This window comes from Variovorax guangxiensis (assembly GCF_003952165.1).
In the GTDB taxonomy this organism is placed as follows: Bacteria; Pseudomonadota; Gammaproteobacteria; order Burkholderiales; family Burkholderiaceae_C; genus Variovorax; species Variovorax guangxiensis.
On record NZ_RXFT01000008.1, the window covers coordinates 169,645 to 224,372 of the forward strand.

Here is a 54,728-nt window from a genome sequence, read left to right on the forward strand (position 1 = left end):
GCCTGGCCCGGAACGTGGCGGAGGGCGACCAGGCGTACTTCGACGTGCTGCGCGAAGCTGACGCGTACATCGAGCAGAACGGCCTGCCGTTTCCGCCCGAGCCCGAGGCCTGGGAGCTTCTGCCCGACCCCGCCTGCCTGACAGAGCCCACGCTGAGCCTGGACCTGCGCGAGGCCGGCATCACCACCGTGCTATGGGCCACGGGCTTCAAGTTCGACTACAGCTGGCTGCAGGTCAATGCCTTCCACGAGAACGGCGAGCCGTATCACAAGCGCGGCATCTCGGCCGAAAGCGGCATCTACTTCCTGGGGCTGCCGAACCTGGTGAACCGCGCCTCGTCGTTCATCTATGGCGTGTGGCACGACGCCAAGTACATCGCCGACCACATCCTTTTGCAGCAGGGCTACATGTCCTACGAGAAGAGCTGATCGCGCGGGCTGCATAAGTGTTGCATCAATGAGAAGGCCGCCGGGTCCTGCGATCCGGCGGCCTTCTTCATTCGATGCGCGCCGTGGGCCGCAGCATCGTGCGGCCGGGCTGATCTATCCAGTCAGCGGCAGAGGAAGTCGATGAGCCCGGCCAGCATGCGGTCGCAGGCCTGCAGCTGCGACAGCTCCACGTATTCGTCGGCCTTGTGCGCCACGGTGATGCTGCCGGGTCCGCACACCAGCACGGGCGTCTGCTGCCAGCTCTGCTGGAACAGGCCGCCCTCGCTGCCGTAGTCGACCTTGGTGGTGGGCGTGCCCTCGGGCAGCAGCCCGCGCAGGAGGCCGATGGCCGGCGCATCTTCCGGTGTCGACAGGCTGGGGTAGCTGTTCTGCAGCGTGACCTCGGGCAGCGGTGCATCGGCATGCTGGGCCTCGCGCTTCACACGCGCGGCCAGGTTCTGCAGGATGCGTTCGAGGATCTGCGCCGGTTCGTCCTGCGCGACGTTGCGGATCTCGAAGTTCAGCGTGCACTCGCTGGGCACGATGTTGAGCGCGCGCCCGCCCTGGATGGTGCCGACGTGCACGGTGGAGTAGGGCACGCCGTAGCCTTCTTCGCGTGGGCCGCTCTCGGCCAGCTCGCGCTGCACCTCGCGCGCCGAGGCCACGAGGTCGCTGGCCATGTGGATGGCATTGACGAACTGCGGCGCCAGGCCCGAGTGCCCGGCCTCGCCGCAGCAGACCGCGCGGTAGGCGGCCTTGCCCTTGTGGCCGGTGCCGATGCGCATCAGTGTGGGCTCGCCGACGATGCACAGGTAGGGCGCCGGCAGGTGGCCTTCGAGCCGGCGCAGCAGATGGCGCACGCCGACGCAGCCGATCTCCTCGTCGAAGGACAGAGCAAGTTGCAGCGGCCTTCTCAGCGGCCGCCCCGCAGCCGCCACCATGGCGGTGACCGCGCAGGCGACGAAGCCCTTCATGTCGGCCGCGCCGCGCCCGTAGATGCGGCCGTCCCTGTGCGTGGCCTCGAAAGGCGGCGAGGTCCAGGGCTGGCCTTCCACGGGCACCACGTCGGTATGGCCCGACAGCAGCACACCGGGCACGCCCTCGGGGCCGACGGAGGCGAACAGGTTGGTGCGGCGCGGGTCCTCGGGGTCTGGCGCGCGGGTGGAGGCGATGCCGGCGGCCGACAGGATCTTTTGCACCGCGGCGATGAGTCCGTCGTTGGGCTGAAGGGAGACGGAGGGAAAGGCGATCAGCGTTTCCAGCAGGCGGACGCTGGCGGAAGGTTCATGGGTCATGGTTTTTGCGCAGGTGGCGCCTCGGACGCTTCCGGCGCCACGGGATGGGGATCGAAGAAGCTGGCTGCGCTCATGCCCGGGATGTACTGGTCGGAGATGTAGGCGCGGCAGCGGTCCATGAAGGCCTGGGTCAGCCGCGACTGCTTCATCGGCTTGTAGGTGGCCAGCCCCAGGAGCATGGGGCGGTGCTTGCCGGCCAGGCGCACACGCACCAGCCGCTTGCCGTCCAGTGAAAGGTTGGACTTGGGCCGCACGTTGAACAGCGCATAGCCGATGCCGTTGGCGGCCATGGAGCGCACCACCTCTTCCGAACGCGAACGCGCCGCGATGTTGGGCGCGAGGCCCACGCTGGCGAACAGCGAGGTGAAGTAGTCGCGGCTCATGGGCAGGTCGAGCAGCACGAAGGGCTGCGGGGCGAGCTCCTCGAAGGTGACGGCCTTCTGCTGCGCGAGCGGATGCAGTTCGCTCACCAGCACGTAGGGCGGCAGCGTGGCCAGGCTCTCGAACTCGATGTCGTCGTCCAGGCGCAGGTCATACGTCAGGGCCACGTCGATCTCGAGCGACCGCAGCTTGTTCATGAGCACTTCCTGGTCGCCCTCCACCATCTGCATCTCGACGCGCTCGAAGGCACGCGCGAAGCGGAAGATGACCTCCGGCGCGATCATGGCCGTGAGCGACTGGAAGGTGCCCACGCGCAGCGGGCCCTGCATCACGTCGCCGGAATCCGAGGCGATCTCGTACAGGCGCGAGGAGCGTTCGAGCACGTCCTGGCACTGGTTCAGCACCAGCGTGCCGATGGCCGTGAGCCCCAGCCCCTTGGAGGGGTGGCGCACGAACAGCTGGACGTTGAGTTCGCTCTCGATGTGGGCGATGGCCGCGGAGATCGAAGGGGAGGAGATGTGGATCTGCGCGGAGGCCGCGGCGATGCTGCCGTGCTTGGCCGTCGCGACGAAGTACTCCATCTGGCGCAGGGAGACGCGGTTGAGCATGTCGGTACAGGAAGGCGCGCCACGCGCGGCGCGTAAGCGAGCGCGCCAGTTTAGCGATACCCCTGCGTCAGAGATTGCCGGGCACACCGAAGCTGGGGGCTGCGCGCGGGTCCAGCGCCCGCGTGATGTAGGCCTCCTGCTGCGGCGCGTAGATCTTCCAGGTGGCGTACAGCGCCTGCACGGGGTCGGATTCGACCCAGTCCAGCCGCAGGTCGACCACGGGCCAGTTCTGCGTGCCGTAGACCAGCAATCCCGCTGAATGCACGGGGCCTTCCTCGCCGCCGGCCGCCTGGCCGGCGAGCATGGCCTGCATCAGTCGCTCCGCCAGCGCGCCCTCGGCTTTCTCGAAGGCCGCCAGCATGGCCGACGGCACCTCGCGGCTGTGCAGCATGTTGCCGGCGCAGGCCGCGTGCGTGCCCACCACGCTTGCCAGGGTACCCAGCGCGTTGGCGCCGGTGAACACCACCGGCGGGTTGTGCGCGTCGATGGCCATGAGCTGGCGGTAGTCGATGAAGGGCCGCTGCTGCTGCAGCTGCGCCACGGCCTGCGCGGGCGTGTTGCCGGCGGCCATCAGGTCGAGCAGCAGCGGGCCCAGGTCGGGGTCGGTGATGTTCTGGCTGGCGGCGGCGCCCACGCCCCGGCGGCCGCGCACGCAGCGCGACGCCACGGCAGGCGAAGAAGAGGCCACGGCCGCACCGAACTGGCCGGTGGCGGGACAGCGCGCAACGATGGAGAAGGTCATGGCGTTCAGTCGGGAATGACGGCGGTGGCGTCGATCTCCACCAGCCACTCCGGCCGGGCCAGGGCCGAGACCACGATGCCCGTGGACACCGGGAACACGCCCTTGAGCCAGCGGCCGACCACGAGGTAGACGGCCTCGCGGTAGCGCGGGTCGATGATGTAGATGGTGACCTTGCAGATGTCCTGCAGCTCGCCACCGGCTTCCTCCAGCAGCATCGCGATGTTGGACATGGCCTGCTCGGCCTGCCCGGCGACGTCGCCGATGCACACGCTCTCGGAGGTTTCCAGGTTCTGGCCGATCTGTCCGCGCAGGAACACGGTGCGGCCGCGCGCGACGACGGCCTGGCAGAGGTCGTTGTCCAGCTTCTGTTCCGGGTAGGTGACCTTGGTGTTGAAAGGACGGATGCGGGTGTGCTTCATGGTCGCTGCAGGGCTGGGGGGCATGAGACGCCGATGGCGCCGGGACCGGCATGGTCGTTGCCGATGGCCGCTGGCGCCATTTGTTTTTTCCGTGCGACCGTTTAGGAATTTCCGAGCGGCACGCGCGCCGGGGCCCTCGGAAAATTTGAGCCACCTGTACGTAAAAGGCGATTAGGCCGAGGCGGTAAGCCATTCCTATGATCCGGCCCCGTGATGCAGGTGCTGCACACGCAGAAGGTGTGTTGCAGGTGTTTCAGGGCACCTGCAGCCGCAGTACCGGCAGATGTTCAACTTTTACGATCGAGGTTCAATCAATGATTCGCAAGCTTCTGACTTTGTGCGCGCTCTCCGCCGCGCTGGGCGGCACCACCGCCTGGGCACAGGACAACGCGCTCGTGGTGAGCACCTGGGGCGGCAGCTTCCGTGACCTCATCGACGACAACATCGGCAAGGAATTCACCCGCCAGACCGGCGTGCCCGTGAAGTACGTGACGGGCGGCACCATCGATCGCCTGAACAAGGCCAAGCTGGCTTCCAAACCCGAGAGCGACATCACCTTCACCACCTCGCACGTGGGCTGGCTGTATGTGAACAGCAACCTGTTCGAGCAGATCGACACCGCCAAGATCCCGAACTACGCCAACCTGGTGGACCGCGCCAAAATCAGCCCGTACCACATTGGCAGCTGGGCGTACGTCTACTCCATCGGCTACCGCCCCGACCTGGTGCCCGCCAGCATCAAGCTCGAAAGCTGGAACGACCTGTGGAACCCGGCGCTCAAGGGCAAGCTCAGCGCGCCCGACTTCGACCCGAGCCACATCATCGCGGTGTCGGCCATGCTCTCGGGCGGCGATGCGGCCACCTGGGAGAAGGGCCAGGAAAAGCTCAAGGCGCTCAAGCCCAACTTCAAGGCCTTCTACACCAACGACGCCAACGCACAGCAGCTGATCGCCACCGGCGAGACGCCCGTGGAGGTGATCCTGTCGATGAACGCGTACCACATGGCCAGCCAGGGCGTGCCGATCAAGGTCGTGATGCCCAAGGAAGGCGCGGTGCTCGGCGTGGACACGATGGCCATCATGAAGGGCACGACCAAGGCCGACCTGGCCTACAAGTTCCTGAACATCGCGCTGTCGGCCGACGTGCAGTCGAAGATCGTCGCCTCCAAGAAGGCCAGCCCGGTCGTCACCAACGCGAAGGTCTCGGCCGAGGACGCCAAGCTGCCCGGCGTGTTCACCACCAAGGCGCAGTGGGACACCCAGGCCATCGTGATCGACAACAAGCTTCGCGCCGAGAAGACCGCCGAATGGCGCAAGTGGTTCACCGAGAACATCATGAACTGATCCCCCGCGGGGTCATGCAAGCCGGGGAGACCGGCGCGGCCAGTGCCGCGCCGGTCTCCCCGCGACGATCGAGCATCTGAAGAAGAAGTTGTTGATGTTGTTGGGAAGGGCAGGAATGCGTTCCGATCTACGGGCCTGGCTGGTGTCTCCGGCCGTCATTGTTGCGGCGGGCATCGCCGTGTCGCTGCTGGCCGTGCTGCAGTTCAGCTTCCGTGCCTTCGTGCCCGGCTCGCTGGACGTGGGCGGTCTCACGCTGGAGAACTTCAGCGGACTGACCAAGTCGATCTACCTCTCCGCGTTCGCCAACACCCTGCTGCTGAGCGTGGAGACGACGGTGTTCTCGCTGCTGGCAGCCTATCCGCTGGCCTACGCGCTGGTGCGCGTGCGCAACCGCGCGCTCAAGTCCTTCATCCTCGTGGTGTCGATCACGCCGCTGTTCCTGGGCGAGATCGTGCGCACCTACTCCTGGATCGCGGTGCTGGGCAGCAACGGCTTCATCAACGGCGTGCTGCGCCGTCTGGGCCTGATCGAGTGGCCGCTGGAACTCATGTTCACGCACCTGGGCGTGCTCGTGGCGCTGGTGCACGTGACCATTCCGGTGGTGGTGCTGATGCTCGCCACCGCCATCTCCCACATCGACCGAGACTACGAGAAGGCTGCGCAGAGCCTGGGCGCGGGCCCGGTCAAGACCTTCCTCACGGTCACGCTGCCGCTGTCCATGCCCGGCATCCTGGCGAGCATCACCACGGCCTTTGCATGGACCTTCAGCGCCTTCGCCACGCCGCAGATGATCGGCGGCGGCCGCGTGCCGACGGTGTCCACGCTGGTCTACCAGCTCGGCTTCTCGTCGATGAATTTCCCGCTGGCCGCGAGCCTGAGCGTGGTCGGCCTGCTGCTGACGGCGGCTGCGCTGCTTGCCCTGGGCCAATTGACCAAGCGGCTGAAGGCCGTCGGAGGGCACTGAAACCATGAAGATCCAGAGCGCCCTGCCGCTTCCGCTGCGTATTGCCGGCCCCCTGCTGATCGCCGTGTTGCTGGGCTTCGTGCTGCTGCCGGTGGTGGTGGTCACCATCGCCGCGTTCAACGAGAAGGCCATCCTGAGTTTCCCGCCCGAGTCGTATTCGCTCCAATGGTTCGCGCGGGTGTTCAGCTACCCCGACTTCCAGCATGGCTTCAAGGCCAGCCTGGTCGTCACGGGCTGGTCGTCGTTCCTGGCGCTGGTGATCGGCACCTGCCTGGCCATCGCAGCGAAGCGGATGGAGTTCAAGGGCAAGCAGACCCTGCTGGCCATCCTGCATTCGCCGCTGGTGGTGCCGCACTTCACGCTGGGGCTGGGGCTGCTGATCCTGGTGTCGCAGGCATCTGTGCAGCGCGGCTGGGGCATTGCCATCCTGTGCCACGTGATGCTGGTGCTGCCATTCGTGATGCGCAGCGTCTACGTGTCGATGGAGAACCTGGACGAGCGCCTGGAGCAGGCCGCGGCCAGCCTGGGCGCATCGCCGCTCAAGGTGCTGCTGACCGTGACGGTGCCGCTGCTGGCGCCGGGGCTTTTCGGCGGCTGGCTTTTCGCGGCCATCATGTCCTTCAGCGAGTTCACGGCTTCGCTGTTCGTGACCACGCAGGACACGCAGACACTGCCCGTGGCCATGTACAACTACGTGCGCGAGTTCGCAGACCCGACGCTGGCGGCGCTGTCGGTGGTCTACATCGCAGTCACGGCCACCGTGCTGGCCCTGGCCAACTACTTCCTCGGCCTGGGCAAGATCCTGAACATCGAAGAGTGACGGAGGCCCTTGCGCACGCGGCCGGACGCCGTCGCGTGCGCTCCAGGCCGCGGCGTTGACTGGGCCTGCGAACAGGGCCACCATGGCGCAGCGCCGCCAATACCCGATACGGCGGCGCGCCTTTCGAGGCCGTGCGGCTCACGCCTGAGCTGTGGGGTAACTCGAACAGGGCACCCAAGGGCGTTCGAGGGCAGTGTCCAGCCCCAGCTTTCAAGGAGCCACCCCATGACCGAAAGCGACAAGCTCTTCGCAGGCTCGATCCCCAAGCTCTACGACACGCTCATGGTCCCGTTGATCTTCGAGGCCTATGCCGCCGACACGGCCGAGCTGGTCGCGGGGTTCTCTCCAGGCGCGGTGCTCGAGACAGCTGCCGGCAGCGGCGTGGTCACGCGGGCGCTTGCGCCCAGGCTACGCGCTGGCACGCGCTACGTGGTGACCGACCTCAACCAGCCCATGCTCGACTACGCCGCCACCCGTCAGGGCAGCAGCAGCATCAACATCGAATGGCAGCAGGCCGACGCGCTCAAGCTGCCGTTCGAAGACGCCTCGTTCGATGTCGTCTTCTGCCAGTTCGGCGCGATGTTCTTCCCCGACCGCACCGCCGGCTATGCCGAGGCGCGCCGCGTGCTGAGGCCGGGCGGGCGCTTCGTGTTCACCGTGTGGGACCGCATCGAGGACAACGCCTTTGCCGACGAGGTCACCAGCGCCGTCGCGGAGATCTTTCCGCAAGATCCTCCGCGCTTCCTGGCCCGCACGCCGCATGGCTATCACGACATCGCGCTGATCCGCAGCGACGTGAGCCGCGCGGGCTTCACCAGCATCGAGATCGAGACGCGCGAGAAGACGAGCCGCTCACCCTCGGCGCGCGACGTTGCCACCGCCTATTGCCAGGGAACGCCGCTGCGCAACGAGATCGAGGCGCGCGATGCCGATGCGCTCCAGGCGGCGACGGACCGGGCGGCGCAGGTCATTGCCAGCCGGCATGGCGAAGGCCCGGTGGCCGGCAAGATCCAGGCGCATGTGATCGTGGCGGCGGGGTAGCGGGGCAGGGCGGAAGGCGAGGGCGCTGTCTTCAGCGCGGAGCCCGCCGATCAACCCATCAATGCGTCGTGACGACGATGGGCGCGCCCTTGGTGATGATCATCGTGTGCTCGTACTGCGCCGACAGGTTGCCTTTGACGCCCGCAAGCGTCCATCCATCGGAAGCCTCGGTGACGATGCGGCTCTTGGTCGACAGGAAGGGCTCGATGGTGATGACCATGCCTTCGTGCAGCGTGCGCGTGTCCGAAGGGTCGAAGTAGCCGGGAATGTGCTCGGGCTCCTCGTGCAGCGCGCGGCCGACGCCGTGGCTCGCGAGGTTCTCGATGATCTTGAAGCCGTAGGCCTTTGCGGTGCGCTCGATGGCGGCGCCGATACGATTGATCGGCTGCCCGGCCCTGGCGGTCTTCATCGCTTCGGCCAGCGCAGTGCGGGTGGCGTGGCACAGGCGCGTTTTCTGCGGATTGGTGGGCGGCACCACGGTGGTTCCGCCGGTGTCGGCGAAGTAGCCGCCGAGTTCGGCCGACACGTCGACGTTCAGCACGTCGCCAGCGCGAATGATGCGGTCACCGGGAATGCCGTGCGCGGCCTCTTCGTTGATGCTGATGCAGGTCGAGCCCGGAAAGTTGTACGTGAGCTTCGGCGCAGACCGCGCACCGTGCTCCTCCAGCAGCCGCTGGCCGATCAGGTCGAGCTCGCGCGTGGTCATGCCGGGTTCTGCCGCGTCGAGCATCCGCTGCAGCGTCAGCGAAACGATGCGGCCGATGCGCTTGAGGGCGATGACGTCGTCTTGTGTTTCGATGGTCATGTCTGTCGGGTCCTTGTGAAAGATGGGCGCGGGCTGATGATGGATGGCCCGCCGGGCAGGGGCCTGTCGATGCGATGGAGCGGGGCGACCGGAGTGCATTGTTATATGCCGCATCGAATTTCCGGGCATCTTCGCCAGTCATTCGAATATTCTTGCTGTGGCGTACTCGCTCCCATCCACCCCCGTTCAGGTGCCTTCCCAAATGCCCGACCTTCCCCACAGCCCCGCCGCCGAACGCAACAAGCAGCCCATCCTCGATGCACTGAGCGGCATCCTCGGCGAACAGGGCGCCATGCTGGAGATCGCATCCGGTACGGGCCAGCATGCCGTCTGGTTCGCCACGGCGTTGAGTGGATGGACCTGGCAGCCTACTGATGCCGATGCGCGCGCGTTGCCTGGGATTGCCGCCCGAATCGAGCAGGCCGCGTTGCCCAACCTTCGCGCGCCGCTTCTGCTTGACGTGACGGCACCCCGATGGCCATCGCAGGGTTTCGCCTTCGCTGAAGGAGATGAGAAGTTCGATGCGATCTACTGCGCGAACATGATCCACATCGCGCCCTGGGCCGCGTGCGTCGGCCTGATGCAAGGGGCTGCGCGACACCTGCGTCCTGGCGGGGTGCTGGTCACGTATGGGCCTTACTTCGAGGATGAAGTGGCGGCGGCGCCGAGCAATCTGGCCTTCGATGAGGACTTGCGTGGGCGCAATGCTGCGTGGGGGATACGGCGTATCGAGGACGTGGCTGCGCAGGCGCAGCGGGTGGGGCTTGTGTTGCGGGAGAGGCATGTGATGCCTGCGAACAATCTGCTGCTGGTGTTCGGTCGGCCTTGAATGCTTCACTGGCAATTCCTGGGAGTCGGGTAGCCTGCTTGATCTGTGATTGAGGCCTCGGAAGAGTGAACAATGCCCCAACAATTTCAGGGAGGATTCAGTGTCGACGTTTACGCAGGCGCGTGCCATGCACGCAGGGCTTCGATTTCTTTTCATTGCCGGCGGTGGATTGCTGCTTGGGCTCGTCTCCAATTTCATGCTCGTCGCGATGGGCCATTGGTACGAGATGAACATGGCGCGCAGCGAGTACGACCTCTCCGATGCCTTCATGATTGCGCTGCTCGTGCAGGCCCTTTGTGTTGTCGTCGGTGGACTCATCGGCAACTGGCTGTATCGGCGGAGACGCAGCAAGAAGAGCAGCGAGATCTGACGGGCAATTGGTGGCTGTCTGCTTTGCCAACAGCTGCCGAAGTTTCGCCCACCCCCGTGCATCGATCACGATGTTTCACTTTTGAAACGCATGGGCGCTCCATCGCTTCCCGCGAGCGCGATTACATTCAAGCCCGGTGCGCATTCGCGCCACCGTTTTTTTCCACCGTTTGATCCAAGCAAGAAAGAACATCCGTTTTGAACAAGACCGACCTCATCGCCGCCATCGCCACGGACACCAACCTCAGCAAGGCCGATGCCGCTCGCGCGCTCGACTCCGCCATCGACAACCTGTCGCGCGCCCTGGCAAAGGGCGACACGGTGCAACTGATCGGCTTCGGCACTTTCGCCGTTGCCAGCCGCCCCGAGCGTGAAGGGCGCAACCCCTCGACGGGCGAGAAGATGACCATCAAGGCCAGCAAGGCTCCCAAGTTTACCGCCGGCAAGGCGCTGAAGGACGCGGTCAACGCGCCCGCGGCCGAGTAAGCCTTCCGTCTTCCTTCGCTCTTTCCCTCCGTGGCGCCCGCGCAGCAGTGCGGGCCGCGGAGGGCCGGCATCTTCAGGAAACAGCGGCATTCCGCGCTAGAGTTTGTGCACGTTCACAAGCCCAGCCCTCCGACATGCACGACCACGCGCCTGCTGTGCCGACAACGCCGACATCTTTTTCTTCTTCCTCCTCCGCATTGCAGCGCTGGCTGCTGCGTCTTCTCTCTTCCATCGGGTTCTGTCTTCTCATCGTGGGCTGCGCTGGCCCCTCGGGGCCGCGGCAGGGCGGTGCGACAGGGCCTGCGGTCAGCAGTTCGCTGACGCCCGAGCAATCGAACAGCATCGCGATCCACGCGCTGGGCTTGGTGGGCACGCCGTACCGCTACGGCGGCAACACGCCAGACGGCGGCTTCGACTGCAGCGGCCTCATCGGCTACGTGTATCTCAACAGCGTGGGCGAATCGCCGCCCAGGACGGTGGCGCGCATGACGGGCTTCGGCAGCCCGGTGCCGGTGTCGGAGCTTCGCACCGGCGATCTCGTGCTCTTCGGCTCGTCCACACCCTCGCATGCGGGCATCTATGTGGGCGGCGGCCGCTTCGTGCATGCGCCTTCGACTGGTGGTGTGGTGCGGCTGGATCGGCTCGACGGCGTGTACTGGTCGCGCCAGACGGTGCAGGCGCGCAGGCCCTAGCCGGACTTGCTTCTGCTGCTCTTCTTCGCGGGCTCGCCGCGTGAGCCTGTCGCGCTCGCTGGTGCGGCTGCAGCAGCGCCACTGCCGGCGTTCAGCTGATCGACCCACGACAGCGCATCGACATACGCCATGAACCGGTTGAGGTATTCCGGCGACAGGTTGTGCATCAGCGTGAGCGAACGGTGCACGAGGTGGTGCGAGTTGAGCGGGCCCGCGTTCTCGGGCACCTTCGACAGCGACTGCGTCAGGCGCCGGTCGGCGCTGAGCTTGGACCAGGTGCTCTGGAAGTAGCGGATCGATTTGAGTTCGGGCGCGGGAGGCGCAGCAGAGGCCTTGGTGGCGGCTCCGGCCTTCGCTGCAGCAGCAGGTGCAGCCGGGGCATTGCCGGGCATCGGTGCATGGCGCGCGATGTGTTCGGCGAGTTCCGCGAATGGACTGGGCTCTGCAGCGGCTTCCTGCTCCACGGTGCTTGTGGGCTGCGCCTTCGTCCTATCTTCGTCATAGGCCGCAAGAAGCGTCGCCACCTTGTCGTCCAGCATGCGCCGCGCCTCCCCGCCGTGCGCAGTGGCACGCTTTGCCATCGCTTCGATGAAGCGGAAGCGCACGGGGTCGAAGCGCTGTTCGCCTCGCGCGAGGGCGGCAGCGACCATCGCGCCGATGTCGCGTGCGGCTTCGCTGCCTTCGGCCTCAGTCACGGGGCTTCGCGTTCGCGCTGCTGGAGGGGCGCGGCGTGGGCGCCATTTCCACGCGCCGGTTCTTCGACCGGCCGTCGGCGTCGGCATTCGATGCGACGGGCTGCTCGGAGCCGAACGCAGCCGCGAAGATCGACGACGACGGAACGCCGGACTCGATCAGCGCGCGCGTCACGGTGAGCGCGCGCTGGGCCGAGAGCTCCCAGTTGTCGGCGAACTGGCGTGCGTTGTCGCGCATCTGCCGGTCGTCGGTGAAGCCGCTCACCATCAGGATCTCGTCGCGCGACTTGAGGTAGCTGGTCAGCGGGGACGCAAGGCTCTTGAGCAGTTGACGGCCTTCGGGCTGCAGCTCGGCGGAGTTGAAGGCGAAGAGCACGTTGCCGCTGATGCCGATGCGGCCGTTGTTCAGGGTCACTCGGCCCGCCGCGAGCGGTGCGGCCAGGGCCTGCTCGAGCGTCTGCAGGCGCTTGGCTTCGGCCTGCCGTTGCCTGACTTCGGTTTCCAGCTTCGATGCGAGTTCGAGCTGCATGCCGATCGCGCACACCAGTATCAGCACGAAGGCGCCGAGCAGGCCGGCCATGAGGTCGCCGAACACGGCCCACACGGGCACGCCCGGTTCGTCGAAGCCGGCCTCGATGTCGTCGCGGATCATGCTTCGCTGTCCGCGGGCGCTGGCTGATGCTGCAGTTGCTGCTGCCGGTTGGCGATCTGCTGCATGTCTTCGACGATCTGCTTCTGCGACATGATGCTCAGGTCGATCACCTCGCGCGCCTGCGCGACGTAGTAGGCCAGCTGCTCGTCGCTGCGCGCGATGGACTTGCCCAGCGCGCCTTCGATGCGCTGCAGATGGCCCGCGAGCTTGTCGTTCGACTGGCTGAAGAGCTGCACCGCAAGGCCGAAGGCCTCGCCCAGGCTGGCCACCTCGACGGCGCTGCCGGTGATCTGCGCGGCAACGGAGGCCATCTTCTCGGACTCGGCATCGGCCCTTTCGGTGAAGCGGCTGCCCACGCGCTCCAGCATCTCGGCCGACGCCGACACCAGCGTGTCGATGGCGGTGCGCTGCTCGGTCGAGGCGTGGTTCACCGCGTCGAGCAGGGTGGAGAGCGTTTCGAGGATGCGGCTGCGCTCTTCCAGCATCGCGTTGTCGCGGGCCATGCCGTCGGCGAGCTTCTGGCGCAGCTCGGTGATCACTTCGGCCGCGGCGCGCGGCGCTTCCGCTGCGGCCTGCAGCAGTTGGGCGATTTCGGTGACGGTGCTCTTCGCATGCGCTTCGGACTGGGCCGACATGTCGCGCGCGGTCTGCGCCATGGTGTCGACCAGCTGCTTCTGTTGGCTCGCGCTGTGCTCGCCGGCCTGCTGCCATTCCTGGCGCAACGATGCGGCCATGTCGGTGAGCGACTGCGTCCAGGCCGAGAGGCGCTGTTCGTCGCGCGATGTCATCTGCGACACGATCTCGGCAGCGGCGCGCGGTGCTTCGGCCGCCGCCTGCAGCAGTTGCGCGATCTCGGCAATGGTGTTCTTCGCGTGCGCTTCGTGCTGGGCCGACATCTCGCGAGCGGTCTGCGCCATGGTGTCGAGCAGCTGTTGCTGCTGGCTCGCGTTGTGCTCGCTGGTCTGTTGCCACTCCTGGCGCAGCGACGCGGTCATGTCCGCGAGCGACTGCGTCCACGCCGAGAGGCGCTGTTCGTCGCGCAGCGTCATCTGCGACACGATCTCGGCAGCGGCGCGCGGTGCTTCGGCCGCCGCCTGCAGCAGCTTCGCGATTTCGGCGATGGTGTTCTTGGCGTGCGCTTCGGTCTGCGCCGTCATGTCGCGCGCGGTCTGCGTCATGGCGTCGAGAAGCTGCTGCTGCTGGCCTGCGCTGTGCGTGCCGGCCTGCTGCCATTCCTGCTGCAGCGATGCGGCCATGGCGGTGAGCGATTGGGTCCAGGCGGCAAGGCGCTGTTCGTCGCGCGATGCCAGTTCGGCCTGCAACTTCGCGTGCGATTGATCGACGGATTGAAGCAGCGATGCGGAGTGCCGTTCGAAGGCGGCCGCAGCGGTCGACAGGGCCTGATGCGCATCGCCGGAGAGCTTCTCGCTGACCTGCTGATGCCGGGCCAGGGCGCTGTCCCAGGTGCTGGAGACCTTGCCGACGGCGCTTTCGAGGCGGGCGGACACGGCGTCCACGAGCGCGGTCGAGCGCTGCTCGAAGCTCTGGGCGAACTGGTCGTGCGAGCCGCGCATGTCACCGGCCAGCGTTTCGCTGGCGCGCTGATGCTCCGCGAGCGCGCTCTTCCAGGTGTCGGCCACGTGGGCGGTGGTGGCCTCGAAGCGGCCGGAGAGGCCGTCGAGCTGCTGCTGCACCGTCTTCGAAATGGTGTCGTGCAGCGCGACGGTTTCGCGTGCGATGCCGGCCATGGTGGCTTCGACCACGGGCTGGATCGCCGCGCCCGCGACGCGCGCGCTCTCGGTCAGGCTGTGCTTCAGCGACTGGTCGACGGAAGCGGCGAGGTTGCCGTAGACGGCTTCGGCCTTGCTGTGGAAGCTGTCCTGGCCGGCGACGAGGCGCTCGTGCAGCGCCTGGCTCTGGCGTTCCATCGCCAGCATCATGGCCTGCAGCTGGCCGACCAGCTCGGGCATGGCGTGAGCCTGCTGCTGCAGCAGCTTGAAGGATTCGTCGCGCTGGTGCGTCTGCGAGAAGACGCGCAGCACGGTGGCGATCTTCGTGTCGAGCAGTTGCGCGGCCTGCAGCCTTTCGCGGCGGCTCAGGGCCGAGGCCAGGCCCAGCATGGCCGATGCGGCCACGCCGGCCACCGAGGTGCCGAAAGCCAGGCCGAGTCCCTTGACGGGGGCCGAGAGCGAATCGCGGATGGTCTGCAGGTCGGTCGAGCTTTCGAGCGCGATGCCGGTGCCCCGGAGCGTGACCACCATGCCGACGAAGGTGCCCAGCATGCCCAGCAGCACCAGGAAGCCGGCGAGATACGGCGTCAGCGCCGGGCCGGGCAGGCCCACGCGCTCGCCCTCGATGCGCAGGCGCACGGCGTTGCGCAGCGAGGGATGCAGGCGGTCGAGCCACGCGCCCAGGTTGTCGGGCGGGGCGGACAGGCCGGAGACGGCCCCGGTCAGCGTGGAGGTCGCCTGCTGGAAGCGGTGCAGCTCCAGCGCGCCCATGATGTAGAAGGCGCCGACGATCAAGGTGACGGCCAGCGCCAGCGTGTTGGTGCCGATGTATCCGGCGCCCACCCAGCCGACGACGGCCAGGCCGGCGGCAAACACAGCGTATTGAAGGAATCGGGTCATGGGGTCCTGGTGGCCTGGGCGCGAAGGGCATCGAGCAGCCCTTCGACCGGTTGGAATCGAAAATCAAGTTCGGCGAGCAGCACGTCCTGCGCGTCCTTGCGGAACACGTCCAGCCATGCGTCGGGGGGCGGGGCGGCGGTGTCCGGCGTTTGCGCTTCTTCCGCTGCCGGCGCTTCGCCCGCTTTGCGCAGGCGCTCGAAATGCCGCTCCAGCAGCCCCGGCACGGCCGAAAGCAGGCTGTGCTCGCGCGCTTCCAGCACCTGCGCCATCACCACGTCGACCGAGGCCAGCCGCGCCATGGCAGGCGACCTGGCAGCCATGGCCGAGCGCAGCCTGCTGCGCAGCGAGCCCACGCCGGCTTCCATGGCCTGCTGCCGGGCGAGGTAGCGGCGGCGGTAGGGGGCGAAGTCCGAAGTGGCGTCCTTGCCGGCGCCGAAGGTGTTGTCTTCGACGATGGCGCTGGCCAGCGCGCTTTTCACGCGGTTGCATTCGCTTTCTTCGGTGTTGCGGGGAGCGCGAATGCTGGCCTGCGCCGTTGCGGGCGTGCCGTCGAGCGCGGCTGAAAGCGAGATGGCGTCGGTCCAGCCGAACCACTGGCTCAGCCGGTCGGCGGTGGGGTTTGCGGGTTCGCGGACGTCAGCCTCGGCCAGTCGGGAAAGCAAGCGAATGAGCGCCGAGCCGTTGAAACCTGAGCGCTTGAAAACTTGCCCCATAACCTCCTGGATCCGCCTGAACGCGCCTCTTCGAAAAACCCGGCAGTCTACAACAGCGCCCTTTGTCCGGGCCCCTCCGGACGGCAGCTCAGGACGCCGGCTGTGTAACGAAATGCCAGTTTTCCATTACCGTTTTCATTGGGGCGTGCGCGGCGAATTCGGCGACCGGACATGCTCCGGCCGCACGCCCAGCCCCACGGCCCTTGCCGGCAGCCGGCGCAGCAGCGGCCAGCGCGCCAGCAGCCGCAGCGGCAAGGGCAGGCGACGCCCCGGCCTGGCCGTAGCCGCGCCGTCGAGCACGGCCATGAGCACGCGGTCCTGTATGAAGCGCTGCACGGCCTGGGTGACTTGCACCGGCCACTCCCTGCGGCGCTGCAGCTGGGGCAGCAGGGCGTCGATTTCCTTGTCTGTCGCTTCGCCGGCCAGGGCGGGGGCCAGCAGGTTGGCGGCAGCCACCGCGTCCTGCACGGCGAGGTTGATGCCGACGCCGCCCACGGGCGACATCGCATGCGCGGCGTCGCCGATGCACAGCAGGCCAGGGCACGACCAGCTTTCGAGCCGGTCGACCGTCACTTCGAGCAGCTTCACCGAATCCCAGTCGGGCAGCGCCGAAGGCAGCCTTTCGGCGAGGAAGGGCGCGATTCGGCCGATTTCTTCGTGGAAGGCGGTCATGCCCCGCGCCTGCAGCGCATCGTGGCCGCCCTTGGGGATGACGAAGGCGCATTGCCAGTAGTCGCCACGGTTCAGCGTCACCAGGATGTGGCCGCCTGCGATGTGGCCAGCGGTGGCGTCGGGGTCGCTGGCCAGCCTCGGAACGGCCATCCACAGTACGTCGATGGGCGCGCCGTAGCTGATGTGCGGCAGCGCCGCCGCATCGCGCAGCGCGGAATGCCGGCCGTCGGCGGCCACCACGAGCGAAGCATGCAGCTCGACCTCGCGCGGCTGGCCGGCGCGGCGGTCGCGACGCACCTTCACGCCGTTGACGCGGCCTTTTTCCTGCAGCAGGCCGATGGCCTCGGCGTCGGTCCACAGCTCGAAGCCAGGGTAGCGCCGGGCCTCGTCGTACATGAAGTCCAGGAACTCCCACTGCGGCATCAGCACGAGAAACTTGCTGTGCGAGGGCAGGTGGGTGAAGTCGGCCACCGGCACGGCGCGGCCCTCGTAGCTGGCGCGCAGCTCGTCCACGCGGTCGTGGGGGCGCTGCAGGAAGGCGTCGAGCAGTCCCAGCTCGTGCAGGATTTCGAGCGTGGACGGGTGCACTGTGTCGCCGCGGAAGTCGCGCAGGAAGTCGAGATGCTTCTCCAGCACGACCACCGGCACGCCGGCACGGGCCAGCAGCAGGCCCAGAACCATGCCGGCAGGGCCACCACCTGCGATGCAGCAGCGTGGCGTCGGGGATGCGCTCGCTTGGGCTGTTGGCGTTTCCATGGCTCCGATCGATCGATCCGGTCGCGCCGCGGACGACGTGGCCTGTGTTGCACGGCGCCGCCCGGTGTACCGGGCCCAGCCCGGCTCAGGGCTGCGCGAAGGTGACGCGCTGGGCGATGAGCACGCCGTCGACCACGCGGTCTCCGACGACTGTCACGCGCTTGCCGTTGCCCAGGTCCGCGGGGGTGCCGTTTTCGAAGATGGTAGCGGAGTCACCGGCGTTCACGTGTTGGCCGCGCACGATGAAGTCGGAACGCGACTGGTAGCCGGAGACCGGGCCGATCACCGTGAACGAGGCCGGCCCGCCCGTGCCGGGCACGTAGCGGATGCGCAGCTTCTTGGCCACCAGCACCTGCCCGGAGAGGAAGCCGTCGACCTCGACCTTGACGCCGTTGCCGATGGAGCCGGCCGGGCCGCCGGTGATCTGCGCGTTGCGCGCGTCGACCTTGTTGCCGAGCACGCGGAAGTCGCCGAGCGAGGCGAAGTCGGTGGCGACGCCCGCGAGCTGCAGCGCGATGCCGTCGGCGGTGGGGATGGCGTACCAGCCCTTCACCGTGGTGGCGGTGAAGCGGCCTGCCACCGGCGCCACGGTGCCGCGCACGCGGACGATGGCGCCTTCGGCCAGGCTGGCGGTGTCGACGCCGGGGCCGAAGTCGACGGTGAGCAGGCCGAGCGTGAACTGCCGGCCGACAAGGTCGAGGTTCTGCACGGTGCCGGTCGCCAGCGGCTCGGCGGAGGCGGGCGTGATGTGCACGCGCGTGGCGCGCAGCGTGCCCGGCGAGGCGGGCAGGCCCCAGACCTGGATCACCGCGCCGTCGCGCAGGTCGGCCGGGCCGCTGGCGTCGCCCCAGACGGTGGCGGTGTCGGTGGTCACGCGGCTGCCCATGACGGTGAAGCTGCCGTCCGCGAGGTTGATGGCGGAGACGGCGCCGCGCAGCTCGGCGGCCGAGACGACCTGCGTGGCGACGCCGCTGGTGAAGTCGGCGTCGACCTTGCCGGCGACGCGCGCGCTCATGCCGATCTGCAGTTCGCTGGTGTCTTCGAGGCTGAAGGCGGCGCTGTCGGTGTTGTAGCGCAGGCCGTTGAGGATGATGCTGCCCAGGCCGTCCGCCGCGCCGATGCCGGCCGCGTCCGCGCTCACGCCGGTGCCGCCGGAACCCACGCCGGAGCCGTCGCCGTTGGTGTTGCCCGCGGTGCTGGTGCCGTCGCCGCCGCTGCCTGCATTGCCGCTGGACCCGCCGGAGGCGCCGCTGTCGCCGCCACCGCCGCCGCCCGTTTCCGTGGTGGTGCCAGAGCCGGATACGCCTGCAACGCCCAGGCCGGACGCGCTGCCTGCGCCACCGCCGCCGCCTCCGCAGGAAAGAAGCATGGCCATGCCGCCCGCAAGCAGCAGGCCGCGAAGGAGGCGCTGCGCGAGCCGGAAGGAACGCGGGAGGGTAAGGATCGTGTTCATCGTGAGGGCGGCCCGCTCTTCTTCTGCGCGGCTTCGTCGTCTTCGTAATAGGTATAGATGCCGACGCGGATGCGGGCCTTGCTGTCGGCGGGCGCGCGATCGACGGCCTCGGTCATCTCGCGGGCCAGTTCGTGGTGCAGGGCGGTCCAGCGCTCGCGCGCGAGAAGCTGGATTTTCTCGCAATCTTCCAGCGTGAGGCCGCGCGCGTACACCGAGCGCTCCAGCATGCGGGGCGTTTCGCCCAGGGTGTTGGAGACGGCGGCCAGCAGGTGGTCGCGGCCGTTGTCGCCCAGGAAGGCGAGCATCGACTGCAGGTCTTCGACCGGCACGAAGCCGTCGGCCATGAGCTCGGCGGTGCCGTTGCCTTCCGCGACCATGTTCAGGCGCACCAGCTCATCCAGGATGGTGCGATGGTGGATGTTGCCGCGGCTGGCCAGCCGGGCCACGCGCTCGAAGGAGGGCGCCTCGTCCTCGGTGGTGACCGGAATGCGGCGCAGGTCCTCGTTCTCGACCGTCATCTGCAGCCAGAGCGTGAAGGTCTTGGCGGCGGCCGAGAGTTCGGTGTGGGGCAGGGGATCGACGGTGGCTCGGACCTTGGCGGTGACGGCCTTGCGGTTCAGGCCGGTGGTGACCGAGATCTGGCTGAGGTTGGGCCGCTTCACGCCCTGCTGGCGCCAGGAGCGCTGCGCCTCCTCGATGAGCAGGTCGCGCAGCAGCTCTTCGAGGTGGGGGTGCTTGACGCCCATGGCGAGCGCCAGCCGGACCACCGGACGAAGGATGCGAGCGCAGGCGGCAAGGGCCCAATCCAGCCGGTGTTCCATGAATGCGGTCGTTGCTCCTGGTTCTGTGCGTGCGGGACAAGAGGAAGGATGGAGAAGGGGGCCGGGCCGCCGTCCGGGCTCCTTCGCAGCTGGCTATTGTCGTTCGTCCGCGAAGATGGCCTTTCCGGGGTATGCGGAGGGCGGCTAGGTCGCGGTGCAGGTACCGTCGTTCGACCTCGTGATGTTGGTGCGCCCGGTGGCGCTGATGCTCACGGCGCGCGACTGGTTGGCGCTCGGGGTGCTGCGGCAGATGGTGATCCGGCTCTGGCTGGCGCCCACGCCGGTGGCCTGGAACACGATGGCGCTCGCGCCGCCCGCTTCCCGCAGCAGGTAGCCCGTGGCCGCGGCGCTTTCCGCGCGCAGCACCTGCGTGCCGCTGAGCACGATCCAGCCGGCTTCCCACTGGCCGTTGGTGCTGCAGCTGCTGCCGTTGGCCGAGGCGCAGAGGGTGACCGGCGCGTTGCGCTTGATGGCCTCGCTGCGGGCGAGCTGGCTGCCCGCCACCAGCGAGGTGGCGTAGTTGCTCAGGCGCATGGAAAGCCGGATGCCGTCGAACGAAGGCACGGCGATGGCGACGAGCACCACCAGCACGGCCACGGTGACCATCAGCTCGATCAGCGTGAAGCCACGCGCGCGGGCGGTGCGGGGGCGGTTGCGCATGCTGCCGGTGCTCCAGGGGCTCACTTCTGGATGAACCAGTAGACCCGGCCCTTGGGCTGCTTGAACGCGGCCTTGGGCGAGGTGCCCTTGGGGCTCAGGAAGGAGTCGGGGTTGGCGCCGATCACCACGTCGCGCATGCTGCCGTTGTCGTCCTGGACGCGGAAAACCGAGGGTGATGGCGCAAGGCCACCGCCCGTTACGTTTTGGAAGCGGCCGCCGGGGCCCTGGGGTGCGGCGTTGACGTACGACACGTTGTAGACACGCGCTGTGCCGAGGTCTGCGCGGCACATCTGCGTGTTCGGGTTGCTCGGCGTGTGGGTGTTGAAGGTGGTGACGCCGTAGGCGGTGACCGAGCTGGTCACCACCTGCTCGCCGGCGGCGAGGGCGAGATACCAGCCCTTCTTGGTGGCAAGGTCGGAGGAGGTCGGCGTGGAGTTGTCGGTGATCGGCTGCAGCGAAGCCTGGCACAGCAGCCCGTTGCCGGTGCCGCAGCGGCTGGTTTCGCTGCTCAGCCAGGTGCCGTCGGTGGGCTTGTCGACCAGCATGTAGAAGCGGTTGGCCACGCCGAGCGCGACGTTGTAGTAGCGCAGCGGCTTCTCGCGGTCGCCCGAGCCGAGCAGGATGACGAAGGCGCCGTTGTCCTCCACCACGTCGGGGGCGAACATGAACTTGCGGTTGGGCGTGCAGGTGATCACGGTGTCGCAGCCGAGCGAGGCGATCTGCGTCATGCTCCAGGCCGATGGCGCCCCGCTGTCGAGGACGATGCGATAGACGTTGCCGCCCAGGTCCGCCGCGTAGGCGATGCGGGCGATGCCCAGGGAGTCGGTGACCACGGTGACTTCGCCGACCACGGGGCGCGGGGTGGCAAACATCTGCAGGCGCGCGCCGGTGTTGGCATCGAGCACGTAGATGCCGCTGCCCTTCGCGCCGGTGCCGCAGGCCTGGCTGGAGGTGCTGGCATCGACGTCCTCGCATTTGTCGTAGCCGCCGCCGAAGATCAGCAATGGGCTATTGCCGCCGCCGTAGCCGCTGGCGCGCATCACCTTGGGGGCCGACCAAGTCTGGCCGATGCCCTCGAAGCCGGTGTCGCAGCCGGTGTCATCGCCCTGGTTGGGGCAGCCCTTGCGCCATTTCAGGGTGGGCGAAGCGGGGGAGGAGACGTCGAAGGAATAGATCAGCCGGCCGCCGCGACGCATGCTCGCGTAGAGCCAGGTGGTGCTGTCCTTGCGGTAGGCAGACACTGGGCCATCCATGCCGTAAGGCTTGGGCGCCACGGAACTCGAGGTAACCGGCAGGAGGGGGAAGTTGATACGCGTGCTGTTGTCGTAAAGCCGCTTGATGCTGCCGTAGAACTCCGGCGGCATGAACGACCAGAGCTCGTCGCCGGCCGCGGCCGACCCGATGGCCGCGGTGCGGTTGCCGTTGACGGCGCGCAGCACGCCGTCGTTGCCGCCGTAGAACACCACTACCTGCGGCGTGGTGTCGGTGCCGTAGTTGATGGCCACCGGCCGCGAGTGCACCACGTCGCCATGTACCGAAGGTCGCATCGAGGTGGAGGTGACGGGGTTGCCCTGTGCGTCAAGCCGCTCGTCGCCCTTGTCGTCGAGGCCGCGCGCCCAGTTGATGAGCGCGGTGCGGTCGGTGTCGGCGGTGACACCCAGCGCGGCCTTGGTGATGGCGGCGTTGCCGTCGGCGAAGGCGGTGAGGGCCGTGCAGCTGCCCGGCGCGCAGGTCTTCATGTTGCGGTTGGCCACGGCGAGGCGGCGCAGCATGTAGCCTTGCGCGCCCTTTTCCACCACGTTGCCGTCGGGGCTGTCGGCAGCCTCCTTGCCGATGCAGTCGCCGGAAGGCCGGAAGCTCCAGTAGGCGTCGGTGTCGCTGGGCGCGGGTGTCCAGAAGCTGCGGGCACAGGGCGCCACGAATCCAGTCTGGTTGTTGAGAGCGTTGTTGCCCACCGCGTCCTGCAGGATCAGCTGGTTGTTGCTGTCCAGCCCGAGCTTGTATTGCTTGAGGTTGCCGTTCCAGCGCGGAAAGGCGTCCTGGTCGGGGCGGAACATGCCCACGAACACCTGGTTCAGGTAGGTGCCCTGGGTGTTCACGCTCACCGGCAGGCTCACCGAGGAGAACACGCTGTTGACCGACTGGATCTTGCTGAAGATGTCGTCCAGCGCCGCGCCGAGCGCGCTGCCCAGGTCGGGATTGCCCGAGATGTCGTAGTACTCGCCCTTGCTCTGGGTCGCCATGCTCCTGAGCAGCGAGGTCCAGCCCGGGCCCTGGCCGCCGGTCGCCTTGGCGGCCTCGATGGTGTAGACCTTCACGCCCATGCTGGTCTGCAGGAAGCGCGACCATTCGTCGGCCGTGTTGTCCTGCGAGCCGCTGGGGCTCAGGGTGATCTGCGTGGTGTCGCCGCCCGCGGCGCGCAGGGCGGCGTTGGAGATCTGGCTGTCGCTGGTGTTGTCCTGCGCCGCGCCGTTGCTGATGTAGATGACGAAGGTGCCGGTGCAGTTCTCGGTGCTCGGGCCGACGTAGGTGGTTGCGGAGAAGCCGCTGAGCGCGTTGCGCGTGAGCGCGTAGATGTCCTTCGAGGCCTGCGTGCCGTTGACGTTGCCGCTGTAGTCGGCCTTGACCTTGCCGTTGCCGGCAATCGGCGTGCCGCTGGCCAGGTAGCGGTAGACCTCGGCCATGGTCTTGCCGGCCTTGCCGCCGTTGGACTTGTCGCCGAGCTTGTCGAGGCTGCTGATGAGCGCGCTGTACTTGATCTTGGTGCCGTCGTCCAGCATGCGCACCGCGGCGCGCACATAGCCGCCGTCGGCGTTGGAATTGCCCTGGCCGGTCTCGGTGAACATCATCAGGCCCACCTTGAATTTGTTGGCCTGCAGGCTTCTGAAGGCCGAGGCGAGCGCGGTCATCTCGTCGGTGAAGGGCTGGTTCCAGTTGGCCGTGTTGTCCAGCACGAACAGCACGTTCGGCGCCTGCGCCGCGCTGGGGTTGTAGCCCACGAAGAGGTCGATGTCCTCGGCGTGGGCCGGGCCCGCCGGCATTGCCGTCAACGCGGCGAGCGCGGCGGCCGTCCACAGCGAAGCGAGAAGTTTCCGGATCATGGTGCGGGCCTGTTCGTCGTCGGGTTGTCTTGAAATGGCATGCCTAGGAGGCGCAGAACGCTTCGAACTGCGCCTTGTTGAGCAGGGCGCGCACGCCCTGGCGCACGGAGGTGGTGGCGCCGTTGCCGTTGCGGGCGTCGGTGACCGTGGTGCTGATGTCCCACACGGAGTTGTATTGGTCGGGCAGCGTCGAGAGCCCCGAGCCGCTGCTCGATGCGCCGCCGGTGACGCCGCCCGGGCCGGTGCTGCCGCCGCTGCCGGTGTCGAGTGCCTTGGTGGCGCGCACGCAAACGGGGGGAGCGACGTCCACCCTGTAGTCGGTGATGCCGTCGTTGTCGATGTCGACCATGCTCACGGTCTGCTGTGGCGGCGCGAGCGTGGGGCTGCCGTCGCTGCCGGGCACGAGCAGGCTGGAGGCGACTTCCTCGATCGCGCGGTTGGCGGCGGCCACCGCCTCGTTGCGCGTCTGCAGGTTGCCCACTGCCTTGAGGTTGGCATTGCTCAGGTTGAAGGCCGCGGTGACCACCAGGGTGATCAGCAGCAGCATGATCATTCCGATGAGCAGGGCGGCGCCGCGCTGGCCGGCGCCGCGGGCGAACGGCACGCTGGTGTTCATGGCGTCTCCCTTCGGCCGGTGACGTTGCTCAGGCGCACGGAGGTGGAGAACGCGTGGCGCTTGTAGTGGTCGTTGAAAGGCCCGAGCGTGGCGCCGCCGAGCTGGTAGGTGCGCGTGTCGGTGTGGCCGGGCGAGGCCTCGGAGCTGCGCGCCAGCACGAAGAGCTTGACGGCCACCACGTTGACGAGCTGGTCGGCGGTGCAGGCGGGGCTGGTGGTGCAGTGCACGAAGTTGCCGTCGGGGCTGCCGTCGCCCCGGTTGGCCGGCGTGGACTTGTTTGCCGGGTCGGCCCAGGCGATGGCCGTGGTGTAGTCGACTGCGGCGCCGGTCTTGCTCAGCGTGTCGAGGCCGAGTTCGACGCGGAAGCCCTCGACGCCTTCGATCAGCGGCGTGGGCGGCTGCTGCGCCAGCGTGCCGCCCACGAAGTCGAAGCGCGAGCGCGCCAGCGTTGGAATGCCGTCGCCCACGGTGTCGGCGTAGTCGCGCACGTAGTAGATGTCGGCGACGAGCTTGCGCTTGGGCGAGGGGGTGGTGCAGTCCTTCTGGAACATGTTGCCGAAGCCGGCGGTCGACAGGTCGAACGAGGAGGGCTTCTGCGTGCCGCACAGCGACGACTGGAAATACATAGCGCCGCTGGTGTCTGCCTCGCAGTTGGGCGTGCCTGGCAGGCAGGTCTCGGCGTGGCGCACCACGACGATGTCGGTGCCGGCCTTCTTGTTCTTCAGCAGGTCGGTGCAGCTGGCGGGGACGCTGTCGTAGGTCTGCACCGGCAGGTCGAGCAGCTGGCGCTTGTAGTCGTCGGTCCAGTTCGCGGCGGAGTAGGGCAGGCACGGGTCGGGCAGGGCGCCGGTGGGCACGTGCGTGGGAGCGCCGGTGACGGTGAGGTCGTCGAACTCGGGCATGTAGTTCTCCCAGAAGCCGGCATGGGAGAGCTCGTTCTCGAGCACGAAGACGCTGAGGCGGCCGCTTTCTATCTGCCGGTTGACCCGCTCCAGTTCGCGCTGGGAGTTGTTCACGTTGAGGAAGAGCGCGAGCAGCGCGGCCACCACGATGAGCGTGATGGTGATGGCCACCATCAGCTCGATCAGCGTCAGGCCGCGCTGGGCATGCCGGACGTGCTGCAAGGCGCGCGGGCGGCTCATGAGAGCGATCCGATGCGCACCAGCGTGGTCACGGCGCGGCGGCACTTGTCGTCGGTACACGTGGTGCCGCTGTCGTACTGGCCCTTGCCGCAGGCCACGCCGGCCGGCGGCGCCGAGATCGGCCCCAGCCCCTGCCAGGCGACGGTGACCAGGTACTCGTTGTTGCCCATGTCCTCCACGCAGCCGCGCCCGCCGATCACGGTGCCGAGCTTGCTGCCGCCGGAGACCTCGGCGGCGCCCTGCAGTGCGTCGCACCACTCCTTGGCGTCCACCTGCTGCCGCGTGCCGGTGGCGGTGGGGCAGGCGGCGTCGGCGCCCAGCGGTGCGCTGGTGACGTAGCTGGCCGCGGTGCGGCGGTTGATGGCGATGCGGCTGGCCATGTCGTTCAGCAGGATCAGCGCCTGCGAGCGCTGGTACGACTCCATCTCGGAGGCCTGCATGCGGGCCTGGAGGCCGACGAGGCCGAACAGCCCGAAAGCCACGACGAGCAGCGTGACCAGCACTTCGATCAGCGTCGTGCCGCGCTGGCGGCGCAGGGGGCGGCTTTTCACCATTTGCCGGACGGCGACTTCACGCCTTCGCTGGTGAGGGTGAGATCGCCGTCGCCCTGTTGCGCGCCCGTCGGTCTGAAGGTGAGCGTGTAGCCCGGCGCGCCGGAAGTCGAGAGGGTGACGTCGTAGCTGTAGTTCGCCGAAACCTCCGACGGCAGGCTGTAGCCGCTGGCGGTGAGCGCCGCCTTGTCGGCGTAGACGCGGTTGGCGATGAGGTACTGCTGCTGCCGGTTGGCGATGTCCATCATCTGCGCCTGGGCCGCCGAGCGCTTCGAGCGAATGATGTACTGCTGATAGCTCGGCAGGGCGATCGAAGCCAGGATGGCCACGATCGCGACCGTGATCATGACCTCGATCAATGTGAAGCCGCTGCTGCGTCTGCGTGCCTGCGAATGCTGGTTCATCGTGGCTCGGAAGGAATGTTTCACATTGTTAATTATGTGAATTTATCACATCTGAGGGAAATGCAAGGGCCTGGAAGCTCCGGTGTGCGGTGTCCGCCACGGCGGAATCCAGGGTTTTCCATTACGCAAAGCCACGCGCATGCTCCGCGCGGTGCGACGGATGCGTCGGCGCCTGGGCCCGGCAAAACTCCCCGGGTTCAATCCCAAGGAGACATCCGCATGCACAGCATCCGCCGCCATCTGGTGTGGCTGGTCGTGGCCGTGGTCGGCGCGTTCGCGCTCGCCACCGTGGCCCTGACCCGCGGCGAAAGCGTCAACGCCCTCTGGGTGGTGGCCGCCGCGATCTGCACCTACCTGATCGCCTACCGCTACTACAGCCTCTTCATCGCCGACAAGGTGCTAGGCCTGGACGGCAACCGCAAGACGCCGGCGCACCGCCACAACGACGGCCTGGACTACGTGCCGACCGACAAGAACGTGCTGTTCGGCCACCACTTCGCGGCCATCGCGGGCGCGGGCCCGCTGGTGGGGCCGGTGCTGGCAGCGCAGATGGGCTACCTGCCCGGCCTGCTGTGGGTGCTGGCCGGCGTGGTGTTCGCCGGCGCGGTGCAGGACTTCATCGTGCTGTTCATCTCAACGCGGCGCGACGGCCGCTCGCTGGGCGACCTCGTCAAGCAGGAGATGGGCCCCGTGCCCGGCATGATCGCGCTGTTCGGCACCTTCATGATCATGATCATCATCCTCGCGGTGCTGGCGCTGATCGTGGTGAAGGCGCTGGCCGAATCGCCGTGGGGCACCTTCACGGTGGCCGCGACGATTCCGGTGGCGCTCTTCATGGGCGTGTACCTGCGCTACATCCGCCCGGGGCGCATCGGCGAGGTGTCGGTGATCGGCTTCGTGCTGCTGATGCTGGCCATCTTCGGCGGCCAGGCCGTGAGCCAGAACCCGGAATGGGCGCCGCTCTTCACCTTCGACGGCAAGGCGCTGACCTGGATGCTGGTGGGCTACGGCTTCGTCGCCGCCAGCCTGCCGGTGTGGCTGCTGCTCGCGCCGCGCGACTACCTTTCGACCTTCCTGAAGATCGGCACCATCATCGCGCTGGCCATCGGCATCGTGTTCGTGATGCCCACGCTGCAGATGCCTGCCGTCACGCAGTTCGCGCAGGGCAACGGCCCGGTGTGGTCGGGCAGCCTGTTCCCGTTCCTGTTCATCACCATCGCCTGCGGCGCCGTCTCGGGCTTCCACGCGCTCATCTCCTCGGGCACCACGCCCAAGATGCTCGACAACGAACGCCATGCGCGCTTCATCGGCTACGGCGGCATGCTGGCCGAGTCCTTCGTCGCGGTGATGGCGCTGGTGGCGGCCTCGTGCATCGAGCCCGGCATCTACTTCGCGATGAACAGCCCCGGCGCGCTGGTCGGCACCACCGCGCAGCAGGTGGCGGCCACGGTGTCGGGCTGGGGCTTCGTGATCACGCCCGAGATGCTGCTGCAGACCGCCAGGGACGTGGGCGAGACCACCATCCTCGGTCGCACCGGCGGCGCGCCGACGCTGGCCGTGGGCATGGCCCACATCCTTCACCAGGCGATCGGCGGGCAGGCCATGATGGCCTTCTGGTACCACTTCGCGATCCTGTTCGAGGCGCTCTTCATCCTCACGGCCGTGGACGCCGGCACCCGCGCTGGCCGCTTCATGCTGCAGGACCTGCTGGGCAGCTTCGTGCCCGCGCTCAAGCGCACCGACTCGCTGCCGGCCAACCTCGTCGCCACCGCGCTGTGCGTGGCGGCCTGGGGCTACTTCCTGTACCAGGGCGTGGTCGATCCGCTGGGCGGCATCAACACGCTGTGGCCGCTGTTCGGCATCTCCAACCAGATGCTCGCCGCCGTCGCGCTGATGCTGGGCGTGGTGGTGCTCTTCCGCATGAAGCGCGAGCGCTATGCGTGGGTGGCCATCGCGCCGGCCGCGTGGCTGCTGGCGTGCACGCTCACCGCGGGCTGGCAGAAGATCTTCTCGGCCGACCCGAAGATCGGATTCCTCTCGCACGCGGCCAAGTACACCGAGGGCATTGCCAACGGCGTGCTGGTGGCGCCGGCCAAGACGCCGGAGGCCATGTCGCGCATCGTCTTCAACGACCGCCTCGACGCCGCGCTGTGCGCGCTTTTCATCTTCGTGGTGCTGAGCGTGCTGGTCTACAGCATCAAGGCCTGCATCGCTGCGCGCGCGGCCAACCGGCCGACCGCGCAGGAGACCCCGTTCGAGCCGATGGGTACCGCCGCCGCGACGGCGGCCCACTGAAGCCATGGGCCTCGCATTGCCGGAAGCCGGGCGCTACTTCGCGCGTTCGCTCAAGCAGTCGCTGCGGCTCATGGTCGGACTGCCCGACTACGACGCCTACCTCACGCACATGGCGGCCACCCATCCCGACCGGCCGCCGATGAGCTACGAGGCCTTCTTCCGCGAGCGGCTGGAGGCGCGCTACGGGGCGGGCAAGGGGCGCTGCTGCTGAGCCTGGCGCGGAATTGCGTTACAGCTCTTTCCGATCGAAGCCCCGTCCAGCGGGATGGACGGGCCCATTCCCCGGGCCTAGAGTCCCCTCCATGTCCGCAGCCCCGTGGCTGGAATGGAGGGTGATATGTCCCTGGATCCCTTTGCAGAGTTCAAGAGCCGGCAGCGCGAGATGTGGTCGACCTTCGCGCCGACCGCCATGTTCACGACGCCGGTGGCCGGTCATCTCGTCAGGTTCGCGCAGGTTGCGGAAGGCGAGACCGTGCTGGACGTGGGCACCGGCACCGGCGTGGTGGCCGTCACGGCGGCGCGCCGCGGCGCACGTGTCACGGGGCTCGACCTGACGCCCGAACTGATCGAGGCCGCGCGCGAGAACGCCGGCATCTCCGGGCACGGCGACATCGCCTGGACCGAAGGCGACGCCGAGAACCTGCCGTATGCCGACGCCTCCTTCGACGTCGTGCTCAGCCAGTTCGGCCACATGTTCGCGCCGCGCCCCGAAGTGGCCGTGGCCGAGATGCGCCGCGTGCTGAAGCCCGGTGGGCGCATCGCCTTCGCCACCTGGCCGCCCGAGCACTTCGTGGGGCGCATGTTCGCCTTCATCGGGCGCAACTCGCCGCCGCCACCGGCCGGCGCGTCGCCGCCACCTCAATGGGGCAACCCGGCCATCGTCACGGAGCGCCTGGGCCAGCACTTCGACGCGCCGTTCTTCGGCCGCGGCACCATGCACTTTCCGGCCCTGAGCCTGGGGCACTTCCGCCTGTTCCTTGAGCGTTCGGTCGGCCCGATGCGCAAGCTGGTCGAAGGCCTTGCCGAAGACCCGCAGAAGCTGGCGGCGCTGCGGGCCGAGTTCGATGCGCTCGCCGAGCCTTACTACGCCGACAACGTGGTGCACCAGAGCTACCTGCTGACGCGGGCCCGCGCGCGCTGAGCGCCGCAGCGGCGGCCGGAGAGCCGGCCCGGAACGCGGTTGCACTTATTTAGAATTCGCGGGTCGCGCGACGCGATCCCTCGTCCGAAGCCCCGGCCACCGCGCCGGTGCGGGCCGGCGAGGGCACCCAACCCAGATTCGTTCAAGGCAGGGCACACACGGTTTCTCCGTCGAAGCGATGGAGGCGCCGGCGTGGCGCTTCGCGATTTCAAAAACAAATCGCCTTGAGGGAATTCCTGCCATGTCCGTCCGTTCTCGCGCGCCGCGCCTTCAGCTTCGCCTGCGCAATCCGTCCCTGATCGTCGCCGCCCTGGCCGCTGCCCATTGCGCGGCCCAGGCCCAGGGCTCCGACGCCACGCTCAAGGAGGTGACCGTCACTTCCGAACAGGATGTCGGCTACGCGCCTTCCGTCGGCAGCACGGCCACCAAGGGCAGCGCGCCGCTGCGCGACATTCCGCAGGCCGTCAACGTGCTGCCGGCGCAACTGCTGCGCGACCAGGGCGCGACCTCGATGCAGGACGCGCTGCGCAACGCGCCCGGCGTGTCGTTCAACGCGGGCGACGGCCAGCGCGACCAGGTGGTGATCCGCGGCTTCACCGCCATTGCCGACTGGTTCGTCGACGGCGTGCGCGACGACGCGCTGTACTTCCGCGACCTGTCGGACACCGAGCGCATCGAAGTGCTCAAGGGGCCGGCGGCCGTGCTGTACGGCCGCGGCTCGTCGGGCGGCCTCGTCAACCGCGTGACCAAGAAGCCGATCTTCGAGCGCCCCTTCGGCGAGGTGTCGCTCGGCCTGGGCTCGCACGACTTCAAGCGCGCCACCGCAGACCTCAACACGCCCATCGGCGAGAACATGGCCTTCCGCCTCAACGTGGCGCGAGAGAAGTCGGGCAGCTACCGCGACCAGCAGTTCATCGACCGCTACAACATCGCGCCTTCGCTGGCCATCAAGTTCAGCCCGCAGACGGACCTGCTGCTGCAGTACACCAACGCCCACGACCAGCGCCTCACCGACTTCGGCATCCCGGCGCTCAACGGCCGCCCCGTGAACGTGCCCATCGGCACCTACTACGGCTCGGCGTTCGCGAAGCGCGACGACACCACCACGACCAAGGTGCAGTCGTTCACCGCCACGCTCAACCACCGCTTCAGCGATGCGCTGACCCTGCGCAACACCACGCGCTACTACAGCTACAAGCTGGACCGCTTCAACACCCTGCCCAGCGGCACCACCGACCCGGTGCGCCTCACGGTCGGCCGCACGCGCGGCTTCGTCGACCGCGACGAGAGCGGCTGGTTCAACCAGACCGACCTGACCTGGCGCAACGAGCTCGGCGGCTTCAGGCAGGAATGGCTGATCGGCGCGGAGTTCGGCCAGCAGGACAAGCGCCTGTACTCGGTGAGTTCGGCCACCGGCTACGAGCGCGTGAGCATCCTGAACCCGGTGGCCGTGCCGGCGCCGCTGCCGCTTTCGAGCTACACGGCCGCCAGCGCGATTCCGAGCAACTCCACGTTCAAGACTGCCGCGCTCTATGCGCAGAACCAGATCACGCTGGCACCGCAGTGGAAGGCGCTGGTGGGTGGCCGCTACGACGTGTTCGGGCAGGACACCTCCTTCGAGCGCACGCTCGCGCCGCTGTCTCGCACCGACCGCAAGTTCAGCCCGCGCGCGGGCCTGGTCTGGCAGCCGAGCGAAACCCAGTCGTACTACGTGTCGTACAGCCGCTCGTTCCAGCCTTCGGCCGAGACCTTCGCGCTGTCGGCCAGCAACACCGCCAACGACCCCGAGATCACGGTGAACAAGGAGATCGGCGCCAAGCTCGACTTCCTCGACGGCGCGCTCAATGTCACCGCGGCGCTGTTCAACCTGGAGCGCTCGGGCATCAAGAACACCGACCCGGCCAACCCCGCGCGGCAGATCAACGTCGGCACGCAGCGCACCAACGGCATGGAGCTGGCGCTGGCCGGCAAGCTGCCGGGCCGCTGGGACATCAGCGCGGGCTACGCGTATCTCGACGGGCGCATGACCAGGTCGCTGGCCACGGTGAGCTCGCTGCAGTTGCCGATCGGCCCGGCGATGCCGGTGCAGGGCAAGATCGCGCCGCTCACGCCGCGGCACTCGGCCTTCGTGTGGCTCATGAAGGACCTGGGCAACGGCCTGAGCGCCGGCGGCGGCGTCAACTACGTGGCCTCGCGCTACGCGTCGCTGAGCAACCTCGTCACGCTGCCCTCGTACGTCACGGCCGACCTGGCCGCGAGCTACAAGACCGGGCGCTACGAGATCTCGGCGAACCTGAAGAACATCACCAACCGCAAGTACTACGTGTCGGCGCACGGCAGCGTGGACAACCTGATCATGCCGGGCCCGGGGCGCGAACTGCAGGTGATGCTGACCGCGAAGTTCTGATCCCGGATGCGGTTGCGGGCTCAGTCTGCGGCTGAGCCCGCCTGCGCGAATTCCAGCTTTTCCGTTCGGCGCCGCGGCGCGACGATGCCTCCACGACAACAACGTCCGTGGAGCCCATCGATGCCAACCGAACAACTCGACCTCGGCCGGATGACCGGCCTCTCGCTGCGCCTGCGTGTGGTGCTCTCGGGCGCGCTGATGCTGGCGGCCGCGATCAGCGCGGCGCGTCCTTCGGGCGCGGACATCGACCTGCAGGCCGAGCAGCGCTTCCAGCTTGCGCTGGAGGCCCAGGCCGCTCGCGACTACCGCGCCATGCTCCAGCACCTGCGCGATGCCGCCACGGACGGCCACGCCGAGGCGCAGGAGATGCTCGGGATGGTGCTGATGACCGGCCCCGCGCTCTACGGCACCGCCGTGAAGGCCGACCGCTGCGAGGCCGGCGAATGGATGCGCCGCGCGGCGGTGCAGGGCAGCGAGACGGCGAAGGTGCAGCTGACCTTCCTGAACCGCCTGCGCAGTTCGCCCGACGGGCGCCGCGCCTGCGGCTGAAGGGCCGGGCGCCCGATCATGGGCGAAGGCGCCGTCCGACGCAGGCCTGCCGGGGAGGTCGCTAGGCTGGGGCTCTTCCATCGGAGGCACGAGCAAGATGAAGCGACACCCGAAACACCCATTGGCCGGCCCGGCTCTTCTCATCGCGGCAGGCGTGGCGGCGATGCTCCTGGTTACCGGGTGCGCGGTGTCGCCGCCCACCATCCCGACGGCGAAGCAGGTCGACCTGCAGCGCTTCATGGGCGACTGGTACGTGATCGGCAACATCCCGACGCGGCCGGAACGCGATGCCTTCAACGCAGTGGAGTCGTACACGCTGCAGCCCGACGGCCGCATCGACACCCGCTTCCGCTACCGCGAAGGCGGCTTCGACGGCCCGCTCAAGACCATGAACCCGGTGGGCCGCGTGGTGCCCGGCACCGGCAACGCGGTGTGGGGCATGCAGTTCGTGTGGCCGGTGAAGGCGGAGTACGTGATCGTCGACGTCGACAAGGACTACGGCCTGACGATCATCGGCCGCAGCAAGCGCGACTACGCGTGGATCATGGCGCGCACGCCGAGCATTCCCGAGCCGGCCTACGAGGCGGCGGTCGCGCACCTCAAAGGGCTGGGGTATTCGGTCGAGAACCTGCGCCGCGTGCCCCAGCGCTGGCCCGAGGAACAGGCCGGCGCCGCGAAGCAGTAGCCATTCAGGCGCCGCTGGCAGAGGCCATCGCCTCGAAGCCGCGCGCCAGGTCCGCCGTCAGGTCCTGCGGCGATTCCAGCCCGACATGCAGCCGCACCACCGCGCCGCGCCCGCACCAGTCGGTCACGCTGCGCGCGGCGCGCATGTTGGTCCAGGCGACGAGGCTCTCGTAGCCGCCCCATGAGGAGCCGCGGCCGAAGAGCCTGAGCGCATCGACGAAACGCTCGACCGCCGCGTTCCCGACGCCCGGCCGCAGCTCGATCGACAGCAGCCCGTTCGTGCCGCTGCAATCGCGCTTCCAGATCTCGTGCCCCGGATGCTGCGGCAGCGCGGGGCAGAACACGGTCGCCACTTCGGGCCGCTCCTGCAGCCAGTGCGCCACTTCCAGCGCATGCCGCTCGTGCATCTGCAGCCGCGCCGAGAGGGTGCGCATGCCGCGCAGCACCAGCCATGCATCGTCGGGGCTCACGGTCATGCCGAAGGCGTCGCAGCGTTCGTTGAGCGGGCGCCATGCGGCCTCGGTGGTGGCGACGGTGCCCATCATCACGTCGGAGTGGCCTGAGAGGTACTTGGTCGCGGCCATCGTCGAGATGTCGGCGCCCAGCGCGAGCGGGCGGTACTGGACGCCGGAGCCCCAGGTGTTGTCGGCCGCGAGCAGCGCACCGCGTGCATGCGCCAGCTCGGCCAGCTTCGGCAGGTCGCACATCTCATAGACCAGCGAGCCGGGGCATTCGGCGTACACCAGCCGCGTGTTCGGCTCGAACAGTTCCTCGATGCCGCTGCCGTCCGCCGCGAAGAAGGTGCTGCGGATGCCGTAGGGCTCCAGGAAGGAATGCACGAGGTTGCGCGTGGGCTCGTACACGCTGTCGGACATCAGCACGTGGTCGCCCGGCTTCAGGTACGACAGCAGCACCATGCCGATGGCCGCGAGGCCGGTCGGGAAAAGCCGCGTGCGCCAGGCGCCTTCGAGCTCGCTCACCGCGTCTTCCAGCGCGAAGGTGGTGGGCGTGCCGCGCGCGCCGTAGCTGAAGATGCGCTCCTCGTCGCGCCGCGCGCGAGCGTCGCGCATGGCGCCCACGCTGTCGAAGAGCACGGTGCTGGCGCGCACCAGCGGCGTGTTGACGGGCACGCCTCCGGCATGGGACGGGGACTTGCCGGTGCGGGTGAGGCGGGTGTCCAGCGTCAGGCCGGAGGAAGCGTGGTGCGAGTCGGGCATCGTGTTCTGCTGGAAAGGCGAATCTGGGCCGCTATGTTGCTTCAATCAGTCGGCGCGCGCACCCGAAAGCTTGACGATGCGCGACCAGCGCTCAATGTCCTGCTTCAGCTGCGCAGCAAAAGCATCGGGCGTGCTGGCCACCACTTCGCTGCCGCCGTCGGTGACGAGCTTTGTCACCTCGGGCAGGCGCAGGGTGCGCACGATGGCTTCGTTGAGGAAGGCCACGCGCTCCGGCGGCGTGCCGGCGGGGGCGAAGAAGCCATACCAGTCCTCGAAGCGCGCGCCGGCATAGCCCAGCTCTTCCAGCGTGGGCACCTTGGCGAACACGCCGATGCGGCGCGGGCTGGTCACGGCCAGCACGCGCAGCTTGCCGCCTTGCACCATGCCCGCCACCGACGCGGTGGATGTCACCATCACGTCGACCTGTCCGCCGATCAGGTCGGTCAGTGCCGGCCCGGCGCCCTTGTAGGGCACGTGCGTCATCTCCACGCCGTTGTCCTTGGCGAGCACCACGCCCACCAGGTGCGACAGCGTGCCGTTGCCCGGCGTCGCGTAAGTCACTTTGCCGGGGCTTGCCTTGGCCTTGGCGGCGAGGTCGGCGAAGCTCTTGAGGGGCGAGTTGGCCTCCACCACCAGCGCGAGCGGCGCGGCGTTGATCTGCGTGATGGGCACGAAGTTCTTGATCGGGTCGAAGCCCGGCGAGGCATACAGCGAGGGGTTCACGGCCATGATCGACACCTGCGAAGTGAGCACGGTGTAGCCGTCGGGCTTGGCGTCGGCCACCGCCTTGGCGCCGATGTTGCCGCCCGCGCCGCCGCGGTTGTCGACCAGGGCGGCCTGTCCCATGATCTCCGGCAGCTTGGTGGTGACCAGTCGCGCCGTCGCGTCGTTGCCGCCGCCCGGCGGGAAGGGCGAGATGAACTTCACCGGCTGCGACGGGAAGCCGTTGCGCGGCGCCATCGGCTCGGCGGTGGCTGGCTGGAGTGCGAGCGCCGCGAGCCAGGCGGCTGCGGCGGCAAGTCTGGCGATATGGGCGATGTGCGGGATGCGGCTGGCGAACGACATGACGGAACTCCTGGAATAGGAACTGACAAGGACGAACAGAAAGCGGGACCGATGAGGGCTCAGGCGTGCGATGCGGTGCCCGGCAGCCGGAAGGCCGCGCGCTCCTGCGCGTCGAGCTGCGCGACGAGGCCGGTCTCCCAGGCGAGGTAGCGGCGCGCGGCCTCCTTGTTGCCGTCGTGGCGGTCGTGCACGAAGAACAGGTAGTCGATGCAGTCCGCGTCGGCGGGCAGCGCGGGCGTGGCCTTCACGGGCAGGCCTGCGGCGCTCCAGGCGGCCATGCCGCCGGACAGCAGCAGCGGGGCGGGCGAGACGCCGGCGAGTTCGCAGGAGGCTGCCCATGCGGCGAGCGCCGCGTCGTCGGCAACCAGCACGAGCTGGCGGGGCTCGCCTTTGAGGTCGGCGGCGAGGCGCGGGCGGATCGACCAGCGCGCCTGCGCGATATGGCCGGCGCGAAACTGCATGCTGCCGCGCAGGTCGATCACGGCCACGTCGTCGCGCTCGATGCGCGCTGCGAGCGTCTTCGCATCGATGGTGTCGAGCGCGGGTGCGGCAGGCGCCTCAGCCGGCGTGAGAGCCAGCCCGCTCGCCAGCCCGCCTTCGAGCACGCTCGCGTCGTGCCCCATCTGCCGCAGCCAGCTCGCGATGGTGGGCGCGCGAACGCCGTCGCTGTCGAACAGCACCAGCCGCGCGCCGCGCACGCCGAAATACTGGTCGCCGGCCTGCATCAGCTGGCCGCCGGGCGTGTGCTGCGCGCCGGGCAGGCTGCCGGCTGCGAATTCCTCCGGCGTGCGCACGTCGCAGAGGAAGAGGCTGCGGCTCGCGTCGTCGGCCCATTGGCGCACCGTCTGCGCGTTCACGCTGGGAACGTCGAAGCGCGCTGCGAGCGCCTTGGCGGCGGGGCGCAGGTCGGTGTTGCCGCTGTCGTCGGCATAGCGCTGCGTGCCGCCGTGCTCCAGCTTGTGGTCGTTGAGGTACCAGCCCTGCGTGCCGTTCTCCAGTGCATACACCGGGTTGGGCAGCCCGAGGTTGATGAGCGTCTGCGCGCCGATGATGCTGCGCGTGCGGCCCGCGCAGTTGATGACGATGGGCGTGGTGGTGTCGGGCACCAGCCGGCGCACGCGGTAGGCGAGCTCGCCGTTGGGGCAGCAGGTGGCGCCGGGGATGTTCATCTTGCGGAACTCGCCGGTGGGGCGGCCGTCGAGCACCACCACCTTGTCCTTGCGCGCCAGCATGTCGGCCAGCTGGTCGGCGCTGACGCGCGGCGTGTGATAGACCTCCTCGGCCAGTTCGCCGAAGGTCTTCGAAGGTAGGTTGACGCCCGCGAAGAGCACGTAGCCCGCGGCCTTCCATGCGCGGGCGCCGCCCTGCAGCACGTGCACGTCGGTGTAGCCCAGCGCGGCGAGCCGTGCCGCGGCGCGCTCGGCGACCTCGCCGCCGTCGCCCTCGTCGTAGACCACCGTGCGCACGCCGCGCCGCGGCACGAGGCGCGGTGCGTCGATCTCCAGCCGGCTGAAGGGCAGGGGAATGCCGTAGAACAGGTGGGCTTCGCCGTACTGGCCGTGCTCGCGCACGTCGAGCAGCGCGATCTCGCCGCCGTCGTGCAGCCAGGATTTGAGGGTCTTCGGGTCGATGAAGAGAGTCATGAGAGCGAGTCGTTAGGACGAATGAAGCCCTGCGAGGCCGCCAGTGCGGCCCGCATGAAGAACGGGAAAGGGTGAAAGGAAGAGTGGCTAGCGGCGCGTCTGCACGCCGATGCCCATGGTCTGGTACGTGCCGGCTTCCAGGTCGTAGGCGGTGCGGCTGTTCAGCGTTTCGAGCGCGCGGCCGTACATGTGCAAGTGGCGGATCACCTGCTCGCCCTGGATCTCCACCGAGTGGATGTCCTCGGGCATCAGCGCGATGCCCTTGCCCGGCGCCACGACCACCAGCTCGGTCTGCTTCAGCTTGCCCACGCCCGGCACGCTGCCGTCGTCGGTGCGCTCGTAGACGCGGTTGTGCTCGGTGCCTTCCACCGCCGCGATGCAGGCCCAGGTGGTGTGGTTGTGCGGCACGATCTTCTTGCCCGGGCGCATCACGTTCAGGTAGAGCGCGTAGCTCTGGTCGGCGTCTTCGGCGATCAGGTAGCGGGCCTGGTGCTCGCCGGCCTCTGGTGGGGGAAAGTCGGCAGCGCCCCAGTATTCGGTGTGCGTGGCCAGGCCCTGCAGCGCGTCGAGCACCACGGCGAGCTTCTCGCGGGTGGGCTCGCCGCCGCCGATGGCCTTCTTCATGGTGGCGATGGACGCCTCGACGGCCTGGCTGCGTTGCTCGGACGGGGTGCTGCTCATTCGGTCTTTCTCCAGTGGGGTTGCCTGTTCGATGTGCGTCCACTGTAGTGACGGGGGCGTGACGCAACAATCCAGCTGGCGCAGGAAACACTTCAATAAAATTAATACATGCCCACGCTCGATCTCGAACTGCTGCGCTCCTTCGCGGCCGTCGTCAGCCATCACAGCTTCGCGGCGGCGGCGGTGCACCTGGGGCGCACGCAGTCGGCGATCACGCAGCAGATGCAGCGGCTGGAGGAGCAGATCGGCCACCCGCTCTTCGCCAAGCAGGGGCGGCAGAAGCGGCTGACGGAGCACGGCGAGAGACTGCTGACCTACGCGCACCACATGCTGGCGCTGAACGACGAGGCGCTGCGCAGCCTGCGGCAGGGCCAGCTCGAAGGCAACCTGCGCATCGGCGCGCCGCACGACGTGGCCGAGACCATGCTGCCGCTGCTGCTGGCCGAGGTTGCGCGCACATCGCCGCTGCTGCAGCTCGACATCCACATCGGCCGCAGCCCCTACCTGATGACTTCGCTCAAGAGCGGCGAGGTCGACATGATCATCTCCAACCGCGCCGACGCGCAGTCGCAGTTCGAAGGCGTGGTGCTGCGCAACTCGCCCACCGTGTGGCTGTGCGCCGCAAGCTACGTGCACGACCCGGCCAAGCCGGTGCCGCTCATCATGGCCGACGGGCCCAGCATCTTCCGCCGCATCGGCCACGAGGCGCTCGACACCGCGGGCGTGGCCTGGACGCCGCGCTACACATCGTCGAGCCTGATCGGCATCAAGGCCGCGCTGCGCGCCGGGCTGGGCGTGACTGCGCGCGGCGTGGAGCAGCTCGACGCCGGCTTGCGCGTTCTCGGCGCCGGCGACGGCATGCCGAGGCTGCCCGACCTGGCCTACTACCTCTACGTGCGCAGCCACGTGGTGAACCCGGTCACGCGCCAGGTGTTCGAGACGCTGAAGAAGCAGCTGCGGCTGCCGCGCACGGACATGCCGGCGTAGCTCGGTCAACCCTCGGTGGACACGCCCCTCATCGCATAGCTGCCGCGCCCGCCCTGCTTGGCCCGGTACATGGCCTTGTCGGCCGCGGCGAGCAGGTCGCGCGGCGCCTCGCTCCCGTTGCCCAGCGCGATGCCGACCGACACGCCGATCGCCATGCCGGCCTGCTCCTGCGGCAGCGGCTCGGTGATCGCGTCGATGCACCGCTGCGCCAGCGCCAGCGCGCCCTGTTCGGCGGGCTCCTTGAGGCCGGTGGCGAGCAGCACGAATTCGTCGCCGCCGATGCGGGCCACCGTGTCCGTCTGCCGCACCAGTTCCTGCAGCCGGCGCGCGATTTCCTGCAAGGCCCTGTCGCCGGCCTCGTGGCCGAAGGTGTCGTTGAGGCTCTTGAAGCCGTCGAGGTCGAGATACAGCACCGCCACCATGTGCCCCTGCCGCCCGGCGTGGGCCAGCGCCTGCTGCAGCCGGTCGTCCAGCAGCTTGCGGTTGGGCAGGCCGGTCAGCGTGTCGTGGTGGGCGAGGCGCTCCAGCGCCTCCTGGTTGTCGAGCAGCTTGGCCAGCAGGCGGTTGAAGGCCTGCGTGAGATGGCCGATCTCGTCGTCGCGCACCACCTTCAGCGGCGCGAGCGGGAGTTCGCCGCGGGTCATGCGGTCGGCCTGGTCGGCGGCGCGGAACAGCGGTCGCAGCAGCCAGGCCATGACCACGCCGAGCACGATGAGCACTGCCGACACCGCGGGCCCACGCTGCGCCAGGATGAAGGACTGCATCCGCCCCACCGGCGCCAGCGCCTCCGCGACGGGCAGCCGCGCCACCACGAACCAGCCGCTCGTAGGCACCGAGGCGATGGCGGAGATTTCGTCGATGCCCTTGGCGTTGCGCGTCGTCCCGCTGCCGCGAAAGCCCGCCATGGCGCGGTCGTGCAGCAGGTTCACGCCATCCGGCGGCGTGGGCTTGAGGGACATCGATACGTCCGTGGAAGCGACGAAGAGCCGGTCGCGCGGCGAGATCACGAGAATGCCGCCGGACTGGCCCACCCGCCCATCCTGCAGATGGTCGAGCAGGCCGTCGGCCGTGAGGTCGGCGGTGCCCAGCAGAACCGCGACAACCTGGCCGGCGCCGTTGCGCATGGGCACGGCCATGGGCAGCGCCGAGTGCCCCGAGGGCGTGGCGTGAGGACGGCCCACCGCGCGCTGCCCGGCGAGCGCGGCGGTGAATTCCGGACTGTCCGTGACCAGCTGTCCGGCATCGTCGAGCCGCTTGCCGCTGGTGTCGGCGACTGTCAGTCCGAGGGGGACGAGGGCGCTCAGCGTGCTGCGTTCGGCGAGCCATGCCCGCAGCTGCCCGGGCTGCGCCAGGAGTTCGGGCGGCACGGCGTCCGCCAGCCGCTCCAGGAACGACAGCCGCTCGCCCAGGTAGTTGTCGACGTCGCGGGCCACGTAGGTGGCCAGCGCCGTCTGCTGCGTCGCCACCGACCTGGTGAGGTCCTCGCGCAGGAAGCGGGTGAGCTGGATGTAGCTGGCGGCGGTGCCCACGACCGCCATCACCAGACCCATGACGAGCAGACGGAAAACCAGGCTGTTTGCGGATTTTCGGAGATTCACTCTGGCGTCGGGTCTGGAGGCGGGTAGGTGCGGGACTGTATCCGAAGCGCTGCCCAGGCCCTTCTTTGGGCCTCCTTCCGCCTTTGTCCGTCGGCCGGATTCAGCTCGCCATGCCGAAGAAATGCTGCCGGTAGCGCGGCGCCACGTCGTCCACCCGGAGCATCAGCGGCAGGTCGGCCGTGTTGAAGGCGACGTCGAGCGCGGGTGGTCCGAGCAGGCGCGCGCCGCAGCGCAGGTAGCCCTTGATGAGCGGCGGAGCGGCCGGCGGCGGCGTGTCGCTGTCGGCATCGCTGTCGGGCTCGGCGTCCAGCGGCAGCGCGATGCGCGGCTCCACGCGCCAGCGCTCTTCCACCAGGTGGGTACGGCACAGCCGGTGCCACAGCCGCGCGGCGCTCGCGCCCTGGTCGTCCAGGCCGATGCTGGCGCAGCCGATCATGGTGTCGAGCGCGTGGTCGACCATGTACTGCCCCAGCGCGGCCCACAGCGCCATGATGACGCTGCCCGAGCGCCAGTCGGCGTCCACGCAGGAGCGGCCCAGCTCCAGCGCGTTGCCGCGCAGCGGGGCGAGCGGGGAGAGATCGAACTCGGTATCGGTGTAGAAGCCGCCGGCCCTGCGTGCGGCGCCCGGCGTGAGCACGCGGTAGGTGCCGATGAGCGGGCCGGGCCCGTTCACCGGGTCGACCGAGCGCACCAGCAGGTGGTCGCAGTAGCTGTCGAAGCGGTCGGCGTCGAGGCCGGGCGGGGTGCCTTCAGGCGGCGTGAGGTGCGCGCCCATCTCCAGTGCGAACACCCGGAAGCGCAGGCGCTGGGCGTCGCGCACATCGTCCTCGCAGTCGGCCCAGCGGGTTTCCAGCGCGGGCATGGCGGCGGGCGAAGTGAACGAACGGTCGGGCTGGGCTTGCGAAGAGGCGATGTGCATGTGCGTGTGGCCACTCAGTTGGAGGGTGGATAGCGGCCGACCAGGCGGTTCTGCCGCCGGTTGAGCCGTGCGAGCGCGAGCAGGCCGATGGGCCGCACGCCGGCCTTGCGCTGCGCCGCGCCAATGGCGAACAGCAGCCGCTGCTTGGCGAAGACCATGCGCAAGCCCTGGATCACGCCGATGTCCGGGTCCCAGGCCTCGATGGCCTCGGAGCCCGCGCCGTTGACTTCCATGATCGTGAAGCCGCGCCCGGCGGCGAGTTCGCGCAGGCTCTCGTAGCGCACGTCGAAGCGGCCGAAGCGGAAGTCGGGCATGTCGCGCGCGACGGCGTCGACGGCGCGCACCAGTTCGGCGGTGATGAGCGCCGCGGCGTCGCGGTAGAGCCCCCCGACGCGGGTGGAGCCGATGGTGGCAAGCCGCACCTGCTGCCCGGCCGCCGGCACGCTGCCGAACGGTACGCTGCATTCGTGGCGCGGCGAGCGCGCGATGCGGCGCGCCCGCACGTCGGCCGCCACGAGCTGGGCCACCGTGCTGCGGCCGTCGCCCGTCACGCGAGGAAAGTAGCGCAGCGCCAGCCCGACGATGCGGCCTTCGCCGGTGACCGGATCGCGCGCGTAGAAGATGCCGGCCTCGCCATCCTGCGGCAGGTAGCGCTGCAGCACCACCGTCTCGCCATGAGGAAAGACCGCCAGGTACGCCAGCAGGGCAGCCATGTCCGGCAGCAGGCGCACGCCGTAGCCGCACAGGCCGAGGTCGGGCTTGGCGACCAGCGGGAAGCAAAGGCCCTCCGCGGCGATCGTTTGCCGCAGCGATTCCTCCGTCGCCGTGTCGTCGTTGAACACCGCGCAGTAGTCGGCCGTGACCGAGCGCGCCAGCGGCCCCATGCCCCGGAAGTATTCGAGCTTGCCTTCGCCCGCCATGCCGCCCGAAGTGATGTGCGGATTCGCCGCGCAGGGCACGGTGGCGCCGCCATGGCGCAGCGAGAGCCACAGCCACTGCACCACCAGCGGCACGCAGATGAGCCACTTGGGCATGCGCTCCAGCACGCTGCATTCGCGCACCACGGCCAGCCGCGAGGCTTCGGCGCCGCCAAGCTCCAGTTCCGCGGCCATCACCCGGCCTCCGGCCTGCGCGTGGCGACAAGGCCCACGGCGGCGATGCGGTCGATGTGCGCGTACACCGGCCGCTCCAGCTCCTCGCCGAACACGTCGGGGTCGATCTCGGCGTACGACCACTCGAAGGCGGGCGCCGCCAGCAGTGGCCGTATCTCGGCGAGGAAGGGGTCTTCGCCGTCGACCATCGCCACGCCGGTGTAGAGCAGCAGCTGCCCGCCCGGTGCCAGCCGCTTCAGCGACTCGGCCGCGATGCGCGCGCTCAGCGCCCGCCCGAGCCGCGCGCCGCCGTGGCGGTAGGCGCGCTGGGCGGCGTCGTCGAGGTAGGGCGGGTTCGACACGATGAGGTCGAAGTCGCTCTCGACGGCCGAGAGTGCATCGCCCTGCGCGAGCGCGACCTCGACGCCCGCCGCCTCCGCGTTGACGGCCGTGTACTGCAGCGCGAGCGGGTTGATGTCGTTCATCACGATCGTCGCGGGCGTGCCCGTGGCGGCCAGCGCGCGCGCCACCGCGATGCCGCCCGCGCCGCTGCCGCAGCCCACGTCGAGCACGCGCAGCGGCTTGCGTTGCGCCTGATGCCGGTCCAGCGCATGCCGGATGAAGCGCGCGAAGCGGCTGGTGTCGGGGCCGAAGAACACGGCGTTCTCCTCGACCGTGGGGTAGGCCGAGTGAAGGAACAGGTCGTCCCCCAGGCTGGCGATGCGCACCGTGCTGCGCAGCAGCGATCCGGTGCGACGCACGATGCCGGCATGCTCCATGGCGGCCAGCAGTTCCGGCGGCACCGCGCGGGGCTCGAACGACAGGTTCCAGCCGAAGATGTCGCGCAGCGTGGCGCCCGGCTCGCGCCCGCGCCGGGCGAGCACGCGCTGGTGGGTGAGCGGCGTGACGGTGGTGAAGCGATAGCCCGTGCCAGCCACCTGCCGCAGCACATCGGCCGCGTTCATCATGCGGCCAGCTCCTCGGCCTCGCGCAGTTCGGCGCTGTAGCGCTCGAAGCAGCGCTCCCCGCAGGCCAGCCGCATCAGCGCCCCTTCGGCGATGAACTGCCCGCAGGACGGATCGGCCTCGACCAGCGGCCGGATCACCTCGCGCAGCCATGCGCGCGAGTGCGACACGTCGAGCGCCGCGTGCAGGTCGAAATAGGCGCGCGCGCGGGCGCTCAGCCCCAGGCGGCGCATGCCGGTGGCCACCAGCTTCACGCGCCCCGGGGCCGTGAGCTCGATGACGCCGAGCGCGCCGATGGAGTGGTAGGCGTAGCGCCGCGTGGTCGCCAGCGCGACCATGGTGTTGGCGAGCGCCAGCGACTCCCACACGGTGGTGTCGATGGCCGGATGCAGGTCGAGTTCGCGCACCATCTGCTCCAGCATCTGGCTGTGCATGGCGCTTTGCTTGCCGTGCCCCATCTCGTCCCAGAAATTGCGCGCGCACTCCAGCTTGGGCTGCGGCGGCAGCTTGACCTGCGTGCAGGCCAGCAGGTCCTCGAAGCCCGCTTCGCCCGCGGCCTCCTGCGTGAGGAACCATCGCATCTGCGCCAGCGTGGCTTCGCCGGCCAGCCAGTCGAAGAGCGGATGGTGCTGGCCCGGCCCGTTCTGCTCCAGCGACTCGAACCAGGCGACGAAGTGGGCCGCGTTGCCGGTGGAAGCCGATGCCGCCGCCTGCACGGTGGCGCGCAGGGCTTCGAGATGCTCGCCTTCCAGCAGGCGGCAGGCGTGCTCGTCGGCGAGCTCGTCCTTCCACCACGGCGAAGGAATGCCCGGCCTCAGCCGCACGGCGTTGAACCGCGCCAGGCGGCGGTGAAGCTGCGTGCTGGTGTCTGCGCTGGCGTCCGGGGTGTCGTCGGTGGACATGGCCGATCCTCGTCATCCGCTGGGCAAAGGGGCAGAGTGCGCCTTTGCGCGGCGGCTGTCCGTCAGACGGCGCCTACAGATTCGGCCCTGGTGGCCGGTGCGCGTAGAGAAACCGCTTCAGGTCGACCAGATGCGCGGCGTGGCCGCAGGCAGCTGCCACAGCTCGCCACGCCAGGCCTGCCAGACCTGCCGCAGCAGCTGCATCGCGGGCTCGACCACGGGCGCCAGCACGCGCAGCACCACCACCTCGGCATGCGGGCTGGTGGCACCGGCGCTCTCGGCCAGGGGGCTCCCCTCGAGCAGCGTGCGCGCATGCGCGAGCAGGGCATCGCGCCGGGCGCGCGCCACCGGCGAGCCCGCCACGAAGAAGAGCGACGCCATGCAGCGATGGCCGCCGAGGCCGATGGGGCTCTGCAGAAGCCGATGATCGGCCGCGTCGATGCGCCCGCGCTCCAGCCAGGCGCCGGGCACTTCGATGTGCTGCAGGAAGGAGCCTCGCTCGAAGGGCTGGCCGGCGTTGGGCAGGCCCAGCGCGGTCACGTCCCAGCCGATCAGCTCGGCGCCGGGCTCGACCTCGATGCCGAGCCGGTTTTCGGCCTGGCAGCCGCTGTAGCAGATGGCTTCGAGCGGCAGCCATTCGAGCCGCGCGCCTGCCGCAAGGCGGATGCGGGTGCGCTGCAGCGCCAGCTCGCCCTCGCTGCGGTAGAAGCGCGAGGCGCCGGGCGTGGTGATGAGCCCGTGGCTGCCATCGGCGCCCTCGATGTCGATGTCGAGCGTGTCGCCGCCCACCAGCCCGCCGGGCGGATGCACCAGCACGTTGTGGCAGACGGCATCGCCCTCGGGATAAAGGCTCTGCAGGATGCGCAGCGGGCCGTCATGGCGGAAGCGGGCGACGGTGCGGGCGGATTCCTGTTGGTAGGAGAGATGGAGACGGGCGTGCCAGGGCATTGAGAGAGTCTAGAGCGTGCCAGCCGAGCGGATTTTTCGTGGAACACCGCGGAACCGGCTTTGCCGGGCCGCAGGTGTTGCCCCCGGTAGGGGGTTGGCGAAGCGACACGAAGTGCGCGCAGCCTGGGGGCGAGTCCTATTTCCAGGCGCCGTCGTGGGCGGCGCTGGCTTCATCAATGAGAGCGGGGCCGATGCACTCGATGGGATGCGGCGAGGCGCGGAACACGTCGCGGCACGACAGCTCCGCATCGCGCTGGTCCTGCCGCTCGCCACGGAACACGCGCAGCCGTTCGGCGTCGATGCCGAACACCACGCGGCCGATGTTCGACCAGAAGATCGCGCCCGCGCACATCACGCAGGGCTCGCCCGAGGCGTAGAGCGTGGCGCTGGCGAGTTCCTCGCGCGAGAGCCCGCGCCCGGCCAGCGCGCGCAGCGCGTTGACCTCGGCGTGGGCGGTGCAGTCGCCGGTCTCGGTGTTGCTGTTGCCGGCCTCGGAGAGCACTTCTCCGGCGGCAGACACGATGACGCAGCCGAAGGGCCGGTTGCCCCTGCGCCGCGCCGCGTGCGACCACACGATGGCCTTGCGCAGGTAGCGGCCGTCGCGCTCGTCGAGGGCGGTCTCTGGCGGATAGAAGGTGCCGATGCTGTTGCTGTCGATGGAATCGTTCATGCCTTGGAGGATCTGGAAAGAGTGCGTTCGCTGCGCGATGGGAGCATCGAAGTGTTGAAGATGGCGTCGGACGCGGGCTTGACCTTCAGGCCGAAGACTTCGGCCACCTCGTCGACCTGCTGCTCCAGCGTGAGCTTCCTGATGTCGCCGAGGCCATGGCCCTGCGTGTCGGGTGCGCCGACGTACTGCGCGGTAATGCCCCAGCGCTCGAGTTCGATTTTCTCATCGAGGATGGGCTCGCGCTGCCGCATGGCCGCGATGCTCGGCGCCGGGTTGGCGAAGGTCTCGACGATGGCGCGGTTGCTCGCGCGCAGGAAGGCGGCCACCACCTTCGGGTTCTGCGCGATGAGGTTGCTGCCCGCGAGAATGGCGTTGCCGTACAGGTTCACGCCCGCGTCGGCGTACTTGAGCACCGACAGTTCCTCGGGCTTCATGCGCGCGAAGAGCGAGACGGCCGAGTCGTGGAAGTAGGTGGCGGCATCGACGTCGCCGCGCACCATCACGTTGTCGCGCGCGCTGAAGTCCGTGGTCTGCCACTGGAAGGCGTCGGCGCGCATGCCCTGCTTGCGCGCCACCAGCGGCCATGCGCGGCGCGTCGATTCGATGGCGGCGGCCGCGACCTTCTTGCCCGCGAGGCTCTTGAAGTCGCCGGTGATGCCGCGGTCCTTGCGGCCGATGATCGCGAACGGTGCGCGGTTGTAGTACTGGTAGACGGCCTGCACCATCGGCGTGCCGGGGTTCTGCGCGTTGAACTCGACCAGCGAGCTGATGTCGCCCAGCCCCAGCTGGTAGACGCCGCTGGCGATGCGCGTGATGGAGGCGACCGAGCCGGCGCCGGTGTCGATGCTCACGTCCAGCCCTTCGTCCTTGTAGTAGCCCTTGGCCAGCGCGAGGAAGAAGGGCGCGGTCTGCCCGTTGATGCGGAAGTCGAGCGTGAACTTGAGCGGGGTGAGCTTGCCGCCTTGCGCGAGCACGGCAGGAGCGGAGATGGCTGCGATGGTTGCGGTAGTGGCCGCGAGGAAGGATCGACGTTGCATGTGGGGCCTCGGAAGCTTCGTGTCTTGAATCCGGTCGCCGTTTCCCGGTGAAGGAAGAAGGGCGGCGGGCATTTCAAGAGCAATTTCCGGGCGGGCGCACAGTCGTGGTGCGTGCGCTGCTGAACGCTTCTACTCTTGGAGGCGGTGATGCACGAGGCATGCCAAGGGCTTTTGCTCGGGATTGGTCCCCGGGGCTTGGAGGCGTGGCCGGCCGCGCGCACAATCCGGGCGCGCAACTTGCAAGGCAGCTTGCGCAGAGTAGAAGCGTTCAGCCGCCGGCATCGCCGGGTCCAGGCAGGAAATTGCTCTTTCAGTTCGTCCCCACACGACCACAGAAGGAGTCCGCGCATGCTCGTCACCCGTCAACCCGTCTTCCGCAAGTTCTGGCATGCCGTCATGCCGCTCACCGAACTGGCCAACGGCCCGAAGCCCTTCAGGCTGCTGGGCGAAGACATCGTCCTCTTCATCGACTCGGACGGCCAGCCCGCCGCCTTGCGCGACCGCTGCTGCCACCGCACCGCGAAGCTCTCCAAGGGCTGGTGCGTGGACGGCGAAGGCCAGGCCTGCGGCACCGGCGCGATCCAGTGCGGCTACCACGGCTGGACTTACGACCGCAGCGGCCAGGTCATCCGCATCCCGCAGTACGAGGCCGACCGCAGGATCTCGCCCGAGTACCGCACCACCGCCTACCGCTGCACCGCGCGCTACGGCTACGCATGGGTGGCGCTGGAGGAGCCCATCGCCGACATCCCCGCCATTGCGGAGTTCGACGACCCGGGCTACCGCACCATCTTCCAGTTCTACGAAGAGTGGCAGACCAGCCCGATGCGCGCGCTGGAGAACTCCTTCGACAACTCTCACTTCAGCTTCGTGCACCGCGCCACCTTCGGCGTGGCTGCGAGCCCGAAGCCGAGCAAGTACGAACTGGTGGAGAACGACTCGGGCTTCTACGCCGAGACGATCATCGACGCGACCAACCCGGTGAAGTTCCACGCGATCAGCGGCGTGACCGACCCCATCACCACGCGCCACATGCGCAACGCGTACTTCCTGCCGTTCTCGCGCCGGCTCGACATCGAGTACCCCAGCGGCGTGCGCCACATCATCATCAACTGCTTCACGCCCATCGACGACGGCCGCATGCAGCTGTGCCAGTGGCTGTTCCGCAACGACACGGAGGCCGATTGCACCGCGCAGATGCTGATCGACTTCGACGAGGTGATCACGCGCGAGGACAAGGACATCCTCGAATCGACCGATCCCGACGCGCTGGTCGACACGCGCCGGCGCGGCGTGGAGTATTCGATGGAGTCGGACCGGCCCGGGATGCTGATCCGCAAGCACCTGATGCAGCTGCTTGCGAAGCACGGGGAGGCGGAGGTCTATCGCGGGATGGACGAGAACGCCGTGATTCCCATTGCGAAGGCTGCTTGAATTCGGGATCCGACCGCAGAAGAAAGACAAAAGTTACGCAGAAGTCGCAGAAGGGATCAAAAGAATTATTGCTTTTCCTTCTGCGATTTCTGCGTGGTTTTCGCGACTTCTGCGTTCTGGCCCCGCCTCCTCAGGCAGTGACTGAAGCAGGGCGCGGTTGCTGGACGCGCGACGAGCCCGATTCGTAGCGGTCCATCGCCAGGCCGTCGGTGCGGATCTCGGGGCGCTGGCCCATCACCATGTCGGAGATGAGCTTGCCCGAGCCGCAGGCCATCGTCCAGCCCAGGGTGCCGTGGCCGGTGTTGAGGAACAGGTTCGCGTAGCGCGTGCCGCCGATGATGGGGGTGCTGTCGGGCGTCATCGGGCGCAGGCCGGTCCAGAAGGTGGCGTTCGGCACGTCGCCGCCGGGGAACAGGTCGGTGACGACCTTCTCCAGCGTGGCGCGGCGGGCCGGGTTCAGGCGCAGGTCGAAGCCGCCGAGCTCGGCCATGCCGCCCACGCGGATGCGGTTGTCGAAGCGCGTGACGGCCACCTTGTAGGTCTCGTCGAGCACGGTCGACTGCGGCGCGAGCGATTCGTCGAGCAGCGGCACCGTGAGCGAGTAGCCCTTGACCGGGTACACCGGAATGTCCAGGCCCAGCGAGGCGATGGCGGCGCGCGAGTAGCTGCCGAAGGCCATCACGTAGCGGTCGGCCGTGAGGATCTTGCCAGTGGTGGTGCGCACGCCGGTGATGCGGCCGCCGTCGGTCTCGAGCGCGGCGATGGTCTGGCCGAAGCGGAAGTCCACGCCCAGGCCGCGCGCGATCTCGGCGAGGCCGCGGGTGAAGAGGTGGCAGTCGCCGGTCTCGTCGTTGGGCAGCCGCAGGCCGCCGGTGAGCCGGTCGCGCGCGCCGGCCAGCGCGGGCTCGACACGGGCGAGCGCATCGCGGTCGAGCAGTTCATAGGGAACGCCGCATTCCTCGAGCACCGCGATGTCGCGCTGCACCGCGTCGAGCTGGGCCTGCGTGCGGAAGAGTTGCAGCGTGCCGCCGGTGCGCTGCTCGTACTGCAGGCCGGTGTCGGCGCGCAGCTGCTGCAGGCAGCCGCGGCTGTATTCGGCCACGCGCATCATGCGCTCCTTGTTCACCGCATAGGCCTCGGGCGAGCAGTTGCGCAGCATCGCGGCCATCCAGCGCAGCTGGAACAGCGTGCCGTCGGGGCGGATCGACAGCGGCGCGTGCTTCTTGAACATCCACTTGATCGCCTTCAGCGGAATGCCCGGCGCGGCCCACGGCGTGGAGTAGCCGGGAGACACCTGGCCGGCGTTGCCGAAGCTGGTTTCCTCGGCGGGGCCGGCCTGCCGGTCGAGCAGGGTGACTTCGGCGCCCGAGCGGGCGAGGTAGTAGGCCGTGGTGGTGCCGATCACGCCGCCGCCGAGAACGATGACTTTCATGGTGTATTCGCCGATTCAAATGGAATGAATGGAATCTAAAGTCCTCAAGGCAGTGGATTCCACTGATTTACTCGATTCGGCAGTGGAATACACTGCCGCGAACCTTCCAAGGCCGCCCCCGGAGTGAAATGCCCGAACTCGACCGCATAGACCGCAAGATCCTCGACGTCCTGCAGCGCCAGGGGCGCATGTCGATGACCGAACTGGCCGAGCGCATCGGCCTGTCGGCCTCGCCCTGCGCCGAGCGCGTGAAGCGCATGGAGCGCGACGGCGTCATCACCGGCTACCACGCCCACGTGTCGCCCGAGGCGCTGGGCCGCACGCTGCTGGTGTTCGTGGAAATCAAGCTCTCGGCCAAGTCGGGCGACGTGTTCGACAAGGTTCGCAAGGAGCTGCTGCACATGCCCGAGGTGCTCGAATGCCACCTGGTGTCGGGCAGCTTCGACTACCTCGTGAAGGCGCGGTTGAGCGGCATGAGCGAATACCGCCACCTGCTGGGCGACATCCTCAAGAAGCTGCCGGTGGCGGCCGAGTCGCACAGCTACGTGGTGATGGAGGAAATCAAGGAAACGCTGATGCTGGCCGTGGACCGCTGAGCCGATGAGCAGCTACGAAGACGTGACCGACGTCACCATCCGCCCCTGGCGCCTCGAAGACTTCGATGCGGTGAAGGCCATCCTCGACGACACCTTCGCCGGCACCTGGCTGCCGCAGCTCACGCCCGAGGCCGCGAAGGCCTACCGCGACAGCGGCGCGCCGGTGGGCTACATCGACGAGAAGGGCCCGGCCTTCTTCGTGGCCGAGATCGACGGCGAGGTGGTCGGCATGGTGCACTGGGAGCACGATTTCGTGCATGCCCTGCACGTGCCGGCCGCACACCAGCGCAAGGGCATCGCCCGGGCCCTGATGGCCTTCGCCGAGGATGGCATGCGCGCTGACGGCGTGGCGCTGGCGCGCCTGGAGACCGACACCTTCAACACGCAGAGCCAGGGCTTCTATATCGCGCTCGGCTACCGCGAAGCCGACCGTTACCCCGATCTCGAATGGCACAGCGGTTTCACGACCATCCTGTACGTGAAGACGCTTTCTCCCCTTACCCCAACACACTCCCCGAGGACACACCCATGAGCATCTCGATCCGCCGCGACGGCATCACCGGCACGCGCCACATCCTGAAGATCCGCAACCACGAGATCCCGGTCGATGCTTCGCCCGCAGGCGGCGGCAGCGACGCCGGCCCGGAGCCGCACGACCTGTACGACGCATCGCTCGCGGCCTGCAAGGCGCTCACCGTGCTGATCTACGCGCGCCGCAAGGGCATTCCGGTGGAAGACATCGAAGTGGTGGTCGATCGCGACGACAGCGAGGAGCGCAAGGGCGTCTACCGCCTCAAGTCGGGCCTGCGCCTGAGCGGCAACCTCAGCGAGGCGCAGCGCGACGAACTGCTGCGCGTGGCCGGCAAGTGCCCGGTGCACAAGCTCATGACCGAGGTGAAGACCGAGATCGAGACCGGCTGGGCGGAGTGAGCCGGCTCCGGCCGGCCCATTACTTTGCGGACCCTGTCCGCGTGCGCGCGGCCTCCACGCGCTTCGCATGGCGGCCGCCCCAGTCGGCCAGCGGCGCGAGCGCCGCATTGAGCGTGCCGCCCAGCTTCGTCTGCGAGTACTCCACGCGCGGCGGCACTTCGTGGAACACCTCGCGGTGGACGATGCCGTCGGTCTCCATCTCGCGCAACTGCTGGATCAGCATCTTCTCGCTGATGTCGGGCAGCGCCCTCTTCAGCTCGCCGAAGCGCAGGGGCTGCACGTGCAGCTCCCACAGGATGACGGCCTTCCACTTGCCGCCGATCACGTCGAAGGCGCAGCCGATGCCGGAGGTCTTCCTTGATTTCATCTCGATCCACTGGTGAATGCCTGCATCCGTGGCAGGCGGGTGGACATGTGCTCGCCATCCATCCTGGCTCAGGCCCATGTCATGAACTGGATGGCGCGCAGCACTTCGGCCTCGCGCTCCATGATGAAGTCGCCGTGGCTGGCATTGTCCAGCGTCAGGCGGTTCGTGGTTCTGAGCGAAGCTGCGAGCCGGTTCGAGTCCGAGATGCGTCCGCGGCGGAAGATGCTTATGTAGTCAGCGACGCTTTCTTGTGTCTTGGCATCCAGCGGCAGTTCCAGCCATGGAAACATGTCGCGGGGCTGCGAAGGCAGTGCAGTGACCACCAGCGAAGGTGCGCGCACTGACTCGTAGTCGGGCGAATAGGAATGGGCGGCTGTTTCCATGGCGTCATTCACTTCAGAGGGGGTGCCGGGACTCACGCTCCCATCGGCAAGAATTTCGAGGCTGTCGCGCAGGTTCGCTTCCTGCACGGGGCCCCAATTCTTCGATATCCGGCGGGCGAATGCGATGGCGGCCTGCAGCGAGCGCGCGTCTTCCTGGGTCGGCTTGGGCTCCTCGAGCAGAAGGTTCTTCGGGGGCTCTTCGCCGACGCTGTCCGGGGTCGCCGTGTAGTCGAAGGTCGTGTCGAGGTAGATCAGGCCCTGCGTCCGCTCGGGATACAGGCCTGCGAAGCGGGTGAGTTCGTTGCCCGCGATCGAATGGCCTCCGAGCACCGCCCGCTGAACGCCAAGCGCGTCGAGCACTGCCTTCAGGTCGGCGACGAGCGTATCGACGTCGTAGTACTGCGTGGCGGTCTTCTCGGGCAGCGGTTTGTCCGAGAGCCCATAGCCACGGCGGCTGGTCGCGATCACGCGCGACCTTGCGGACAGTCCGGCAGCAAGGCCGTCGAAGCTGCGTGCATTGGCACCGAGTCCGGGCAGAAACACGAAGACCGGGCCGCTGTTGCGGGATGGCTGCCAGTCGCGTACCTGCAGCGAGACGTCGGGGGAGTTTGATACCTTCAGGCGGAGGTCGATGACCGATGCCTTGATCTCGCCGCCATCGTTTGACGTGCTCGTGCCGCCAGCGGCCGCGGGGGTGGCCGGGGTGGCGCTCGATTGGGCGCCGGGTGCGGCGGGTGGAGGCGCGGCAGGGCTCTCGCCCAATCCCGCTCCGGTCCCTGGGCCGATGACGGCGCCGCCGTGGCTGCCGCCACCTCCGCAGGCAGCAAGCCCGGCGGCGCTGCCAAGCGCGATGACATGAAGAATTTCCCTTCGTCGCAGGAGACTGAGATTGTTGCGGTCGGGAGTGGCAGGCGGGGTGTGTGGTGGATTCATTTCAATACTCCATTCGATGGGGGTGGGGCGATCGCCGCAGTGTCCCGGCCGCACCTGAAGACCTGCTTCGGTGTTCATGAAGATTTCCTGAAGTGCGGCCACATTGCTTGGCAGATACTTCCGCCACATTCCGGGGACGGAGTGTTCAGTTCACGTGGAGGCTCATGAATCTCTTGCTTGTTGAGGACGACCTTGACCTCGGCAACGGCGTGCGCATCGCGCTGGCCAATCAAGGCATGGACGTGGTGTGGGTGCGCAGGCTCGAAGACGCGCTGCGCACGCTCGAAGGCGGCACCTTCGACATGGTGCTGCTCGACCTCGGCCTGCCCGATGGCGACGGGCTCGACCTGCTGTTCCGCCTGCGCCGCGACCGCCAGATGCTGCCGGTGCTGGTGCTCAGCGCGCGCGACGCGCTCAACGACCGGCTGCGCAGCCTGGACGACGGCGCCGACGATTACCTGGTCAAGCCCTTCGCGCTGGCCGAGCTGCTGTCGCGCGTTCGTGCGCTCGCGCGCCGCAGCTACGGCTTCAACGACGAGACCATCCGCATGCGCGGGCTGGCGCTGCACGAGCCCACGCGCGGCGTGATCGTCGACGGGGAGCCCGTGGAGCTCTCGCGCTGCGAGTTCGACCTGCTGGCACTCCTGCTCAAGCGCACCGGCCGCGTGGTCACGCGCCGCGTGATGGAAGAGCAGGTGCTGCCCGGTGGCCAGGCCAACGGCAGCAATTCGCTCGAGGTGCACATCTCCAACCTGCGCAAGAAGATCGGCCAGGGCTACATCCGCACGGTGCGTGGCATCGGCTACGTGATCGACGTGCAATCGCTGGCGCGGAGCACGCAGAAATGATTCAGGCGCTGGCGCAGCGCTGGAAGAACTGGAAACAACCTTCCCTGATGCGGCGCCTGCTGCTTGCGCAGATGGGCGTGGTCGCCCTGCTGTGGACCATGGCCATCGCGCTTCTGCTGTACGACTCCTACGAAGACCCCGAGCTGCTGAAGTTCGAGAAGATCTTCCAGACGGTGATTTCCATCGCGAAGAACACCGCCGACCGGCCCGACAAGCAGCAGGAGACGCTCGCCGCCTTCGACGCCGCGCTGCTCGAAACCATCGGCGACGGCGATGCGGCCTCCGACACCTCGCCCGTCATGCAGGTGTGGCAGGGCGACAGGCTGGTCTACCGCTCGACGGCGGCCGTGCCCGTCATCCTCAACACCGCGCCGAACCTTATCGAGACCGTGAAGGCGGGCAACCGCGAGTGGCGCGCGCGCACGATCGCCTCGCCCGACTCCGACATCCGCGTGATGTTGGCGGAGCCCAGCGTCTGGCGGCTCACCGTCACCGTGATGTATCGCGGCTACTACCTGCTGCCGCTGGTCATCAGCCTGCCTTTCCTGGTGTTTCCCGCATGGCTTTCGGTGCGCCTCGCGCTGCGGCCCTGGCGCCGCGTGAGCCAGGAGACCGCCGAGCGCGGGCCGGCCGACCTCACGCCGCTGTCGTACACCCCGCCGCACAAGGAGCTGCAGCCGCTGGTGCAGAGCATCAACAGCCTGCTGCAGCGGGTGCGCGACAGCACATCGCGCGAGCGCAGCCTGATCGCAGACGCCGCGCACGAGCTGCGGACGCCGCTGGCCGCGATGCGCGTGAACGTGGAGGCACTGAAGGAGCAGAGCACCGACGAGCACCAGCGCGAGCTCATGGGCAACCTGCTGCGCAGCAACGACCGCGCGGCGCGCCTTGTGGGGCAGCTGCTGCAGCTGATGCGCAGCG

The 54,728-nt window shown here is 68.4% G+C and carries 55 protein-coding genes (2 of these 55 only partly in view); 22 read left to right on the forward strand and 33 right to left on the reverse strand.

Annotated elements, in window-relative coordinates; all coding sequences use genetic code 11:
* Window positions 1-428, forward strand: partial view of a flavin-containing monooxygenase gene (locus tag EJP67_RS19715; RefSeq protein WP_126023393.1) — the 3' end only. The gene continues 832 nt to the left of window position 1, outside the view; the window shows 428 of its 1,260 coding nt (coding positions 833-1,260); the start codon falls outside the window, past its left edge; the stop codon is at window positions 426-428.
* 122 nt (window positions 429-550) lie between these two features.
* On the opposite strand, the gene argE is transcribed toward EJP67_RS19715, so the two are convergent.
* The 4 genes from argE to EJP67_RS19735 all read right to left on the reverse strand — a co-directional run bounded on the left by argE (window position 551) and on the right by EJP67_RS19735 (window position 3,873).
* On the reverse strand, window positions 551-1,723 hold the full coding sequence (gene argE, locus EJP67_RS19720; RefSeq protein ID WP_126023394.1) for an acetylornithine deacetylase: 1,173 nt from the start codon (window positions 1,721-1,723) through the stop codon (window positions 551-553).
* Window positions 1,720-2,712 (reverse strand): LysR family transcriptional regulator, encoded by a 993-nt coding sequence (locus EJP67_RS19725; protein WP_126023395.1) that lies wholly within the window; start codon window positions 2,710-2,712, stop codon window positions 1,720-1,722. Before EJP67_RS19725 ends, argE begins: the two co-directional genes overlap by 4 nt.
* A gap of 67 nt (window positions 2,713-2,779) precedes the next feature.
* On the reverse strand, window positions 2,780-3,454 hold the full coding sequence (locus EJP67_RS19730; RefSeq protein ID WP_126023396.1) for a DUF1028 domain-containing protein: 675 nt from the start codon (window positions 3,452-3,454) through the stop codon (window positions 2,780-2,782).
* Window positions 3,455-3,459: 5 nt separating this feature from the next.
* Window positions 3,460-3,873: a RidA family protein gene (locus tag EJP67_RS19735; RefSeq protein ID WP_126023397.1), complete on the reverse strand. Its 414-nt coding sequence runs from the start codon at window positions 3,871-3,873 to the stop codon at window positions 3,460-3,462.
* A gap of 314 nt (window positions 3,874-4,187) precedes the next feature.
* Between EJP67_RS19735 and EJP67_RS19740 the strand changes: the two genes are divergently transcribed.
* From EJP67_RS19740 to EJP67_RS19755, 4 genes are all read left to right on the forward strand, one after another.
* Entirely contained in the window at window positions 4,188-5,216 is a 1,029-nt protein-coding gene (locus EJP67_RS19740; protein WP_126023398.1) for an ABC transporter substrate-binding protein, read from the forward strand.
* 115 nt (window positions 5,217-5,331) lie between these two features.
* Window positions 5,332-6,180, forward strand: a complete 849-nt coding sequence (locus EJP67_RS19745; protein ID WP_126023399.1) for an ABC transporter permease — start codon at window positions 5,332-5,334, stop codon at window positions 6,178-6,180.
* Window positions 6,181-6,184: 4 nt separating this feature from the next.
* Window positions 6,185-7,000 (forward strand): ABC transporter permease, encoded by an 816-nt coding sequence (locus EJP67_RS19750; protein ID WP_126023400.1) that lies wholly within the window; start codon window positions 6,185-6,187, stop codon window positions 6,998-7,000.
* A 225-nt stretch (window positions 7,001-7,225) separates the two neighbouring features.
* Entirely contained in the window at window positions 7,226-8,041 is an 816-nt protein-coding gene (locus EJP67_RS19755) for a class I SAM-dependent methyltransferase (RefSeq protein ID WP_126023401.1), read from the forward strand.
* A gap of 58 nt (window positions 8,042-8,099) precedes the next feature.
* Here EJP67_RS19755 and map read toward each other — a convergent pair whose 3' ends face one another.
* The gene (gene map / locus EJP67_RS19760; protein ID WP_126023402.1) at window positions 8,100-8,846 is read right to left on the reverse strand and encodes a type I methionyl aminopeptidase; all 747 of its coding nucleotides are present in this window, start codon (window positions 8,844-8,846) and stop codon (window positions 8,100-8,102) included.
* 202 nt (window positions 8,847-9,048) lie between these two features.
* Between map and EJP67_RS19765 the strand changes: the two genes are divergently transcribed.
* From EJP67_RS19765 to EJP67_RS19780, 4 genes are all read left to right on the forward strand, one after another.
* Window positions 9,049-9,675, forward strand: coding sequence for a DUF938 domain-containing protein (locus tag EJP67_RS19765; protein WP_126023403.1), 627 nt, complete (start codon window positions 9,049-9,051; stop codon window positions 9,673-9,675).
* 100 nt (window positions 9,676-9,775) lie between these two features.
* Window positions 9,776-10,045, forward strand: coding sequence for a hypothetical protein (locus EJP67_RS19770; protein ID WP_240650710.1), 270 nt, complete (start codon window positions 9,776-9,778; stop codon window positions 10,043-10,045).
* Window positions 10,046-10,242: 197 nt separating this feature from the next.
* Window positions 10,243-10,530, forward strand: coding sequence for an HU family DNA-binding protein (locus EJP67_RS19775; protein ID WP_125946996.1), 288 nt, complete (start codon window positions 10,243-10,245; stop codon window positions 10,528-10,530).
* A 134-nt stretch (window positions 10,531-10,664) separates the two neighbouring features.
* Window positions 10,665-11,222 (forward strand): C40 family peptidase, encoded by a 558-nt coding sequence (locus EJP67_RS19780; protein WP_206169530.1) that lies wholly within the window; start codon window positions 10,665-10,667, stop codon window positions 11,220-11,222.
* On the opposite strand, the gene EJP67_RS19785 is transcribed toward EJP67_RS19780, so the two are convergent.
* The 13 genes from EJP67_RS19785 to EJP67_RS19845 all read right to left on the reverse strand — a co-directional run bounded on the left by EJP67_RS19785 (window position 11,219) and on the right by EJP67_RS19845 (window position 26,085).
* Window positions 11,219-11,917: a DUF2894 domain-containing protein gene (locus EJP67_RS19785; protein WP_126023404.1), complete on the reverse strand. Its 699-nt coding sequence runs from the start codon at window positions 11,915-11,917 to the stop codon at window positions 11,219-11,221. The two genes, EJP67_RS19780 and EJP67_RS19785, sit on opposite strands and share 4 nt — an antisense overlap.
* A complete protein-coding gene (locus EJP67_RS19790; protein WP_418122129.1) occupies window positions 11,910-12,566 on the reverse strand; it encodes an OmpA family protein in 657 nt (218 codons plus the stop codon). The genes EJP67_RS19785 and EJP67_RS19790 overlap by 8 nt, the downstream gene beginning before the upstream one ends.
* Window positions 12,563-15,196: a DUF802 domain-containing protein gene (locus tag EJP67_RS19795; protein WP_126023405.1), complete on the reverse strand. Its 2,634-nt coding sequence runs from the start codon at window positions 15,194-15,196 to the stop codon at window positions 12,563-12,565. The genes EJP67_RS19790 and EJP67_RS19795 overlap by 4 nt, the downstream gene beginning before the upstream one ends.
* Window positions 15,193-15,909 (reverse strand): DUF3348 domain-containing protein, encoded by a 717-nt coding sequence (locus EJP67_RS19800; RefSeq protein ID WP_126023406.1) that lies wholly within the window; start codon window positions 15,907-15,909, stop codon window positions 15,193-15,195. The genes EJP67_RS19795 and EJP67_RS19800 overlap by 4 nt, the downstream gene beginning before the upstream one ends.
* Window positions 15,910-16,044: 135 nt before the next feature.
* Window positions 16,045-17,337 (reverse strand): FAD-dependent oxidoreductase, encoded by a 1,293-nt coding sequence (locus EJP67_RS19805; RefSeq protein ID WP_126023407.1) that lies wholly within the window; start codon window positions 17,335-17,337, stop codon window positions 16,045-16,047.
* 85 nt (window positions 17,338-17,422) lie between these two features.
* Window positions 17,423-18,790 (reverse strand): DUF5666 domain-containing protein, encoded by a 1,368-nt coding sequence (locus tag EJP67_RS34135; protein WP_126023408.1) that lies wholly within the window; start codon window positions 18,788-18,790, stop codon window positions 17,423-17,425.
* On the reverse strand, window positions 18,787-19,611 hold the full coding sequence (locus tag EJP67_RS19815; RefSeq protein WP_126023409.1) for a DUF6502 family protein: 825 nt from the start codon (window positions 19,609-19,611) through the stop codon (window positions 18,787-18,789). Before EJP67_RS19815 ends, EJP67_RS34135 begins: the two co-directional genes overlap by 4 nt.
* A gap of 144 nt (window positions 19,612-19,755) precedes the next feature.
* Complete coding sequence (locus tag EJP67_RS19820) at window positions 19,756-20,271, reverse strand: GspH/FimT family pseudopilin (protein WP_126023410.1); 516 nt, start codon at window positions 20,269-20,271, stop codon at window positions 19,756-19,758.
* A gap of 20 nt (window positions 20,272-20,291) precedes the next feature.
* Window positions 20,292-23,372 (reverse strand): pilus assembly protein, encoded by a 3,081-nt coding sequence (locus EJP67_RS19825; RefSeq protein ID WP_126023411.1) that lies wholly within the window; start codon window positions 23,370-23,372, stop codon window positions 20,292-20,294.
* 43 nt (window positions 23,373-23,415) lie between these two features.
* Window positions 23,416-23,988, reverse strand: a complete 573-nt coding sequence (locus EJP67_RS19830) for a hypothetical protein (protein ID WP_126023412.1) — start codon at window positions 23,986-23,988, stop codon at window positions 23,416-23,418.
* Window positions 23,985-25,130, reverse strand: coding sequence for a PilW family protein (locus tag EJP67_RS19835; protein ID WP_126023413.1), 1,146 nt, complete (start codon window positions 25,128-25,130; stop codon window positions 23,985-23,987). The genes EJP67_RS19830 and EJP67_RS19835 overlap by 4 nt, the downstream gene beginning before the upstream one ends.
* Complete coding sequence (locus EJP67_RS19840) at window positions 25,127-25,684, reverse strand: prepilin-type N-terminal cleavage/methylation domain-containing protein (protein ID WP_126023414.1); 558 nt, start codon at window positions 25,682-25,684, stop codon at window positions 25,127-25,129. Before EJP67_RS19840 ends, EJP67_RS19835 begins: the two co-directional genes overlap by 4 nt.
* Window positions 25,678-26,085 (reverse strand): type IV pilin protein, encoded by a 408-nt coding sequence (locus EJP67_RS19845; RefSeq protein WP_126023415.1) that lies wholly within the window; start codon window positions 26,083-26,085, stop codon window positions 25,678-25,680. The genes EJP67_RS19840 and EJP67_RS19845 overlap by 7 nt, the downstream gene beginning before the upstream one ends.
* Window positions 26,086-26,304: 219 nt before the next feature.
* Here EJP67_RS19845 and EJP67_RS19850 point away from each other — a divergent pair, with 219 nt between their 5' ends.
* The 6 genes from EJP67_RS19850 (at window position 26,305) to EJP67_RS19875 (ending at window position 33,162) form a co-directional block, all read left to right on the forward strand.
* Window positions 26,305-28,380: a carbon starvation CstA family protein gene (locus EJP67_RS19850; protein WP_126023416.1), complete on the forward strand. Its 2,076-nt coding sequence runs from the start codon at window positions 26,305-26,307 to the stop codon at window positions 28,378-28,380.
* Between the two features lie 4 nt (window positions 28,381-28,384).
* Window positions 28,385-28,591: a YbdD/YjiX family protein gene (locus tag EJP67_RS19855; RefSeq protein WP_093058085.1), complete on the forward strand. Its 207-nt coding sequence runs from the start codon at window positions 28,385-28,387 to the stop codon at window positions 28,589-28,591.
* Between the two features lie 126 nt (window positions 28,592-28,717).
* Window positions 28,718-29,521, forward strand: coding sequence for a class I SAM-dependent methyltransferase (locus EJP67_RS19860; protein ID WP_126023417.1), 804 nt, complete (start codon window positions 28,718-28,720; stop codon window positions 29,519-29,521).
* Window positions 29,522-29,762: 241 nt separating this feature from the next.
* Window positions 29,763-31,928 (forward strand): TonB-dependent receptor, encoded by a 2,166-nt coding sequence (locus tag EJP67_RS19865; RefSeq protein WP_126023418.1) that lies wholly within the window; start codon window positions 29,763-29,765, stop codon window positions 31,926-31,928.
* A gap of 120 nt (window positions 31,929-32,048) precedes the next feature.
* Window positions 32,049-32,477: an SEL1-like repeat protein gene (locus EJP67_RS19870; protein WP_126023419.1), complete on the forward strand. Its 429-nt coding sequence runs from the start codon at window positions 32,049-32,051 to the stop codon at window positions 32,475-32,477.
* A gap of 163 nt (window positions 32,478-32,640) precedes the next feature.
* The gene (locus EJP67_RS19875; RefSeq protein ID WP_126023420.1) at window positions 32,641-33,162 is read left to right on the forward strand and encodes a lipocalin family protein; all 522 of its coding nucleotides are present in this window, start codon (window positions 32,641-32,643) and stop codon (window positions 33,160-33,162) included.
* Between the two features lie 4 nt (window positions 33,163-33,166).
* Here EJP67_RS19875 and metC read toward each other — a convergent pair whose 3' ends face one another.
* From metC to EJP67_RS19895, 4 genes are all read right to left on the reverse strand, one after another.
* The gene (gene metC / locus EJP67_RS19880) at window positions 33,167-34,378 is read right to left on the reverse strand and encodes a cystathionine beta-lyase (RefSeq protein ID WP_126023421.1); all 1,212 of its coding nucleotides are present in this window, start codon (window positions 34,376-34,378) and stop codon (window positions 33,167-33,169) included.
* A gap of 45 nt (window positions 34,379-34,423) precedes the next feature.
* Window positions 34,424-35,443 (reverse strand): Bug family tripartite tricarboxylate transporter substrate binding protein, encoded by a 1,020-nt coding sequence (locus EJP67_RS19885; RefSeq protein WP_126023422.1) that lies wholly within the window; start codon window positions 35,441-35,443, stop codon window positions 34,424-34,426.
* A 59-nt stretch (window positions 35,444-35,502) separates the two neighbouring features.
* Entirely contained in the window at window positions 35,503-37,086 is a 1,584-nt protein-coding gene (locus EJP67_RS19890; protein WP_126023423.1) for a rhodanese-like domain-containing protein, read from the reverse strand.
* An 87-nt stretch (window positions 37,087-37,173) separates the two neighbouring features.
* A complete protein-coding gene (locus EJP67_RS19895; protein ID WP_126023424.1) occupies window positions 37,174-37,767 on the reverse strand; it encodes a cysteine dioxygenase family protein in 594 nt (197 codons plus the stop codon).
* 108 nt (window positions 37,768-37,875) lie between these two features.
* Between EJP67_RS19895 and EJP67_RS19900 the strand changes: the two genes are divergently transcribed.
* Window positions 37,876-38,754, forward strand: a complete 879-nt coding sequence (locus tag EJP67_RS19900) for a LysR substrate-binding domain-containing protein (protein WP_126023425.1) — start codon at window positions 37,876-37,878, stop codon at window positions 38,752-38,754.
* A gap of 5 nt (window positions 38,755-38,759) precedes the next feature.
* Here EJP67_RS19900 and EJP67_RS19905 read toward each other — a convergent pair whose 3' ends face one another.
* The 8 genes from EJP67_RS19905 to EJP67_RS19940 form a co-directional block, all read right to left on the reverse strand.
* Window positions 38,760-40,304 (reverse strand): GGDEF domain-containing protein, encoded by a 1,545-nt coding sequence (locus EJP67_RS19905; protein WP_126023426.1) that lies wholly within the window; start codon window positions 40,302-40,304, stop codon window positions 38,760-38,762.
* 148 nt (window positions 40,305-40,452) lie between these two features.
* On the reverse strand, window positions 40,453-41,271 hold the full coding sequence (locus EJP67_RS19910; RefSeq protein WP_126023427.1) for a GNAT family N-acetyltransferase: 819 nt from the start codon (window positions 41,269-41,271) through the stop codon (window positions 40,453-40,455).
* A 14-nt stretch (window positions 41,272-41,285) separates the two neighbouring features.
* Complete coding sequence (locus EJP67_RS19915) at window positions 41,286-42,383, reverse strand: hypothetical protein (protein WP_126023428.1); 1,098 nt, start codon at window positions 42,381-42,383, stop codon at window positions 41,286-41,288.
* Window positions 42,383-43,330 carry a methyltransferase gene (locus tag EJP67_RS19920; RefSeq protein ID WP_126023429.1) on the reverse strand — a complete coding sequence of 316 codons (948 nt, stop codon included), beginning with the start codon at window positions 43,328-43,330 and terminating at the stop codon, window positions 42,383-42,385. The genes EJP67_RS19915 and EJP67_RS19920 overlap by 1 nt, the downstream gene beginning before the upstream one ends.
* Window positions 43,327-44,229, reverse strand: a complete 903-nt coding sequence (locus EJP67_RS19925) for an iron-containing redox enzyme family protein (protein WP_126023430.1) — start codon at window positions 44,227-44,229, stop codon at window positions 43,327-43,329. Before EJP67_RS19925 ends, EJP67_RS19920 begins: the two co-directional genes overlap by 4 nt.
* A gap of 117 nt (window positions 44,230-44,346) precedes the next feature.
* A complete protein-coding gene (locus EJP67_RS19930; RefSeq protein ID WP_126023431.1) occupies window positions 44,347-45,177 on the reverse strand; it encodes an urease accessory protein UreD in 831 nt (276 codons plus the stop codon).
* Between the two features lie 136 nt (window positions 45,178-45,313).
* The gene (locus EJP67_RS19935) at window positions 45,314-45,847 is read right to left on the reverse strand and encodes a nucleoside deaminase (RefSeq protein WP_126023432.1); all 534 of its coding nucleotides are present in this window, start codon (window positions 45,845-45,847) and stop codon (window positions 45,314-45,316) included.
* Window positions 45,844-46,884, reverse strand: a complete 1,041-nt coding sequence (locus EJP67_RS19940) for an ABC transporter substrate-binding protein (protein ID WP_126023433.1) — start codon at window positions 46,882-46,884, stop codon at window positions 45,844-45,846. The genes EJP67_RS19935 and EJP67_RS19940 overlap by 4 nt, the downstream gene beginning before the upstream one ends.
* A gap of 348 nt (window positions 46,885-47,232) precedes the next feature.
* Between EJP67_RS19940 and EJP67_RS19945 the strand changes: the two genes are divergently transcribed.
* The gene (locus tag EJP67_RS19945; RefSeq protein WP_126023434.1) at window positions 47,233-48,318 is read left to right on the forward strand and encodes an aromatic ring-hydroxylating dioxygenase subunit alpha; all 1,086 of its coding nucleotides are present in this window, start codon (window positions 47,233-47,235) and stop codon (window positions 48,316-48,318) included.
* 130 nt (window positions 48,319-48,448) lie between these two features.
* On the opposite strand, the gene EJP67_RS19950 is transcribed toward EJP67_RS19945, so the two are convergent.
* Complete coding sequence (locus tag EJP67_RS19950) at window positions 48,449-49,750, reverse strand: D-amino acid dehydrogenase (protein ID WP_126023435.1); 1,302 nt, start codon at window positions 49,748-49,750, stop codon at window positions 48,449-48,451.
* A gap of 128 nt (window positions 49,751-49,878) precedes the next feature.
* Here EJP67_RS19950 and EJP67_RS19955 point away from each other — a divergent pair, with 128 nt between their 5' ends.
* The 3 genes from EJP67_RS19955 to EJP67_RS19965 are packed head-to-tail and all read left to right on the forward strand — an operon-like array spanning window position 49,879 to window position 51,276.
* On the forward strand, window positions 49,879-50,346 hold the full coding sequence (locus EJP67_RS19955) for a winged helix-turn-helix transcriptional regulator (protein WP_126023436.1): 468 nt from the start codon (window positions 49,879-49,881) through the stop codon (window positions 50,344-50,346).
* Between the two features lie 4 nt (window positions 50,347-50,350).
* The gene (locus EJP67_RS19960; protein ID WP_126023437.1) at window positions 50,351-50,878 is read left to right on the forward strand and encodes a GNAT family N-acetyltransferase; all 528 of its coding nucleotides are present in this window, start codon (window positions 50,351-50,353) and stop codon (window positions 50,876-50,878) included.
* On the forward strand, window positions 50,875-51,276 hold the full coding sequence (locus tag EJP67_RS19965) for an OsmC family protein (protein WP_126023438.1): 402 nt from the start codon (window positions 50,875-50,877) through the stop codon (window positions 51,274-51,276). Before EJP67_RS19960 ends, EJP67_RS19965 begins: the two co-directional genes overlap by 4 nt.
* A 19-nt stretch (window positions 51,277-51,295) precedes the next feature.
* Here the strand turns inward: EJP67_RS19965 and EJP67_RS19970 are convergent, their stop codons facing one another.
* Both EJP67_RS19970 and EJP67_RS19975 read right to left on the reverse strand, forming a co-directional pair.
* A complete protein-coding gene (locus tag EJP67_RS19970) occupies window positions 51,296-51,643 on the reverse strand; it encodes a winged helix-turn-helix transcriptional regulator (RefSeq protein ID WP_126023439.1) in 348 nt (115 codons plus the stop codon).
* Between the two features lie 68 nt (window positions 51,644-51,711).
* Entirely contained in the window at window positions 51,712-53,037 is a 1,326-nt protein-coding gene (locus EJP67_RS19975; protein WP_165909656.1) for an alpha/beta fold hydrolase, read from the reverse strand.
* A gap of 86 nt (window positions 53,038-53,123) precedes the next feature.
* Here EJP67_RS19975 and EJP67_RS19980 point away from each other — a divergent pair, with 86 nt between their 5' ends.
* Both EJP67_RS19980 and EJP67_RS19985 read left to right on the forward strand, forming a co-directional pair.
* Window positions 53,124-53,807 carry a response regulator gene (locus EJP67_RS19980; RefSeq protein ID WP_019656979.1) on the forward strand — a complete coding sequence of 228 codons (684 nt, stop codon included), beginning with the start codon at window positions 53,124-53,126 and terminating at the stop codon, window positions 53,805-53,807.
* Window positions 53,804-54,728 carry the 5' portion of a sensor histidine kinase gene (locus EJP67_RS19985; RefSeq protein WP_126023441.1) on the forward strand. 503 nt of this gene lie beyond the right edge of the window, so 925 of the gene's 1,428 nt are visible here — the first part of the coding sequence; it begins with the start codon at window positions 53,804-53,806; its stop codon lies beyond the right edge, outside the window. The genes EJP67_RS19980 and EJP67_RS19985 overlap by 4 nt, the downstream gene beginning before the upstream one ends.

Bases quoted from the DNA above. Each gene is read 5' to 3' on its own strand.
- argE (WP_126023394.1), bottom strand. From the start codon at position 1,723: ATGACCCATGAACCTTCCGCCAGCGTCCGCCTGCTGGAAACGCTGATC.
- EJP67_RS19725 (WP_126023395.1), bottom strand. From the start codon at position 2,712: ATGCTCAACCGCGTCTCCCTGCGCCAGATGGAGTACTTCGTCGCGACG.
- EJP67_RS19730 (WP_126023396.1), bottom strand. From the start codon at position 3,454: ATGACCTTCTCCATCGTTGCGCGCTGTCCCGCCACCGGCCAGTTCGGT.
- EJP67_RS19735 (WP_126023397.1), bottom strand. From the start codon at position 3,873: ATGAAGCACACCCGCATCCGTCCTTTCAACACCAAGGTCACCTACCCG.
- EJP67_RS19740 (WP_126023398.1), top strand. From the start codon at position 4,188: ATGATTCGCAAGCTTCTGACTTTGTGCGCGCTCTCCGCCGCGCTGGGC.
- EJP67_RS19745 (WP_126023399.1), top strand. From the start codon at position 5,332: ATGCGTTCCGATCTACGGGCCTGGCTGGTGTCTCCGGCCGTCATTGTT.
- EJP67_RS19750 (WP_126023400.1), top strand. From the start codon at position 6,185: ATGAAGATCCAGAGCGCCCTGCCGCTTCCGCTGCGTATTGCCGGCCCC.
- EJP67_RS19755 (WP_126023401.1), top strand. From the start codon at position 7,226: ATGACCGAAAGCGACAAGCTCTTCGCAGGCTCGATCCCCAAGCTCTAC.
- map (WP_126023402.1), bottom strand. From the start codon at position 8,846: ATGACCATCGAAACACAAGACGACGTCATCGCCCTCAAGCGCATCGGC.
- EJP67_RS19765 (WP_126023403.1), top strand. From the start codon at position 9,049: ATGCCCGACCTTCCCCACAGCCCCGCCGCCGAACGCAACAAGCAGCCC.
- EJP67_RS19780 (WP_206169530.1), top strand. From the start codon at position 10,665: ATGCACGACCACGCGCCTGCTGTGCCGACAACGCCGACATCTTTTTCT.
- EJP67_RS19790 (WP_418122129.1), bottom strand. From the start codon at position 12,566: ATGATCCGCGACGACATCGAGGCCGGCTTCGACGAACCGGGCGTGCCC.
- EJP67_RS19795 (WP_126023405.1), bottom strand. From the start codon at position 15,196: ATGACCCGATTCCTTCAATACGCTGTGTTTGCCGCCGGCCTGGCCGTC.
- EJP67_RS19800 (WP_126023406.1), bottom strand. From the start codon at position 15,909: ATGGGGCAAGTTTTCAAGCGCTCAGGTTTCAACGGCTCGGCGCTCATT.
- EJP67_RS19805 (WP_126023407.1), bottom strand. From the start codon at position 17,337: ATGGAAACGCCAACAGCCCAAGCGAGCGCATCCCCGACGCCACGCTGC.
- EJP67_RS34135 (WP_126023408.1), bottom strand. From the start codon at position 18,790: ATGAACACGATCCTTACCCTCCCGCGTTCCTTCCGGCTCGCGCAGCGC.
- EJP67_RS19815 (WP_126023409.1), bottom strand. From the start codon at position 19,611: ATGGAACACCGGCTGGATTGGGCCCTTGCCGCCTGCGCTCGCATCCTT.
- EJP67_RS19820 (WP_126023410.1), bottom strand. From the start codon at position 20,271: ATGCGCAACCGCCCCCGCACCGCCCGCGCGCGTGGCTTCACGCTGATC.
- EJP67_RS19825 (WP_126023411.1), bottom strand. From the start codon at position 23,372: ATGATCCGGAAACTTCTCGCTTCGCTGTGGACGGCCGCCGCGCTCGCC.
- EJP67_RS19830 (WP_126023412.1), bottom strand. From the start codon at position 23,988: ATGAACACCAGCGTGCCGTTCGCCCGCGGCGCCGGCCAGCGCGGCGCC.
- EJP67_RS19835 (WP_126023413.1), bottom strand. From the start codon at position 25,130: ATGAGCCGCCCGCGCGCCTTGCAGCACGTCCGGCATGCCCAGCGCGGC.
- EJP67_RS19840 (WP_126023414.1), bottom strand. From the start codon at position 25,684: ATGGTGAAAAGCCGCCCCCTGCGCCGCCAGCGCGGCACGACGCTGATC.
- EJP67_RS19845 (WP_126023415.1), bottom strand. From the start codon at position 26,085: ATGAACCAGCATTCGCAGGCACGCAGACGCAGCAGCGGCTTCACATTG.
- EJP67_RS19850 (WP_126023416.1), top strand. From the start codon at position 26,305: ATGCACAGCATCCGCCGCCATCTGGTGTGGCTGGTCGTGGCCGTGGTC.
- EJP67_RS19855 (WP_093058085.1), top strand. From the start codon at position 28,385: ATGGGCCTCGCATTGCCGGAAGCCGGGCGCTACTTCGCGCGTTCGCTC.
- EJP67_RS19860 (WP_126023417.1), top strand. From the start codon at position 28,718: ATGTCCCTGGATCCCTTTGCAGAGTTCAAGAGCCGGCAGCGCGAGATG.
- EJP67_RS19865 (WP_126023418.1), top strand. From the start codon at position 29,763: ATGTCCGTCCGTTCTCGCGCGCCGCGCCTTCAGCTTCGCCTGCGCAAT.
- EJP67_RS19870 (WP_126023419.1), top strand. From the start codon at position 32,049: ATGCCAACCGAACAACTCGACCTCGGCCGGATGACCGGCCTCTCGCTG.
- EJP67_RS19875 (WP_126023420.1), top strand. From the start codon at position 32,641: ATGCTCCTGGTTACCGGGTGCGCGGTGTCGCCGCCCACCATCCCGACG.
- metC (WP_126023421.1), bottom strand. From the start codon at position 34,378: ATGCCCGACTCGCACCACGCTTCCTCCGGCCTGACGCTGGACACCCGC.
- EJP67_RS19885 (WP_126023422.1), bottom strand. From the start codon at position 35,443: ATGTCGTTCGCCAGCCGCATCCCGCACATCGCCCATATCGCCAGACTT.
- EJP67_RS19890 (WP_126023423.1), bottom strand. From the start codon at position 37,086: ATGACTCTCTTCATCGACCCGAAGACCCTCAAATCCTGGCTGCACGAC.
- EJP67_RS19895 (WP_126023424.1), bottom strand. From the start codon at position 37,767: ATGAGCAGCACCCCGTCCGAGCAACGCAGCCAGGCCGTCGAGGCGTCC.
- EJP67_RS19900 (WP_126023425.1), top strand. From the start codon at position 37,876: ATGCCCACGCTCGATCTCGAACTGCTGCGCTCCTTCGCGGCCGTCGTC.
- EJP67_RS19905 (WP_126023426.1), bottom strand. From the start codon at position 40,304: ATGGGTCTGGTGATGGCGGTCGTGGGCACCGCCGCCAGCTACATCCAG.
- EJP67_RS19910 (WP_126023427.1), bottom strand. From the start codon at position 41,271: ATGCACATCGCCTCTTCGCAAGCCCAGCCCGACCGTTCGTTCACTTCG.
- EJP67_RS19915 (WP_126023428.1), bottom strand. From the start codon at position 42,383: ATGGCCGCGGAACTGGAGCTTGGCGGCGCCGAAGCCTCGCGGCTGGCC.
- EJP67_RS19920 (WP_126023429.1), bottom strand. From the start codon at position 43,330: ATGATGAACGCGGCCGATGTGCTGCGGCAGGTGGCTGGCACGGGCTAT.
- EJP67_RS19925 (WP_126023430.1), bottom strand. From the start codon at position 44,229: ATGTCCACCGACGACACCCCGGACGCCAGCGCAGACACCAGCACGCAG.
- EJP67_RS19930 (WP_126023431.1), bottom strand. From the start codon at position 45,177: ATGCCCTGGCACGCCCGTCTCCATCTCTCCTACCAACAGGAATCCGCC.
- EJP67_RS19935 (WP_126023432.1), bottom strand. From the start codon at position 45,847: ATGAACGATTCCATCGACAGCAACAGCATCGGCACCTTCTATCCGCCA.
- EJP67_RS19940 (WP_126023433.1), bottom strand. From the start codon at position 46,884: ATGCAACGTCGATCCTTCCTCGCGGCCACTACCGCAACCATCGCAGCC.
- EJP67_RS19945 (WP_126023434.1), top strand. From the start codon at position 47,233: ATGCTCGTCACCCGTCAACCCGTCTTCCGCAAGTTCTGGCATGCCGTC.
- EJP67_RS19950 (WP_126023435.1), bottom strand. From the start codon at position 49,750: ATGAAAGTCATCGTTCTCGGCGGCGGCGTGATCGGCACCACCACGGCC.
- EJP67_RS19955 (WP_126023436.1), top strand. From the start codon at position 49,879: ATGCCCGAACTCGACCGCATAGACCGCAAGATCCTCGACGTCCTGCAG.
- EJP67_RS19960 (WP_126023437.1), top strand. From the start codon at position 50,351: ATGAGCAGCTACGAAGACGTGACCGACGTCACCATCCGCCCCTGGCGC.
- EJP67_RS19965 (WP_126023438.1), top strand. From the start codon at position 50,875: ATGAGCATCTCGATCCGCCGCGACGGCATCACCGGCACGCGCCACATC.
- EJP67_RS19970 (WP_126023439.1), bottom strand. From the start codon at position 51,643: ATGAAATCAAGGAAGACCTCCGGCATCGGCTGCGCCTTCGACGTGATC.
- EJP67_RS19975 (WP_165909656.1), bottom strand. From the start codon at position 53,037: ATGAACACCGAAGCAGGTCTTCAGGTGCGGCCGGGACACTGCGGCGAT.
- EJP67_RS19980 (WP_019656979.1), top strand. From the start codon at position 53,124: ATGAATCTCTTGCTTGTTGAGGACGACCTTGACCTCGGCAACGGCGTG.